Here is a 57671-nt window from a genome sequence, read left to right as displayed (position 1 = left end):
GGTGGTGATATAATGCCGGGAGGAGACTACCCTCGGTGATGCGAAATGCGTTTTGATATCCTTACCCTTTTTCCCTCGATGTTCGCTGGTCCTTTCAGCGAAAGCATAGTTAAGCGTGCTGTGGAGAAAGGACTGGTCTCGATAAATATTACCGATATTCGTGACTTTGCTACCGATAAACACCGTGCCACTGATGATTACCCCTTCGGTGGAGGATCGGGCATGGTGATGAAGCCTGAACCCATCTTTGCGGCGGTGGAATCTTTACTGGTACCCACTCCTGATGTTGCTCCAGCGGAGATAATCCTCTTGACTCCGCAGGGCAGGCTGTTCAAGCAACGTCTTGCTCAGGAGCTGGCAGGCAAAGAGTGGCTCATTCTCATCTGTGGCCGCTATGAGGGGGTGGACGAGCGGGTGCGGGAACATCTTGCCACTGATGAGATCTCCATAGGCGACTATGTTTTGAGTGGGGGAGAGATCCCAGCGATGGTCCTGGTTGATGCGGTTGTGCGTCTTCTACCTGGTGTGCTGGGAGCGCCACCTTCCATCCTTGAAGAGTCGCACAGTCAGGGGTTATTAGAGTACCCACACTATACCAGGCCAGCTGTATTTCGTGGCTGGGCTGTTCCGGAGGTTCTGCTGTCAGGTAACCACGCCGCTATCGCCAGATGGCGGCGAGAACAATCTCTCCGACGCACCCTCGAGCGCCGGCCAGACCTGTTAGCCAGGGCAGAGCTGAACGAGAGCGACCTCCGTTTCCTTCGTGACCTGGAGTCCAAAGGCGTTATTAATCAGTTATAGACTGGAGAAGAGGATTAAGGCTATTGGGCTTACGAGTCGTATCCCTGGCCAGTGGAAGTTCAGGGAATGCATTTCTCGTTGAGGCTGGTGATACACGGGTACTTATAGATGCCGGTTGCTCCGTCAGGGCCCTTGCGGAGGAGCTAGAGCATCCGTTGAATTTTGTGTCTCAGGGCACTGGTTCAGCAGGCATACATCGAGGCTTGACAGCTATTCTTCTGACCCATGAACACAGCGATCACGTCTCAGCTGTGAGCGCTCTCTCGCGGCGTTACAGCGTGCCGGTGATAGCCAACGAGCGAACGCTTGCCGCGCTCAACCTGATAAAAGCACAGACGGATGTACTGGCAACAGATAGTGTTATGAAAATCGGTGAGCTGCGCATAACTTCCTTCGGGTTACCTCATGACGGGCATGATCCCGTTGGGTACTCGTTTGAATATGAGCGGTGGAGGGTTTGTTTGGCTACTGATCTCGGCTATGTTCCATCTTACCTGCGCGATTACGTGCGGGCGGCTGACCTGGTCATCCTAGAGGCTAATCATGATCCTGATCGTCTGATAAACGGTCCCTACCCGGATTTCCTTAAGGGGCGCATTCTTGGACAGAGGGGACATCTCTCCAATCAACAAGCAGCTGAGTGCATAGTCCAATGTGCCTCGGATCGCCCGCAATGGCTGTGGCTAGCCCATCTCAGTGCGGTCAACAACTCACCACGCCTGGCCTTGAGGACGGTGAGAAGATACCTGGAGTGTGCCGGGATAACCACAGTTAAAGTAGAGATAGCCTTACGGGATAGGCGGAGCCTTGTTTGGGATGCGGAAAACTGCTGGACACAGCCTGCCTTACCGTTCCGTTAGGGGCTGCCCGTAGATCTCAGTCTTGAGGCTTGTTCCGGCAGTTCTCATGGGGTTTCTCGCCTCTTCCTTGTTCAAGACATAGATCCCCTTGTATGATATATCCATGGCCGGTATTCCTCCTCGGCTTTTTGTCCAACCTCTTTTATAAGGAATACCGGCTCTTCTCAACCAATTCAAAGAATCTTCGATCCTCCAGTAAATTATTATCCTGGTAACGATCCGTTGGCGCAAAAACTGAGTGTAGTTGCCTTCCTTGTCCACTTTCGCTAGAATAGGTGTCTAGCACGAATGATTGGATCCTCTTTGGAAGATGGAATATGAACGACGATCGTCCTAAAGATACGGATAGGCGGTCTTCCGCTGCCTTCAAAGTGAAGCACCTCAGGTTAGTTTTCCTGCTCGTCGCTCTCCTGGTTTCTCTTCTCTCCTTGCAGATGCCGATGGCCAGAGCTGAGGGACCTACCTCTTTGCGCCTCAAGGAGTTGAGGGTCTCCATTTGGCCCGAATACGATGACCCACGGGTGTTAGTCATTTATAGCGGGAGACTGGCTGACGCAGCCCTGCCAGCGAAGGTAGCCTTCCTTGTGCCGAATGGAGCGGAGATCGGCTCTACCTGCGCTGTCACTTCGAACGGCGAGCATCGCCCCCAGCCTCATTCTCTCATCCAAAAGGGAGACTTCCTGGAGCTCGGCTATGATCTGCCCCTGCCTGATTTTCACTTTGAGTATTATTACAATCCCCTGGAAGGATCACCGAACAAGACGATGCAGTACACATTCTCACCACCGTATTCGATTGAGAGCCTGGTGATTGAGGTGCAACAGCCCCTGAAGGCGACGAATTTTGTCATATCGCCGGTCTCCAGTAAGTCCTTTGTGGATAAGCAGGGATTCAAGTATTATCAATATGACTTCTCTAACATCGTACCAGGACAATTGTTGTCCTTTAAGATGACGTATACAAAGACGGACCTCCAGCCATCGGTGCAGAAATCCGCCCCAAGTGGCCCTCAGGACACGAGTGGATATACAATAGTCCTGATCCTTCTCCTCGCCGCGGCCGTGGTTATCTTGCTCTTCTTTGGCTATTCAGCCATACGTTCGCGAAGGACCGTTCCTATCACCAGTCCAAGAACAACGCGGCGCGGTGGCAGGCGGATCGAATCAGCCTCAGGCTATTGTTCGAACTGTGGCGCCCCACTACGCAAGGATGCTAGATTCTGTCCAAGTTGTGGACGGAAGGTGAAGCGATCAGTTTAAGAACTATATTTAGGGGAAGGTGAGATGACTGATGTTGGACAGCTAGCCCTGGTAGCGGCCTTTATTATTGCTCTTTATACGATGGTGGCCTCAGCGTTGGGGGTGCGGCGTGGCTTGGTAGAGATGCTGGAGAGCTCCTATAATGGTGTTTTGGCCGTGTGGGGGCTTACTACTGTAGCGGCTGTTTCTCTGATATACCTGCTCATCAGCCACGATTTTGGGGTGAGATATGTCGCCGAATATACCAGTCGGGATATGTCTATCTGGTATACTATTTCCGCCTTCTGGGCTGGACAGGAGGGTTCTCTGCTACTATGGGCTTGGGTTCTCTCCATCTTCGCCGCCATCGTGCTGGTGCAGAACCGTAAGCGCAACCGCAAGATCATCCCCTATGTTGCGGCGGTGATGATGGGCATACAGGCCTTTTTCCTCGGCCTCCTGGTCTTTGCCTCCAATCCCTTTGTGCGTCTCGTCTCACCTCCAGCTGATGGTCAGGGGTTGAATCCTTTGTTGGAGAACCCGGGGATGTTCTTCCATCCACCAACACTCTACCTGGGCTATGTTGGCTTCACTGTACCCTTCGCCTTTTGCCTGGCGGCGCTGGTCTCCGGGCAGCTAAGTGATGAGTGGATTAGAAGCACGCGACGATGGACGCTGATCGCCTGGTTCTTCCTGGGGCTGGGCAATCTGCTTGGAGCGCAATGGGCTTATGTCGAATTGGGCTGGGGCGGCTACTGGGGCTGGGACCCTGTGGAGAACGCCTCCTTGATGCCTTGGCTTACGGGGACGGCCTATCTACATTCAGTAATGATCCAACAGCGTCGGGGCATGCTTAAAGTTTGGAATGTAGTACTGATCATCATCACCTTTACCCTTGTGCTCTTTGGTACCTTCCTTACGCGCAGTGGGATCCTTTCCTCTGTGCACGCCTTTGGGGAGACCTCCCTTGGCCCACCATTTCTTACCCTGATCGCAGCTATCCTCCTGGGCTCGCTTGGGCTTTTATTAAAGCGTTTGCCTCTCCTTAAGGGAGAGAATGAGCTGGATTCAATGCTCTCAAGGGAAAGCGGCTTCTTGCTAAATAATCTCATCCTGCTCGGGGCAGCCTTCGCCACTTTCTGGGGGACTATCTTCCCACTCATCTCTGAGGCCGTCCGAGGGGTCAAGATCACCGTCAGCGCTCCCTATTTCAATCAGGTGAACGGGCCGATATTCGGTCTATTGATTGCTCTGATGGGCATTTGTACTCTTATTGGTTGGCGCAAGGCTTCGGTTGAAAATCTCCTGCGCAACTTTCTGGTACCAATAATAATGGCCGTCATCTTAGGCATAATCCTGTGGGCCATGGGTGTGAGGGAACCTTATGCTCTGGGTGGCTTCACTGCCTGTGGCTTTGTCGTTAGCACGATATTATTTGATTTTTGTCGGGCTGTAAGTGTTCGGTACAGGAATACCAGGGAGAATCCTTTTAAGGTTATCGTCAATCTTATTTGGAGCAATAAGCCGCGCTATGGAGGATATATTGTCCATTTGGGCATCGTCCTCATCGCTATAGGGATAACAGCATCGTCATTTTATCCTGTTGAGAAGGAGGCTACTTTAGCCGTTGGGGATACCCTGGCCATCAAAGACTATACACTCAAGTATATGGGGCTTTCCGAATATTCCACGCCAAGCAAACAGGTCATTGCCGGTACTGTAGAGGTATATAGTGGCGATAAGAAGATCGACACGCTAACCTCGGAAAAATATTATCACAAGGGGCATGAGAACCCTGTCACTGAGGTGGCCATTAGAACTACCCCTCTTGAGGACTTATATATTATTTTAGCCGGCTGGGATGCCAAGTCTGGTACAGCGACGTTCAAAGTGTTAGTAAATCCATTGGTCGTTTGGATTTGGATCGGCGGCGGCGTGTTATTGCTGGGAACGGTCGTGGCCGTTTGGCCAGACGCCCGTGAAAGGAGGAGGCTGGCCATTGAATATGGGAAGGATAAGTGATGATAAAGGGAATAGTGTCTATCCTGTTAGCGGTGTTACTCTCCCTCTTGACTGTTAGCACGGCTTGGGCTGACCAAAGGGTTGATGAGATAGCCAGGCAGCTGATGTGTCAATGTGGCTGCACTATGGTGCTCAGCACTTGTGATTGCAGTACGGCCCAACAGTTCCGCGAAGAGATACAGACAAAGCTGGGACAAGGGCAGACCCCGGGGCAAATCATTCAGAGTTTCATGGAGCGCTATGGTGAGAAGGCGCTGGCCGCACCAACGAAGACAGGCTTTAACCTCACGGCTTGGGCCACGCCCTTTATGGCTATCTTGGGCGGTGGATTAGCTCTCTATTTGTTGGTGCGAGTATGGGTGAGGAAGGACAGGCCCAGCCCCGTTCTGGAGTCATCCATTGATGAAAGAGAGAAGGACGAATACGAAGAGCGGTTGCAGAAAGAGCTGGATCAGTTCTGAGAAGGAGTCGGGGATATGGGGATAGGCATCGGTTTTATACTGGTCCTTCTGGCCTTGGGTTATGTGGCCTACCCTTTGTTCAGGGGGCGCGTTGCAATGGTTGCTGAAGAACCAGCGATGGACAAGGATCTAGAGAATCTGCTAGCCAGACGAGATGCTACTTATGCAGCCATTAAGGAATTGGAGTTCGATCGTCAGGCCGGTGGTCTGTCGGAAGACGACTACAGGGATTTATTGGAGCGATATAAACGCAAGGCCGTGGCTCTTCTGAGAGAGATAGATCAAGCACAGGGAGCGAAACGGGGTGCAATGGCCGAGCAGATCGAACAAGAAGTTACTGCTCTGCGTCGGAGAAAACGACAGCTGAGAGCCAAGGAATCGGGTGTGGCTCGGGGGCAAGCGTGTCCCCGCTGTGGAGCGCCAAGTGATCCGCAGGATGATTTCTGCTCTGTATGTGGTGCCTCCCTCGTCTTACGCTGTCCCCAGTGCGGCACGATGTATGAACCAACTGATCGCTATTGTTCCAAATGTGGGGCAAAACTTGGTTAAAGTGACCTTTATCCGCTCAAGGCTGGCTACTATGGCCATATTTTTCGCCCTACTCTTCGCTGTTGTTCACCCAGCCCTGGCCGCTGATGGTACGATCAAAGGCAAAATAAGCAATAAGACGAGCGGTGGAGATGTCCCCAGCAATCAAGAGGTTACTCTCCACATCTTCGTTGACTTCGCTGAGAAGGACAAAAGGGTAATCAGGAGTGACCCTGAGGGCAACTTCGTTTTTACTGGACTGTCTACCGGATCTGAGTATGTTTACGTCGTCTCCACGCCTTATCGAGGCGTCACCTATAGCAGTGAACCCCTCACTTTCGGCCAGAATGAGACAGAAAAGTCTTTACAGATAGCCATTTATGAGCCTACTGACAACGATGCTGTAGTCTCAGTGCCTCGCTTGCATATTTTCCTGGATGTTGATGCGGCGCGAAGGGCTCTATTGGTCTCTGAAGTCTGGCAGTTTCAGAACAGCTCTGATAGGTCATATATTGGTTCTCAGGCGTTATTGACAGAAGGAAGGAAGGGAACCTTGACCTTCTACCTGCCCGTTGGGGCGAACAACCCGACCATCGAGCAAGGGCTGCTGGATGGAGATTTGATAAGGAGCGAACGTGGTTTTGTCGAGACGGGTGCTCTGCCACCTGGAATCTCGGCGGTCATCTTTCGTTATGACCTCACCTACGACGGACCACAGTACCTGCTCCATTGGCTGTCAAAGTACGCCATCGAAAATCTGAATGTTTTCCTGGCTGATGCTGGCTTCTATGTGCGGAGTGATCAGCTTGTCTCACAGCCGGCGATTGAGAGCGCAGGCAAGAAGTTCCTTCACCTTTCCGGGCAAAAGATTGCCCGAAATAGCGAGATCACCATAAACCTCTCAGGCCTGCCGCAGCAGGTCTCTACTCCCACGGGTACTGGTGAAGCACTAACGTGGGGCATTCCCATTCTACTTCTCGGCATACTGAGTCTAGCTATCGTCCTCTTCCGTCTCAACAGGAAAGGTCTTCCGACCGGCCTGGCTCCTGCAAAGAAGCGGGGTCTATCAGCCGAAGGGGAACTGCGAAAGCAGGGTCTCTTAGAAGAGATCGCTGAGCTCGATGATCAATATGAGGAAGGCCGAATAGGAAAAGAACAATACTTGTCGCTGCGAGCAGCGAAGAAGCAGGAATTGTTGGATGTGATGGCTCAGTTGCAGCGGGAGGCGTAAACGACGCTGTGGAGCGTGAAGACGTGTCCTCTACCGAATGGGCCATCTATGCGGAGTCACTCACGAAGTCGTTTGGTCGAACCCTGGCTCTAAGGGGTGTCAACCTGGCTATACTGCGGGGTGGGTTTGTCTGTCTTTTTGGGCCGAATGGGGCCGGCAAGACGACTTTGATCAAGGTGTTATCCACGCTCAGTAAACCAACTTCTGGCCAAGTATCCCTTCTTGGCTGGGATATTCGCCAAGATCCGGTCAAGGTAAGACGGTGTATCGGGGTTGTCTCTCATCAAACCTTCCTCTATGATGACCTAACAGCCGAAGAAAATCTCCGCTTCTATGGCAAGATGTACGATGTGCAGGGATTGGCCAGGAGGATTGATGAGGTCATTCATCTGGTTGGTCTTAAACATCGCCGCAGCGACCGGGTGCGCACCCTCTCACGAGGTATGCAGCAAAGGCTTTCCCTCGCTCGGGCCATCCTGCACCGACCCCAGGTCATGCTTCTCGATGAGCCCGATACGGGACTAGATGAACAAGCCTTGCAAATACTAAGAGAGATATTAGAGCAGATGCATCAAGAGGGATGTACCATTCTGATGACCACTCATGACCTTGATCTAGGGCTGTCTATTTGTAGTCGCACCCTGATTCTCAGTGAGGGTAGGGTTGTACACGACGAGCGAAAAGAGGCGCTGAGCACAGACAATTTTCGAGTGCTGTATCAAACCTACGTAGGAACGATGCCTTGAACGGCTTTGTGGGGAAGGTCATAGCCATTCTGGTTAAGGACATAATTTCTGAACTACGGACAAAGGAGCTTTTCAGCGCGATGTTCATTTTCGCACTGCTGGTGGTCATCATCTTCAACTTCGCCTTTGAGTTGAGGGTGGAGAATGTGCTGGCTATTGCCCCAGGTGTTCTTTGGGTAGCATTTACCTTTGCTGGTGTTCTGGGACTTAATCGGGCCTTCGTCTTGGAGAAGGATAAGGGCTGCCTGGAGGGGTTGATGCTTTGTCCGGTAGACAGAAGTGCAGTCTACCTGGGCAAGATGTTGGGAAATATCACCTTTATGTTTGTTGTAGAGGCGATCACCTTGCCCTTCTTCTCTGTCTTCTTCAACCTGCCCATTTTGATGCCGCGCCTTCTGCTCGTCATCTTTCTGGGAACAGTTGGCTTCGCTTCGGTAGGCACCCTCTTCTCGGCTATGGCGGTCAATACGAGAACGCGGGAAGTTATGCTGCCGATTTTGCTCTTTCCGGTGGTGATGCCCGTCATTGTGGCGGCGGTGAAGTCTACAGGATTCATCCTGGAGGATAAGCCCTGGAGCGACTTCGCCTCCTGGTTGAATCTACTCATCGCTTTCGACGTGATCTTTTTGGTTGTTTCGTTCCTTGTCTTTGAGTTCGTCATCGAGGAGTAGAGGCTGGGGTGTGCCTGGTCCTTTGATTGGGGATCGGGCTAGCTCTCAAGCGGTCATTCATCGGTCAGGCCAGTCTGTTTAAGCCTACTGAGCGCCAAACGGTCTCCCATAATAATCACTCCTGCTCGTTTGGCAATGGTAGGTAAGCCAGGTAAATCAGACCCTCACCTTGGTAGGTGCGCCCCTCCTGGAGAACGGCGGCAATAGCGATGATCTCTGCACCAGCCTGGTGCAACAGGGTCTTTACACTTTCAAGGGTACCGCCAGTAGAGACAACGTCATCAATCACTATCACCTTCTTCCCCCGTATTTTGGCCACATCAGGACCGTCCAGGACTAGCATCTGCTGCTCCCGCGTAGTAATCGACTTCGTGCCCTCCACCAACAGGTAGTCCTTCATATAGCCCTTGATGCTTTTGCGACAGACGATGTAGGGTATGGGACGGCAATGCAGGCGGCTCAGGAGTGCGGAAAGAACCTGAACAAGGGGAATAGCCTTAACCTCAACTGATACAAGGTAATCAGGTTCATAGCCAGCCAGCCTTTTGGCTAAAGCGCCGGCGGTCGTCTCCACCAGTTCTGTATCGCCCAGCATGACGAAGCTATAGACCCAGATGTCCTTCTCTATCTCTACTAGAGGAAGATATCTGGACAGGCCGCATAGCTCCAGTTTGTAGGACTCAGGTCTTGTCTCGCCCTCACGTGGCTGTGTCATGGTCAACTACCTCTCAGAACCTTAAGAAGATTATAAGTAAAAAGAATACTGAAAAAGTTAAGGTGATGTAGGAGAATGAGGACTGGGTTTTGGGTGTACCTTTTGGCCACCTCAATTTCTTGGGAATAGTGTTTGCCAAAGGATGACGTGCTCTTGGCTGAGGGATGGATCCGATATGAGGCTAGATAATCATTGATGACACCCGGTTTATATTTTTGGCCGATCCTGAGCCAGTATTCGTAATCCATTACATAATATTCCCTTTCGTCAAAAAAGCCGCATTCATCCAGGATTTGTCGCCGCCAAAAAACGGCCGGTTGGGAAAGGAAGTTCAAAACCAAAAGGGCACCGTAATTATATCTGGTGAGAAAGAAATTCTTATAGGCGGTAATCCAATGACGAATCTCTCTAGAGCTTTCGTCAACGATGCGACACTTTCCATAGATCCATTTGGTTTCAGGGTGCCTTTGGAAGAACTCGGCTATTTTAAGAAGGGTTTTGTCCTCATAAGCATCGTCTGAATTAAGATAAGCCAGGATATCCCCGGTGGCCAGGGCTAACCCCTTATTGATGGCGTGGGCTTGTCCTCTATCCTTCTCGGATTTCCAGATAATTTTGTCCTCGTATTTCTTCAGGATCTCCACAGTTCCATCGGTTGAACCACCATCCATAATGATGTACTCAAGATCTGGATAATTTTGCCTCAAAATGCTCTTAATCGTTCGTTCAATGAAAGCGGCCTGGTTGAACGATGGGGTGACAACCGAGATTTTAGGATAGTTTTTCATCGCCTTCTGGCTTGTCTATCTTGTTCAAGGCATTATAGCGCACCAGCTTTTCTATTTTTTCCTCAAGTTTACGAATGGTAAGGAAATTGTGAAAGGAAAGAGCGATTAGGACCATAAAGCCCACTATGGTGGCTAGGTCCATAAGGCGCAATATGCGAAACGTTTTCAAAAGGAAATCCACGCTCTTAGGGAAAATAGTCAGGAAAATGGCTCCTACCCAAAGAAGTCCGAAAAACAGTGTCTCCCTAGTAGTAAGTTCCCGGCGCTTGAAGTGAAGAAAGGTAATATAAAGCATTAGAAAGCTGAAAACGACGGCGACGATTTGAATTCCGGTAATCATCCTAAAAATCTCCATTTTATGAGTTCCAAGAGAATTCTGTAGGCATCAAGGATGGTGACCCCTTTGTATTTGTCGATATACACGGTCTCCACAGGTATTTCCACAAAGGGTAAGCGGGCCAGTCTGGCACGGACGATCATCTCTGTTTCCACGGCATATCCTGTGGACCGCCACCTGATTTTTTCATAGGCCTGCGCGGTAAGGGCCCGAAAACCGCAGAGGGGATCTGTGACGCGGGCACCAAAGAGAAGGTTAAGTAGAAATAGATCGATCTTATTGCCCCAAGCCCGTATTAGGGGCATGCCTGGGCCTATAACACGTGAACCTAAGACTAGGCCAACCCCTCTATCTTTCAAGGTGCTAACAAAATTGGGGATCTCTGCGGGCCTGTGCTGGCCATCAGAGTCCATGAGAATGATGGCCCTGGCCCCCAGGGAGAAGGCGGCCTCACAGCCAGTTTTGAGGGCAGCTCCCTTGCCTAGATTGACCTCATGTCGCAGAGTGATAACCCCGCACTCTTGCGCTGCCTTATAGGTCTCATCGCTTGAGCCATCGTCAACAACGATGATGTTTGGAGCATGTTTTTTTGTTTCGGCTAAGACCGGCCTGATCCTTTCCCCTTCGTTGAAAGCGGGGATTACCACAAAGAAGTTGTCCCCTTTCATTGGGTGCTAACCTCTATGTCTGTAGTAAGGGAGAGCCTATTTCGCCGAGAAGCTTCCAATCGCTTGGGCAACCTGGGCCACCTCCTCTTCCTTCAGCTCTGGATACATGGGCAGCGAGAGTATCTGAGTGGCGTATTGTTCAGCGATGGGAAAGGATTTGAGCCCGAGCCCAAGGTCAGCGTAGGCCGGCTGCAGATGAACCGGCAGAGGATAATGTATGGCTGTACCGATACCGCACTGGAGTAGGTGTTTTTGCAAATAATCTCTAGCTGGGCTGCGGATCACGTACAGGTGATAGACGTGCCTGGTGTAGGGCATCTCGCTAGGACAGATGATATCAGTATCGGTGAGCATATCTTCGTAAAGATTAGCCAGTTCGCGTCGGCGCTCATTCCACTTATCAAGCTTGGCCAGTTTTACCCTCAGAATAGCTGCTTGCATCTCATCGAGCCGACTGTTAAAGCCCTTGATAGCGTGATAGTAGCGTTTTTCCTGTCCATAGTTCCGCAGCAAACGCAATTTTTCGGCCAGTTCGGCATCGTTCGTTACTACCGCTCCACCATCCCCATAGGCGCCCAGATTTTTGCTTGGATAGAAGCTGAAACAGTTCACATCCCCGATGGACCCCACACGTTTGCCCTTATACTCTGCCCCATGGGCCTGACAGGCATCTTCGATCACTTTAAGATTGTACTCTCTGGCTACGGCCATTATGGGATCCATATCGGCCGCTTGACCGAATAGATGCACGGGTATGATCGCCTTAGTTCGTGGTCCGATGCAGGCTGGGAGCAATGAGAGATCCATCGTGTAGCTTCGAGGGTCGATGTCAACAAAGACTGGCCTGGCCCCGGCGAATGATATGGCTGATACAGTTGGAACAGCAGTGTTTGGTACGGTGATCACCTCATCACCAGGTCCTACCCTGCAGGCGAGTAGGGCCAGATGCAGTGCTTCTGTTCCAGAGCCAACACCGATGGCATATTTCGTGCCACAGTAGGCGGCCCATTCCTCTTCAAAGGCGGTTACCTGCTCGCCCAGAATAAACCAACCACGCTCGAGGACGCCTTCGAGAGCGCCTTGAATCTCTGAATGTATTGCTGCATATTGCCGCCGTAGGTCACCGAAAGGGATCAGTTGTTGGACCAATAGTGCTCCTTGTTAGTTTTGTAGAAGTCCAGAGTGCGGCGTAATCCCTCCCGTAAAGGTGTATAAGGTTGCCAGCCTAAAGTATTCTTGATTTTGCTGTAGTCTGCGTAGTAGTCACCGATATCGATCCTTTTCTTTTCAGGGGGAAAAGGAGTGAGCTTGTAGGAACCCCGCCCACATAGCTCATGTAGCAAATGCACAAATTCAAGAAGGCTGACAGGTTCGCCACTGCCCAGGTTGAAGACCTGACCATTGGCCTCGTCTTTGGCAGCGGCTAAAAGGAAGGCTTCCACGACATCATCAACGTAGTTACAGTCACGCCGCTGTTGGCCATCGCCATAGAGATGGATCTCTTCTCCATCTATGGCCAGTCGAATGAACCAGGCTATGAATCCTTGACGATTGTGTTTCATTAGCATGCGAGGGCCATAGGTGTTAGTGAGCCGCAGGGCGCAGGAGCGGATTCCGTAGATGTTATTATAAAGGATATGATACCATTCCCCGGCCATCTTGTTGATGCCATTGACATCTGTAGGATGGAGGAGATGCTTTTCATCTATGGGTAAGTAGTCGGGGACGCCGTAGATCTGGCGCGTGCTGGCGAAGACTATTTTGACAGCGGGATTGTTCCTTCGGCAGGCCTCCAGGATGGAGAGTTGACTGCGGCAATTTATCTCCAGATCCGTGTGGGGATCCAGCATACTGTCTATGTGGCTCACCTGGCCAGCTAGGTTGAAAAGGTAATCATGCCCACGCACCAGGTAATTCATACCGTTTCTGTCACGCACATCGGCGATGTTTACCTTAACAAACTGTTCTATCCCAGCGATATTAAAGAGATTGCCGCCATAATCGGGGATCAGCGAATCTACCAGGAGCACATCAGCCCCAAGTTCAATTAAGCGTCGGGCGAGATTACTGCCGATAAATCCCAAACCACCCGTAATCAGTACCCTCTTATCGGAGAATGCCTTCTCATAGCTGCCCTGATATTTATTAGACACCTAATTTGCCTCCGTCGATATGCTGATCTATTGTGATGTGGCTGCGCTGTTGTAGAGTCGCTCTATCTTATCTATGACGACGTCCCAAACAAACCTCTCCTCTATTAGTAAACGTGCCCTTTCGCCCATCTTATTTCTTAGTTGATCATCTTCCAGTATAGTGCACAAGGCATCCCCCAAGGATTGCTCGTCGCACGTTACGGTTAGGCCGGCTTCATATTCGTCCAGGCCAGGCACAGACGTCTGCTCGGTCACAATAACCGGCGTGCCGCAGGCGCAAGCCTCCAATACGGCCACGGAGGTCTCCTCGTAGTGGGTAGGGGATAGTGCGAAGACATCCGCATCCCTGTAAACGGGTAGTTTGTCTTGTCCATAGAGGGGACCCAGGAAAATTGTTCTACTCCCGATGCCGAGTGTTCCAACCAGATTTTGAATGGTAGATAAATAGCCATCGTCCCGGCCAACGATGACTAACCTGCTATTGGGTTGCATTCTATAATACTCAGCAAAGGCCTTAACTAACAATTGGAGGCCCTTATATTCGTGGATTCTACCCAAAAATAATACTACCTTTTCGTTATTGTCCAGGCCATACTGTTGACGAAAGGCTCCCCTGGGAGGCAAATCAGTGAATGAAGAAAAGTCTATTCCCAGGGTTATAAGCTCAATCTTATCCCGGCTCAGGCCAAGCTTTTCATATTCCCGCGCCTCGTTTTCAGTTTGAGCCACTACCTTGTGCGCCCCATGTAGCATACCATAACCAAAGAGCCAATCGTATATCTGTTTTACTGGTCTTTTTACGCCCGTCGCTCTTGGAAGGGAACCGTAAGCGGATAATATGTATGGGATCTTACTCCGTTTAGCGTACAAATAACAGATGGCATTGGGATAGGTGCGAAAGTCGGATAAGTGTATAACGTCAAAGGTGTTTATGTTCTCCTTAAGCATTTTCCGGAATCCCAAGGGTAGAAATATCTTGTGATTCCAGGCCAGCCAATTGCTGAGATTAGGTAAATAGTATATCTCGATGCCATCCAGGTTGTCGTACCGGCAGTTGTTTCTGGCTCTGGCGTCGAGGACATCAGTGGTGTAAACGGTGACGTGGTGTCCTCTTTGGACCATCCTCCGCGCTATATCGTAGGCCACCCTTGGTGGACCCCCATATGCCCAGGCTGGGGCAAAATAGCAGATTACTTCTAAGATCCTCACGTATTTGTTCCCACTATAATACAGTGCGCTTTGGTTTTTAGCCGCAGGGACTTAATGATTAAGCGGGATACTATGAAACCTTGCGACAAACATAGGTCTTCATCGCCACTTTATCTTTCACGCCCTCTACGTAATAGGAATCCAGGTCCAGGGCGATGTGCAATTTGAGACCATATTTAGCAAACAGGGAAAGAATCTCTTCCTCATCGAAAACCAGCTCCACTACCTGGACCCCGTAAGCAAATTTCGAGAGGTAAGTCGTGTTGATGGTCTTGACGACTGGTGTGCGATGAAAAACACACCAATACCTTGCTACTCGAGCAGACTCCTGAATCGCCTTTTCGTACTCAGGCACATGAAGCAGAACGGTGCCGGAGAGCAAAATGTCACAACTCTGATCCGCCAGGGGGAGTTTGGTTGCATCCCCTACCAGGAAGGGTACGTGCGGATAGAATTGTCGTGCCTGAGCGATCAGAGATGGGGAGTAATCGATGCCCAGATAATTTATCTTCCGGCGTAACAGGTGGCTCAGCACTTCATAATAGTAACCGCTGGCACAGCCGACCTCGACGATGAAACTATCGCTCATGCCCGTCGCAAGCAGTGCTTCGGCTGATGCCCGATAGACTGGGACGATGTCGCCTTGATACATGCGCCGTAGTTCCGATTCTACCAGGTTACGTTGCCTTGGCGGGATGGCCGGGTCCTTCCACCCATCAACTAAGTCGTGTGTCACAGCCGATACAGGGATGGTGCGATGTCCATATGAGACAGGCTGTGCAGTTTGGCTACCACCGCGTAAGCGGTGCCATACAAGTCGGAGATAGCGTTGGCCGGGAAGACGGGCGAGCAGTGGGCGTAGAGGTTGAATCAAGGCCTGTGCCGCGTGCGCAACCCCTATAAACCCGGGAGAAGGTCCCTGGACATACGAGGGTTGGTGCTCACACAGAGGGGCAGAGGTGGTGACCACTCTTCGCGTTGCCCTTTCCGGGTGCTCCACGTAACGCTCTATGATGTCCACTAGCTCCCGCATGCGGTGATAATATGTGTGTTCACGGAGGGTACGTGCCTGACCCGCTGCGGCAATCACAGCCCGTTCATTCTCGTGTTCTAGGTAGTAGCGGATCAGTTCCACACACTCTTCAGGGTCTCGGTAGCTCAGTACTTCTTTGCCAGGCTCAAAGAGATCGTGCAGGTTGTCCTTTGAGTCGGTGACCAGCAAGGTGCCTACACCGGTAGCCTCGTAAAGGCGCATATTATTAGCGTAACGGTCAGCTACGTCGATATGCCGATTGAGGGTGATTTTCGCTTGAGCAAGAATACGATACATATCAAGTCCCCAGGCCTCACCGTGATAGCGTTGCCTGATGGGGGAATCCTTGGGGAGGCTCTCTGTTCCATAGCCCCAGAAGTCCAGCGGGACCTTCCTGGCGACCTGTTCGAGAAGTTGCGATCCGGCACGATGATGCCCGGTGTATCCACCCACGAAGACTGTATCATAGGCTGATTGGATGGAACCAAGGCGCTTCAGGACTTCCGGTTCAAAGGCGAGGCGGAGATATTCACTGGATACGCCCTGGCGTCGGAATAGGTCTACATAGTGGGGGAAAGAGGTCAAAATCAGATCATAGCAGCGGTAATCAAGGTCATCGCGCAAGGGATAAGCAGTCTGTCCCACAACGAGACGGACCCTGGACCGAACTGCGCGGAGCCAGGAGTCATCGACCCAGTTTAGATTCTGAATATAAAGGATATCCGGTCTTAGTTTCTCTATTTGGGCCACTAACACTTTTAATTGCCAGGACTTGACCCGCGATAGGGTTTTGTAGATGGGGAGGAGTTTGGCCAATCTGGGTTGATTCTCATAAGCCCATCGCTGCTGTAGTGGTACACAATTAGCGACCACCTCTTCCGCCTCGCAGTCAAGCTTCTTTAGATTAAGCGAGTAAAAGTCAGCTGTACCGAAGCACTGGTCCATGAGGGTGCGCCACTGCTCAGCATACGGTTGGCCCGCCAGGCCTGGATGCCTGGTGTAAAAAGAGCGAAGGAAGACAGGGTAGTAGGTATCAACGATCAGGAACTTCAGGCTCATGCAAATCCTCTGCAGATGATGCTTCGCTTTGCCAAGTACCACAGTATGAGCGGGCGTAAGCAACGCAGGATCGGATAACTCTTTGACAAGAATCTTTTGATGACAACATATTGAGGATTCGAGGCTCCTTGGATGAGATTGCCATTGTTCGGCGAAAAATAGAGCAAAGCGAGGTAAGATAGCATCCTGATCTTGAGCATACGCCTTTGCCACCATGGCTGTTGGTCGTAAGGCAGCTCTTCTCTTATTCGAATACCAAGGCTCTGTAGAATCGGCCTCTCAATTGACCACCTTGACTCATGGGGCTGGGTTGACAGCTTTGAAGCCTCATGGATCCTGTAGCAACCCCCATACGCCTTATGCAGGGCTACGTATTTCACAACCTTGCCAACGCGAATGAACCAGTCCCAGTCAAAGCCGACCTGAATATCTTCGCGCATCAGACCCACTTCTCTGACAATCCTCTGGGACAGAAACGTAGCTTGACTGGACAAGTTCCAGCCACGATAGATTAGATCGGCAACAGAAAACGGTATAAAGTGTGAGGCCCAGGTTATCCGATCGTTCTCATCGATGGTGTATATATTGGCGATGAATAACTGGGTTTTAGGATAGGAGTGAAAGGTGTCGGCGATAGTATGGAAGAATCCAGGGAGATACAGGTCATCAGAATTCTGCCACCCGATGAGATCCCCTGAAGCCCTCTCAAATCCCTTATTGATCGCATTGGGCTGTCCTTTATCTAGTTCACTTACCCAGTACGAAATATAAGGCTCGTATCTCTTGATCAGATCCACACTGCCATCCTGGGATCCCCCATCCATTACGATGATCTCGGTATTAGGATAGTTTTGATTGAGTATGGATAAGATAGTTTTCTCTAAAAACTGAGCCTGGTTATAGGAGGGCACCACTACGGATATTCGTGGGTATGAGGGGTCCCTTGAATGGAGCACCTCCGGATCATATAGAGGGCGTGACACGAAGGCCCGAATCTCGTCAGATGTAAAAGTTCCGTTATTCATTCCATCTGTTACAGCGCAGCCTCTGGCTTCAAGACAAACAAGCCGAGGGCATAGAGTGACTCAGACGGTTGCAGGGAAAGGGCCTCTTCTTCGCTGACCTCAACCCACACGTTCAGATCAGACCTCTTGGACCAGAACTGTTTCTCGATAACTTGAAATCCGTGAAGCAACAGATCCAATCGTTGGACCCCGTATACTCGATGTAACGGCGGGAACACAGAGTCTTTCCCTACCGGTACAGTCAGAATCATCGTGCCTGTAGGTACTTTCAGAAGACCCCTCAGCCGTTCCATAGCCATGAGATCGCCATCAGGAACATCCGCGCTGCCATAGCGGCCTGCCAGCCCGACATGCTCAATGGAGGAGCAGTTGATGATGACGTCGAAGCGCGTCTCTCCGAAATCGAAGCTCAGAATATCACCGCTTCGAATCTCCAGGTTATCGCTTTTGAATGGTAAACGAATCTGTTCGAGATCCAGTCCTGTTACGGTATTACCCTTCATAGCGGCAATAAGACCCAAAAATGCATTGCCACATCCGAAATCAAGGACTATTCCTGGCTCTTCTGGCAAATGAGCTGCCACCCACGACCATTCTATGTCACGGTCGCCGCTTAAATCGGGATACGTCAGTGACCTATAAAAGCCAGATAGCCCGACAATGAGAGGTTTAAGTCCCTTGGCTATCCTTCTGAGGAGCTGCTGGACTACCCCTTGATTCGGTCTGGTTGACTGGTAATAATATGCTGTCATAGCTCACACCATCAACAGATTTCTTGTTCTCAAAGCCCAGAGTATTTCACGCAGGCTCAGCTGTGCATATCCCCAGGTGAAAGCGGGATTGGCCTGCTTGACCCTGTCAATGGCTTCGCGCAGCGCGGCCACGTATGGCGAATACACCATGGAGAGCTGTTGCCCCGTGAATTGATAGCCTCTTGAAGCCAGGAAGAGACGCTTCCTACAGAGATGCCGCTCGAGAATTTGCAAAGAGTGAAAATGGTAGAAAATCAGTTCGTCTGAATCTACAAATAACTTTCCGTTGCAGTTATGCAGCTGGTACTTGGCTATGTTCCATGGAGCCACCCCACCCCCTTTGTGTTGCAACACGACGACGTTCTGGAAGCGAGAGGGCCAATCATCCAAGTATTTTTGATCCCCGCACTGACCCACTTCTGGATTCAAGTAGCATGCCTCCAGGCACCGCTTCCGCCACCAGTGGAGAGATTCAAGGCCGTAAGGATCATTTTTGAAGATCACCATGCTGATATTGAATATCCCAGATGTGCTCTCCCAGGCACGATATTCTGGAGAGAAACGATGTTCGATGATGAGGATAGAATTGCTCCCCAGTTCGTCGTAAATAGGGTGAGGATCGCTGTAGAAGAATAAATCCGCATCGAGATAGGCAATCTGGGTGGCTTCTGGCTCCTGGGCCAGCACGTAGAGTAACAAAGAGGGAGTGCATGTCCAGCAGTATTCGGCCATCGTCCTCTCCTGCTTGGCTTTGCGCAGCTCGTCATCTTCGAAATCTCCCAAGGCTATCAGTTTGACGTTATCCAAGGCCATCTTTTCCAGGATGGAGTATACGACATCATCCATGCACAGTATCCACAGGTTGAACTCCTTGCAATGCGTCTTTAACGATTGATAAAGCGCCAGTCCTTTATAAAGGTAGTTCTTGTCGAAGAGTGTGCAGAAGGTGTAGTGCATAGCTCTATTACTTGTCCACCTCTGGCGAGGAAGTGGCTGTTTTTTGTCGTCTGCTTGCTTTTCAAAAACGAAAAGTAAAGTGCGACCCTGCTCAATCTGCTCAAAGTGGATGATAGGATAGCCTCGTACGAACTCCCGGAACTGTGCTTCATCCCAAAAGTGGGCGTGGCCTGGCCAATTGTCTAAAGTCCCATTAGGAATGCTGACTATAAGCCGGCCCCCTGGTTTTAACACTCGGTAGCTCTCCTGGAGCACAGCGGCTGGGTCAGTTACGTGCTCAAGCGTCTCACAGGCGATGACGAGATTGAAATAGTTGTCCGGAAAGTCGAGGTGATGAATATTGCCCTGGGCCAAGTGAGCGCCTGGAATTCTTTTCTTGGCCTGCTTAACAGCTTCCTTGCTATAATCTAGACCGTATAGAGTCTCTGGTTTCCGCCCTGCTTGCTGAGCAAGCATCTCTAGTAGGTGTCCCCCGCCGCAACCTACATCAAGGACTGGTCCCTCGATGTGCGCAACAATTCTGGCTAAATGCCACCACAGGCAACGGCGTGCTGGATTGGCGTATAGCCTTATTAACGCTTCGTTCGCCCACAATGCATCATAAGCAGCTGCATCGTTATTCTGGAGACCGCGATGCACCGTCTCATACAATGGCCAAGCGGTGTCTTTGCTAGCTTGCACGTAGATTGATTGATGTGCCCTCTCTTTTGAATCTAGGCTTGGATCAAACTGGCGAAGTTGAACTCGACTGAATCCCGCTGCGGTGAGGTGGTCGATGATGTTTTGGCTATCGAACATGAAGCGATGCTGGCCGCCCATGTAAACCAGCCAGTTCAGCTCATCCATTGGCCCGGTGCACCAATTCGGATTGGGACTATCCCAGTACTTTTGGGCGTAGAAACGGTCTTCATCGCCTTGGGCATACAACTTAAAGGCCTTACCAAAATCTGGAACAGCAGTGTAAAATACTCCACCGACTTTCAACACCCGAAAGCACTCTGTCAGGAGCGTTGTAAGTGGTTCAGGATAGCTAAAATGTTCCAGTACATGTTCTGAATAGATGTTGTCCACGCACTCATCCGGAAATGGGAGCGGCCGCCGCAGGTCTAAAGTCAGATCGGCCGTTGAGCTGAAAAGATCGACATTGACCCAGCCTGGTTTTCGACGATCCCCACCCCCCAACTCCAGATTTAAAGGCTGAACTGATCGTAGAATATCTGGAATTCGCCGCCGCGCCATAAGGTGACGGCGGTACAGCTCGATTTCCCAGAGTAAATGTTCATATGTGGCTCGCGCCTGGATACAGATATTGAGCAGACCAAGCCTTGATAACACCTTTTTCCCAAGAGCCTGCAGCTTTTTGTATCTGCTCATAATGACTCCTTATTCTCCTTCGCAGCTCCAGGTGTGGGGCACCAACAAACCGCCATGGCTCGACGGTGGTAACCTCCCGCTGCCGAAGAAATCCCCTTCAGCCACTGTGAGATAACTGGCCTGTTGTACCCAGTCAGCCAGGACCCCGTTCACTTCACAGTGGAGATTCAGAGCATAGCGTCCGGGAGCTAAGGGAAAACGTGGAATTCGGCAGATCATCTTACCCTTTGGGGGGATGGCTTCGAATGGCTCGCCCACCATCTCGTTTCCGCAAAAGAGCAGGAATTGCCCCAGTATACCATATAATCCAATGGCCATAGATACATTCCTGAGTGGCGCTAGTTCCTGAGCGGCATAATATATTTCAATCGTAATGTCTTGCCCTGGGACGGCCAGTTCAATCGGATCCCCAGCTCCGTCTCTGATGACTACCTCCGTGAGTCGCATTTTGCCGTCACCCTGGCGGTCGGTTCGCCCGTTTAGAGAAACACCGGCCAGTAGCTTCATCTCATTCAAGTACTGTTCGATAACCGTTTGCACTGGGCCAGAGGCTGATATGTGCCCCTGGTGCAAAAGGTATGCTTTAGAACATAGGGCAGATATGGCCGCCATATTATGACTGACAAAGAGTATGGTCCGGCCGCCTCGTGCTACATCCCCCATCTTCCCTAAACACTTCTGCTGAAACGCTATATCCCCAACCGCCAGCACTTCGTCCACCAGCAAAATCTCTGGCTCCAGGTGGGCGGCGACAGCAAAGGCGAGGCGGACGTACATGCCACTGGAGTAGAATTTCACCGGTGTGTCTATGAACTTCTCCACCTCAGCAAACGATACGATCTCAGCGAACTTGCGCTCGATCTCCGTCTTTCTCATCCCCAGGATGGCTCCATTGAGGTAGACGTTCTCCCGTCCAGTCAGCTCTGGATGGAAACCGGTCCCTACCTCCAGGAGCGATCCTACCCGCCCATGAATCACGGCGTACCCCTCAGTCGGCTCGGTGATACGAGAGAGAATCTTTAAAAATGTGCTCTTCCCGGCACCATTGCGCCCAATGATGCCCGCAACCTCGCCTCGGTCGATCTCCAGGGAAATATCTTTCAAGGCCCAGATGTAGGTATCTGGTTGCCGATTGGCGACTGGCGACTGCCGACCGTTCAGCGCTGAGGCGATGGCACGGAAGGGCGCATACATGGCATCAGTCAGCGTATCGCGCAGGGCTTTATATCGCTGCAACTCGCCAATGCGATACCGCTTGCTCAAGCCTTCTACCTGAATAGCCATCTCGCTCATTCTCGACGCTCTCCTTAGCCTACAGCGTCCACGAAGGTTCGTTCCCTACGGCGGAAGAACATAACCCCACTGACCAGCAGAGCGAAGGCAATGCCTCCTGACACTGCAAGAAGCAGGCCGGGGCACTCTCCGGCACTTAGTAATGCCCAACGGAATCCTTCTATCACTCCCACCATCGGGTTAAGCGCGTAGACGATGCGCCATTGCTGCGGAATCATGCTGCTCCCATAGACGACTGGGGTGATGAACAGCCAGAACTGGTTCAAGAAAGGGACTACGTATTGCACATCGCGGTATTCCAGGTTCAGGGCCGAAAGCCAAAAGCCGATACCCAGGGCCACCGCCAGCATCAACAGTACGAGCAATGGGATAAAGGCTATGCCAACTGTAGGGATGACACCGTATAACACCATGAGACCGGCCAATAAGAGTAATCCGATGGCGAAGTCGAGTAGGCCTGCCAGAACGCTGGATAGAGGCACGATCAAGCGGGGAAAATAGACCCGCGTAATTAGGCGCTGGTCTGTAATCAGACTCTGGCTGGATTCACTTATGCTCTTGGAGAACAATTGCCAGGGTAACAAGGCTGTGTATACAAATAATGGATAAGGAACTCCCTCCGAGGGGATTTTCGCCAGTGTGCCAAAAAAAATGGTGAACACCAGCATCATGCCAAGGGGTTGCAAAATAGCCCAACCTATGCCTATTAATGTCTGCTTGTAACGAACTTTGATATCCCGTAGAGTCAGAAAGTAGATAAGCTCTCGATACTCCCAGAGCTCCTTGAGATCGAGGAGCCTCCAGCCACGCGTGGGCTTGATGATCACAAGGGGATACTTTGCAAGCTGATCCTGGCCGAGTGGTGTGGCTTCAACACTCATTGTCTGTCCCGTCTCCTGGTGTTCGCTGCATACCTAATGGCTGAAATGAGGCCATCAACCGTGCTGTCGATGGTGAACTTTTCACTTAGCTGCCGTGATACTACGCCCATCGCCTTGGCTAAAGCGGTATCAGTGATCACCCTCTTCATGGACTGGTAGAGCTGAACGACGTTGCCTGCCTCCACAATATAACCGTTTTTCCCCTCTTTCACAAGGTCAACTGAGGCCCCGACCTTGTTCGTGGTGATCACTGGGAGACCACAGGCCAGCGCTTCATTGATCACTAAGCCCCAGACCTCCTCGCTGGAGGGCAGGACGAAGAGATCGGCCAGTCCGTAGAATCTGGGTACTTCGCTAACATCAATGTGCCCCAGGAAAACGACGTCCTCAATCTGTTCTCGCTCGCAGATATCCTTCAGTTCCCCCTCCTGGTAACCATAGCCGACGATGAGCAGGGAAACGTCAGAATATTCCCTTTTTAGGAGGGCATAAGCTCTCAATAGGTGAGTGACTCCTTTTCTTTCGATCAACTGCCCTACGTAGAGAATCGTTTTTGTAGTCTGAATGCCCAGCCTCTCTGTAAGGGCGGCTTTTTCCACCTCGGACATCATACTATTTGACTGGAAATACTCTGTGTCAACAGTATTAATGGAGATGAATATCCGCTCAGCAGGCGCTCCCAGGTGAATGAGATACTCTTTGGCCCTCGTCCCATAGGCGATGTAGGCGTCAGAATGCCTGACTATAAATTTGACCAGAGGTAGGGAAACGTCCCTGCGCCAGCTGGGTTCGTTTATAGTGCTTCCGGACCAAAGGACAAAGGGGAGGTGTCGCACTTTACAGAAGAGGAACGAGCTTTGGGCGGCGAGGGAATCCCAACCGGCGCTGACGACCACGTCTGGCGCATCCCGGAGAAGGTGAAGGATAACCGTGGGATTGATATGATAGGAGAACAGGTCCTGGTGGCGGAGCGTCAAAGTGATTTTAGGTAAGACCTGGTAGGCGAATCCATAGGCAGGCTTTATCCTCCAGCGTCTGTTCTCTTCTGTCTCGCTCAAAAAGTATACCTTCAGCTCCAGGCCTGGCCTCTGGGCCAGTTTCTGGAATTGGGGTACCACGTGAGGAGAGATGATATTGTGAATGAGAATGACCTTTAGGTTGCCTCTGGCCATCTTCTTATGGGTTTGTGCCTTGAGCCAAAAGCCTTTGTAGGGCTTGTTGAGCCGGTCCATTTTGCGGATTGATAGCTAGAACCTTCTTGTATTCAGCGATGGCCTCGGCTCTTTTGCCCTGAATCCAATAGATATCGCCCAACCTATAGTGTGCCCACTCATTCTCGGGATTGATCTCGATGGTTTTCAGATATTCCTGCACAGCCTCAGCGATCTTGTCCTGGCTCCGGTAGGCCTCACCGAGGGCGTAGTGGGCCCATTGGTTCTGGGGGTTAGTTTGGAGAGTCTTCTGGAAGGCGTTTATGGCTTCGGCGATATTCCCCTGTTTGAGGTAGAGCTCGCCCAGCCCGTAGTTGGCCCACTCATTAGTCGGGTCGGTGGAGAGGCTCGTCTTGTAGGTGGCTATGGCCTCAGCCATCTTCCCCTGGGCCTTATAGGCGTCGGCCTGCAGCCGGTAGGCGTTGCTGAGCCCCTGGAGCCCCTGTTTGGCCACGGTGTTGGCTGGGTCGATGGTGAGCACCTTCTTATAGAAGGTGGTGGCTTCATTCAATTTCTCCTGCCCGGCGTAGATGTTGCCCAGGTGGAGGTTGGCCCACTCGCTGTTGGGGTTGGCCTTGAGGGCCTTTTGGTACTCGTCGATAGCCTGGTCGAGCTTCTCCTGCTTCTCATAGATCTCTCCCAATCCGAGGTGGGCCCATTGGTTCTGGGGGTTAGTTTGGAGAGTCTTCTGGAAGGCGTTTATGGCCTCGGTGGCGTGTCCCATCTGGAAATAGGCCTCACCCAGCCCATAGTTGGCCCATTCGTTCTCTGTATCAAGGCTGAGGCTTTTCTGATAGGCGCTGATGGCCTCGGGCAGCTGCCCCTTTTGTCTATAGGCATCACCTTGGGTGCGGTAGGCGCTGGCTACGGCAAGCAATCCCTGCCTGGCCTCTTGATTATCAGGATTGAGGGTGAGCACCTTCTGATAGGCAGCGGTGGCCTCATCTAGCCTCTCCTTTTGGCCGTACAGTTTGCCCAGGTGGAGGTTGGCCCACTCGCTGTTGGGATTGGATTCGAGGACCTTCTGGTACTCTTCGATGGCCTGGTCTAGTTTGTCTTGTTTCTCATAGGTCTCTCCCAATCTGAGGTGGGCCCACTGGTTCTGGGGGTTAGTCTGGAGGGTCTTCTGGAAGGCGTTTATGGCCTCGGCGATATTCCCCTGTTTGAGGTAGAGCTCGCCCAGCCCGTAGTTGGCCCACTCGTTATCCGGCTCGGCGTCGAGGCTCTTCTTATAGGTGGCTATAGCCTCAGCTATTCTTCCCTGGGACTTGTAGGCATCGGCCGCAAGCCGGTAGGCGTTGCTGAGCCCATGGAGCTCCCGTTTGGCCTCGGCGTTGGCTGGGTTGATGGTGAGCACCTTCTTATAGGCGGCGGTGGCCTCATCCAGCCTCTCCTTCTGTTCGTACAGTTTGCCCAGGTGGAGGTTGGCCCACTCGTTGTTGGGGTCAGCGGCAAGGGTCTGGCGATACTCCTTCTCTGCCAGGTCTATCTTCCCCTGCTTCTCATAGGTCTCTCCCAATCTGAGGTGGGCCCACTGGTTCTGGGGGTTGGTCTGGAGAGTCTTCTGGAAGGCGTTTATGGCCTCGGCCATGTTTCCCTGTTTAAGGTAGAGCTCGCCCAATCCGTAGTTGGTCCACTCATTAACTGGGTCGGCGGAGAGCACCTTTTGGTAGCGAGCGATGGCCTCATCCAGCCGGCCGAGCCCTTGATAGGCATCACCCAACCCTCTATAGGCGAGGGCGTTATCCTGGTCCATCTCCAGGACCTTATTATATGCGGCGATGGCTTCTTCCCACTGTTTCTTTATCTTATAGCTCTCACCCAAGCCTACATAGGAGGCTATTATCTTGGGATTGATGGCTATCACTGTACGGTACAGGTCGATGGCCTCATCTGCCTTGCCCTGAGAGCGGTAAATATCAGCCAGCGCTAGATAGCCCCATACTGAATATCGATCGTTTTCTATGACCTTCTTGTACTCTTCGATGGCCTCAGCTGTCATCCCCTGCCTCAGGTAGACAACGGCCAACCCGCGGTGGCCATCAGCCTGATCAGGATTTATTTTGACTGCTGCGCCGAACTTCTGAATGGCCCGATTCAGATCCCCTCTCTCGAGGTAGCGATGGCCCAGAGCCGTATGCGCCTGGGCGGCTGCCGTTCCCTCGGGGTCAAGGGATACCGCCTTTTCCCATATGGCGATAGCTTTATCTGACTCTCCCTTGCTTTGATAGACATTGCCAAGGAAGACATGAATCCAGGCCGGACCGCTCCCCTCCGTGCACGAGCGAGCTGCAGCATCAGCGACCTCCTGGGCCTTGTCTAATTGGCCAGCCTTAACATAAACCGATACGAGTCCGCCATATGCGCCAGCCGACTGCGGATACATCCTGATGACTGCTCTATATTCATCCATAGCCTTATCCAGCTGCCCCAGTGCCTGGTAGGCCCTGCCTAAGGCCATGTGCGCTGGAACATAGGCTGAATAGACATCAAGCGCAGCCCGGTACTCCTTGATCGCCTCTTCTGTCTCGCCGCGTATGAGGTAGAGGTCACCCAGAGCAACGTGTAAGGCGTAGCCATTAGGTGCTATCTTGAGGGCCTCTTTTAACAAAGAGATGCCCTTATCAATGGCCGTTCCCACTTTATGTGTCTCCGGCCCAACATAATAGAGATAAGTGCCAGCGAAGGGAATGGCCGCTGCATTATGGTCAAGCCATCGCTGTTCGGACTTCCCTGCTCCCCAGTAACCATAGACCAGCCACGCCCTCTCATATTTTGACTGGATCTGGGCCAGGTCCCCAGGGTGATCCAAAACTTTGCTTTTGTAATAGTAAGTTAGGTATGGGTATTCCTGTGCGGAGGAGACGAACACCGCATCGCCAGGTTGAACGTTGGCCTCCAGGAAGTGGGCCAAAGCTCTCCAGTCCTGAACCTTAGGGGATAGGTAATACTCTCTCAATTGAGGTACGCTCAGGCCAGTGAATAGGACGACAGCGATAGTGAAGACGGCGGCCAGGGCGTATTGGTGAACCAATACGTAGCGTCGGGTCAGGAATCTGATCAAGCGAGCCAGCTCGGCTATGCCATTGGCCACGAGAATGAGGACAAGTGGCAACAGGAAGAGGATGCGGCGAACGGCAAAGTACTCGCCCACGGCCTGCATAGCCAAAACGATGAACCAGATGGTCAGGATGGTCAGCAGGAGCAGGGATAGCCCCTTTTCCCGTTGTCTTCGGATAGAAGCGACCAAACCAATGAGAAAAGCGATTCCATACAGGGTGAAATCGTTGCTGAATTCACGGAAGGTGTTCTGGAGAAGATCGAGGCTGAACCTGGCATAGGGCGTGCCCGGTCCGCTTCCAGCCATGCCGTGCTGGATGATGGCGATGGGGGTGAGGCCCAGGCCGACCTTCAAGAGAGGTGTTGACATAAGCCAGGGTAGGCTGGCGACGAAGATGCTGACCAGGCTCAGTCCAAATCCCAGGACTGTTTTCCATCTGACGTCATTGAAAGCGAGCCAGCGTCGGATGGTGCTCCTGTCGGCCAGGAACAGAAGGGCAAAGAGGATGACCTGGCTGGCTACCAGGGTGAAGGTAAATATATGAGTGTACATACACAATGTGGTCGAAACGGCGTAGCCAATCCAGTTCGTCATCCGGTTATCAGCAATAGCGCGGAAGAAGTAGTAGAGAGATAACAAGGCGAGCATGCCATAGAAGGCGTAATAGCGCGCCTCTTGCGAATACTCGATATGAAAAGTGGAGATGGCCAGGAGGAAGGCACTGAGTAGCCCCACCTCTTTGTTGAAGAGCAGCCTCCCCAGCTTATAGGCGAGGAAGATCATCACGATGCCGGAGATGGCCGCCGGCAGCCTGGCCGTAAATTCATTTTCCCGTAGGTGTACAAAGAGGTAAATTACGGCGTTACCGAGGATGGGATCAAGGCGCCCCCACATGCGCTGCCAGTAGTTGGCAAGGTGAGTATCGTTCATCACGATTATCTCATCGCCCCAGAAGCTCTTGGCGTCCAATCCGTAGATACGGAGGGCTGTTCCCAGGGCTAGGAGGGTGAGTAGCAACAAGGTTTCACCCTTTACCACTTGCTTGAGGCGGTCTATGAACGTGGTCATTTTAGCGGCTGGAACGGTTGATCGGTCACTGCCGCTTTGTTGAGTATCGTGCAAGGCGAAGTACCTCCCTAAAGTATTCAGAGGTTGTTCATCATCCTCCGTAAAAGGGGTTCAGGGTGCCCTTTGGTCTCGTTTTTGGATCCGCTAGGGGACGCTCCCAGACCCCTGTCCACCTCTGTTGCTAAGCATCCCCACATCGCCGATGGTGGAGCCTTTGGAATCAAGGATAGTGTGATAATAATTCTCCAGGCGACGGGCCAATTGCTCATAGGAATATTTTTCTAAGGCCACTCGGCGGGCATTCTCCCCCATCTCCGCGGCCAAATGAGGATCATCAAGTAGCTGAACGATCTTGGCGGCGAAGTCCTCGGCGTTATCCTGGGCTAGTAATCCGATGCGTTCGCTCTCAAATAGGGTCTTTATATCACCGACGGGGTTAGAGACGATCGGCTGTCCCAGGGCCATATAGTCGCCCACCTTATTTGGCCAGCGCCCAATATTAGCAATTTTATTGGCGAAGGGCAAGAGGCAAACGTCGGCGCAAGAGACGTATTTGCCCACCTCCTGGTAAGGGACGATGCCCAAGTCCATGATGTTATCAACGATGTCCATCTCCCTCCCTATTTTGCCTGTCAGGGGCGAGCTCTGGCCTGTAAGGATGAGCCTCGCTTTGGGGAAAGTTTGACACACCTTGCCAAATGAGCGCAGGACCAGCTCCAGGTCATAGTGGACGAAGCCAGAGAAGGCCGCCACCTTATCATCTGGTGAGAGCCCCACCTCGGCCCTTACTTTATCCTTTGGTAACGGTATCCAGGTTTCGACGTCGGACCCGCCAGGAAGATGGAGGATCCTCTCCGCTGGTATACCGAGCCCCCTGGCTCGTTCCCGCAGGGCCGTACTGATCACTGTTAGAGCATCAGCCTTATGGCGGAAGCCCTCCTCGAAGTAGGTCTCTACTGCTCCAAAGAAGATCTTGATTAATTTATTTGGTCGCTCCTCGATGACCCCTCCCTTCCCCCACCAATCGGCCCAGTCGGAGACGAAGGGTATCCCCCATTTATTTTTAGTGAAAAGGGAAGGGAAGATAACTACTGGACGACAATCAAAGCCATGCACTAAATCGTAGGGCTCGTGGCGCAGGCGGAGCAATCGCATGAGGGTATCCCAGGGGTCCCAACCGGTGCGCATGATTCCCCAGAGCGTATCAGGCGATTCAACGATCTTGACGCCGTCTTGGAAATACTCCTTGAAACCCATGCGCCTGATGGGTGAAATGGTCACCACCGTGAGTTCGTGCCCCCTCCTGACCAGCTGCTTGGCGAAGTTAAAACAGCGATAGAAGGTGCTGCGCCAGACAACGTTATGGTTTAACATAAGGATGCGCATGGGTTCTTAGCTCCCTAGGAGAGTGATGAATATCTCCCCCAAACCATCTCCCCCAAACCCCCGCAGGGGGTTCAAGGTGCCCTGCGGGCTTTCTTTTTGTGCTCTGGGGCACATCCCCAGACCCCTGCCAAAGGGGCTGCGCCCCCTTGGAACCCCCGTTGTTCAACAATCTCCCTAACCCCCAAGCCTGCTGGCTTGCCCTCCTCAGCAGAGGTATGGCGATGGCAATGACGAGTGAGCATCTCTCTTGGCTACATCTTATGGCTGCAATTGTTTCAGCGCATTTTGGGCCCAGGTGTTGCTGGGGTCTATCTTGAGGGCCTCCTGGTACTGGGCGATGGCTTCGCTTGTTCTGCCCTGGGCCTGGAGGGTTTGGGCCAGGCCGAAGTGGGCCCAGAAGTTATTGGGGTCGATTTGAATTGCCCTTTTATACATATCCTCTGCCTTTTCCAGCCGGTCTAGGCTTCGGTAGCACTCTCCCAGGCCAACGTATGGCCAAACCATATTGGGGGCTACCTGAGCCGCTTTCTCATACTGGGCTATGGCCTTATTCATTTCCCCCGTGTTCCGATAGATATCGCCGAGAGCCACGAAGGCGTAGGGTGATCTAGGATCGAGAGAGGCAGCCTGCTTATAATACGACTTGGCCTTCTCCACGTCACCATTAGCTCGGCTTATTTCAGCCAGTCTCAGATAACCCCAAAACTGACCCGGATCAGTCTCTATGGCTTTTTGATAATACTGAGTTGCCTCTTCCGTTCGTCCCTGCTCCTTGACGATATCACCCAGTCTAACCAGAGCCGAGGAAAATTTAGGATTTAGGGATAACGCCTTCTCATAGTACTGGCGTGCTGTGGCGAGGTCGCCTTTATCCATAGCCATCTCACCCAATCTTTGATATCCCCAGACCAATTTGGGGTTCAGGGAGATGGCCTCTTTATAATAGTTTACGGCCTGATCCGTTTGGCCCTGCCCCTTGGCCAGGTCGCCCAGCCTCAGGCGAATCCAGGGATCCTCAGGGGCGATGGATGCGGCCAGCTTATACTGGGTGGCTGCATCGCCTGCTCTCCCCAGCGAGCGATAGAGGTCGCCAAAGCGCAGGTGCACATCGTAAGGGCGGGTACCCACAGCCACGGCCCTTTTGTACCAGGATATCGCTTCCTCCGCACTTCCTTTATCCAGGGACAGATCGCCCAAGCCAGTATAAGCCAGGCTGGCCTCAGGGTCGAGGAGGATAGCCTTCATATACGCCTTCTCTGCGGTCTCCGAGTCGCCATCAGACCGGTAAATATCTCCCAGTTCGATGAAGCCATTGGCGGAGAAAGAACCGCTGGGGTCTTTCTCTTCATAAACCTGAGCCTCTTCCAGGGCGACGTCTCGGAACCAAGCTGTACCAGGCCCTGTGATGGCCAGGGCTACCCGAGCTGTGGCTGCTTCCAGGGGGGCTGTAAATTCGAAAGAAAACGACTGCCAGTCGAGTGAGGGGGTGAAGAGCCCACTCTCTACAGGGCTAACTATATCATTGTTAAAGTATTGCCATCTGTTATCCCAATACTCAATGTAGATGCGGGACTCCGCTCCCTTGGCGTAGCCACGGAGGTGGTATTGCTGTCCGGGAAATAGGGGAAGATATTGGACATATGCTGCCCCACCGCTCTCGTTTGTCTTCTCTATCCTGGCCACATCTCGTCCATCTTTGCGTTCAAGGCCGTACACCTGTGTTGACCCCTTCCAGTCTAACGTATCCCAGCCATCGGGCAAGCCATCGCCATCCCTATCTTCAAAACTACCATTCGCGAGCAATACCCCTAGTTTCTTTCGCTCTATCGCCGGCCACGCTTCGGTCTTATCTGAGACGTACACCTCCACAGTTCCGACCTGATAGACGAGCGTCATCCTAGACTTAACGTACTCCATAAAGGAGGCTGTAAGCCTACCCCTTACAGCAAGCAACCATACCCGCTGATTCCGGCTCAGGACATTCCGCAGTTCTCGTACGTCGGAAAGGAGGGGGGCGCCCTGCCCCATATCGACCATCTGGTCGCCGTCGATTAAGATGTACTTCTTATAGTCTTTCTGCATGGCGAAGTAGTCATACTTGCCGAGGAACTGTTTGGCCCACATCGAACTGGAGACGACTATATCGCCATCCTGGTGGTGCTCCTGAACGAAACGCGCCGCCTTGGCGAAGGCATCGTCGTTCACCCTTTTATAAATGCGCACCTCGTCAATCATCGTCACCAGACGGTAGGTGAGATCCCTGATGTCATCCAGGAAGGGAAAGGCAGGGCGGAGTCCATCCTCAACGACGTATTTCACGTTACGAGTGGCGAAGTGCTCAATGATATCTGCCCGGCTATAGGAGCCCATAGCTTCGGCTAGCCTAGCGTTGCCATCATAAATAAGGGGATGACTGATGTCCATAAGCTGTCGGCAACCCGCTTGCAAGGGATATTGCAAGGCCCAGGCGGCAATTTCATCATTCGGCTTAACTCTAGGCTTTAGGTATCGAGTTACCTTTTCTAGGGTGTCTGGCATGATGCCACTGCCGAAGATGCTTCCATAAGAGACAGTCCCCCTGCTGGACTGGACCGGTTCTATTGGTATAGAGACTAGAGAGAAGATAACCAAGAGGGCAGTGAGGAGGTTGACCGTCTTAGGCATCTGTCGATCCAGCGTCACTTTGTTGATCTCCGTCACAAAGAGAGCAGCCAGAAGACTTAGAGGGGACATAAATTCGATGGTGTAATCGTTAAAGAAGCCTACCTGGAACGAATACCAGATGTACACGCTGAGGGCGGAAAAGAACCAAGCAGCGAGCAGTAGACCGGCGAAGTAGAGATGAGAACGCCTGGTCATAAATATATAGATTAGGGCCACCAGAGCCAGGGCGAGCAGATAGGTACTGAGTGTTGTCCCCAAGGTCCAGTTGTAAATGGTACCTTCGCTGGAGAGGCGAGGCATATTTTGTCCCACCTCGGAGATGTCGAGGGGCTTCCAAACACCGGCGGGGAAGCCAAGATGCCAGGTATAAAAACCGAAAATGGCTAAGGCAGGGACAAGAATACCAGCCAGGTAATAGCCCAGGCGCCGGGCGAAATCAAGGATGCCTCGGCGATAGCGACACAGACCTAAAACTAGCGGCAGCGACAGCATAAAGGGCAAGGAACTGGCGGCGGTGAAAAACGAGAGGGAGAGGAACAAGCCTGAGAGGAACAGGGGGCGGCGGTAGGAGGTCGCCTCACTTTTAATGAAGAAATAGGCGCCCAGGCTGACTGGTAATCCGGTCTGGACAAAGACTAGGATGAGGGTCTGAATAGTGAGGACGATGGGTGAGAGGACGTAGAGTAGAGCAGCCAGTAGCCCGGCTCGTCGACTGTGTAAGGCTGTTCCGATCAGGTAGATGACATAAACTATCGCTGTAGAGAGGAAAGCATTTACGGTCTTGATGACGTAGATGTTGGCGCCAAACAGCTTCACGAAAAGAGCATAGAAATAGATAAGGGGAGTGCCCCGAGCGACGAAGTCTCGGAAGGGCACGTATCCCTCAGCGATCAGCTTGGCGTCGTAGACCATATTGCCCTCATCGTTGCCGATCCAGGTACGATTCAGCCATAGGCGGATTGCAAGGTAAACGAGTAGGAGAGCCGCTGTCACTACTGATGGTCTTTCGGTGAGTGTGGTGCAGCCCCTCTCCGCCAGCCCAACTGCCCTCTTCCAGAGGGACTGGAGCTCTTTTTGGGATGCCCAGCCAAGCATAAGGGCCAGCCCAACTGCCCTCTTCCAGAGGGACTGGAGCTCTTTTTGGGATGCCCAGACAAGCATAAGGACAAAGAAGGTGAGGGCTATAGAAAGTACGTTACTGCGCACAGGGAGCATAGCCGTCATATGGTCAGCGCTGAGTATGGTTATAAGCAGCAGTGAGGAGGCGATTCGGCTGCTGCTTGGCCACCAGCGCTCGCCGGTTTTGCCCAGCCAGCCTACCAGCCATAGACTGAGAGCTACCAGAAAGAGGGCTATCGCTAAGTAGTCGAGGTCGAATGGTACCAGAGGGAGGCGTTGTACCCGAATCAATACGAGCAGGCCATAGGTGATCACCCCTACGGCGAGTAGACCGTCGAGCAGCTGTCTCCTCTCCGCCAGCCCAACCGCCCTATTTTGGTGGCTTATTTTATTCAATAGTTGAGATTTACGCATTTGTCTTGAGTTGCCCCGCTTTCATTTGGGAATCCTCGTTGCTCAATAGTCTCAAGTCACCTGGATGTGATCCTGGTCTCTGACGCCGGTAGGTCAGCAATCGGTTGCGTTTCGGCCCGCATAACCAGCGAGAAATAGGCCACTATGCCTATCAATGCACTCAGGATGGAAAGCAGGTAGGTTGTTAGGGATAGGGCGAAGGCCTTTTCAGCCATTATACCCAATTGACTGAATATATAGACAAAGGCACCCTCACGTACCCCAATGCCTTGAAAGGTCACGGGAATCATCGAAGCTACCGTAATCAGCGGGATGACGCTTAGGAAAATGAGAAATGAGGTGTTCAGTCCCACGGCTAAGGATAGGGTATAGGTGTAGCTTATGGCCACAAGATGGGTGGCGATGGACAGCCCCAACCCCTTGAGCAAGACCCTGGGCTCCCGATAAAGAGAGAGGCTAGTGTACGATCGCTCAGCGATGTCTTTCATATCCCAAACTGATACTCCGAAGGTCAGGTGAAAGATCCTGGCTGATAACTGCTTATTGAATAAGACTATAAGTCCAGTGCCACAGATCAGGCACAAGACGATTACGCCGATAGTGATGTTGGTATGTCTCACCAGGGGCCAGGATAACACGAGGGAGAGCGAGGCTATCAGGGATAAGGCGACGATGCCCATAAACCTGACCATGAGCACCGAAGCGGTTGATTCCACGTTGTGCTTGCTGGATCGAGATAGGGCAACGATGCGGGTCAAATCCTGTCCCAGTTTACCAGGCAAAAACATACCCAGGAGCAGACTTATGTAGTAATAGGCGAAGAGTCGTCGTAATGAGACTGCTACTCCTAGTGGTTTCACAAATATCTGCCAGCGGTAGGTGTCAATGAGGGTGCTGACAACGAACAAGGCTATTCCCAGTAAGATATAGCGATAATCTGCCGATTGGAATATTCTGCCCAGCTTCGCCATATCCAGACGGGAGAGAATTAAGACGAGCAGTAACCCTCCAGCCAGTAACTGTAATACTAGTAGATTTCGTCTAAGGGATGTAAGCATTTATCCTTAGCTACCTTTTCCGCAACAATCAATATAGAAAAACTACATCTGTAGCGGTAAAACAATATGTGATCCAATCCATCCAGTATCTGTAGCAGTGGATATATTAGACTATTGTAAAGTTTAATAAGGCTATTATAGCCGCTCAACCTGTCGGGGCCGGGCTTTCGTCTCCTCAATAGCAATTCGTTACCTATCTTGAGCAGCCACTGAAAAAGGCATAAATCGTAGATGTATGAGAACAAAGCATGGTTATACTGCACGGTCTTCAGGCGCAAACTATTTCTTATTAACATCTCCTTGAGTCTTCTCTCGGAAAAGTACCCCTCAGGGGAATGCCCTAAACTATTCCACCAACGGACGTGACTCTTAGGGGCAAGCATTCTTCGTAAAGCCAGGAAAAAGGGCTGTTTATCGTTACAGGTGTATAAGACTAAATGTCCGCCATCTCTAAGCACTCTTGAACACTCAGCCAGGCTTTCTTCGGGGTGAGGCAAATGCTCCAGTACAGCAAGGTGCGTGCACAAGTCGAAGACGCCAGTGGCGAAGGGCAGCCTTTCTGCATCGCCTTGTATGATACCCAGGTTGCCTTTTATATCCTTGGTTTGGAGGATAGCTTTAGATACATTTGGCCATACGTAGTCTACACCCACCACTTCAAAGTTCCGTTGTGCGAGCAGGGCCAAATAAAGACCATCAGCGCAACCAATATCCAGCGCCCTTGCTTTTGGGGGTAATCTTAGACTATCTATAAATCTTGTTACCTTGGACATCTTTATGGTTTTAGGGATAGAAGTAGCAGCAAAATCTACCGATGGCCTTTGCTCCCAATGGGCCGCATAGACATCGCTCGCCTGTCTCTCTTTAAGATGATCTTTGCTCAACATCATTATTTATTATCGACCCTATATATCCACACGAAGGGGACACTGCCGAAGCTGACCGCGTGGTCAAGAGCTTGCTCCTTAAGGTCGGGTGGCACAAAGCCGCGCATGAGGGTGACAGCGTCCACGACTATGTAGTCGGGAAGCTTCTCGGCTGGCTGCTTGCTTATGGCACTCCGAGAGTCTAATGATACTATCTTGCCTCTCGCAGAGTAGAAGGTGGCGAAATCGAAAACGGGGTACACAAGCCAGATCTTCTTTTCATCAATCCCCTCCCTTGAGTTTAGATACTCGAAGGCCTCTCTATATCCTGCTCCATAGCCATAATGCATAATCCATGATTGCCCTGCTGTCCCGCCCAGCAGGGGATTAGCATAAACCACATAGTCCGGATGTGTGAAGATGACAGGAACCGAGTGGGCCAGCATCAAACCGACGAGTACAACGCTGAAGAGCAGATTTGGAAGTCGAAGGTGGCGCAGAAGCGCTACCGCGCCGATTCCGCCAAGGATATCAGTGACAGGGTAGACAGGCATTATATATCTGTCGGCCTTGTGGGCCACCATGGTGGCCAAGACGAGAAAGGCAGCGCCGAAAAAGACCAACAGGAATGAGTGCTCCCATGAGCGATGCCAGAATCGACGCGCCACCACATATGATCCTACCAAGGAGAGAACGAGAGTGATGGGTGTCAGATGAATGAGCATCGTGACGGCGTAATAAAGAGGGCCAGGGTCGTTATTCAACTGTCCCAGGAAAGGTATTGGGACACCGTGGTCAACGGTGGTTGACATAATAGCGGCGTCCAATAATTCGCGAAAAGTCCGCAGCGGGTCACTCCACAAGACGGGCCAGAGTAACCAGATCGTCATCATGGAAGTGGCAGCGACCTTCGCCAGTTTGGCCGATGATGTCTTGGCCAGCCTGGCCGTGCCCCTCCAACCATAACCGGCTCTTAGATCTGACACAATGATGTGGAACAGCTCCCAGCCAACGAGTACCCCAGCCACCATAAAGCCTTGAAGCTTGCTGAGAATGGTGAGGCCAAGCAAAAAGCCTGAGACGTAGACAAGATTAGGTCTTTTCGCCGCGACAGCATAGCAGGTCACCGAGACCCCCCCATCATGCCCATCAGGCCATCGAGAAGAGTGCTTCTGGCGAAGGCGATAAGGAACGGATCGAAGGCGATGAAAACCCCCGCTGCCAGACCTACAACAGTATCGTCAGTGACTTCTTTCATGAGCCAATACACACAGGGCACTAGCAAGGCGAGGAGTATCACCTGAGGGGCTAGGGTCTGCGGATATTGGTCAGCGACCAACCTATATGAACGATAAAGAAACATGTTAATCACACCCGGGTGTCCGGTGATGAAGGTTCCTTCAAAGTCTAACCTGCCCAGGGCTGCCCAAAACTGCTGGGCGCGCTCGACCCAAACCGACGCGCCGAAAAGCAAAGTCTTGTCTAGATCCAGCGCTCGTGGTATAAGGGCGGCCACAAAAAGAAAGAGCATGGGCAAGAGATTCCTTCCCATCCAAAGGGCAGCAACAGCGCCCCTGCTATGCTCTTTAGTGTTTCCATGAGGGTGTCGAATATCTCCCCCAAACCCCCTGTGGGGTTCAAGGTAGCCCTGCGGGCTTTCTTTTTGTGCTCTGGGGCACATCCCCAGACCCCTGCCAAAGGGGCTACGCCCCTTGGAACCCCCGTTATTTAACGCTCTTTCCATAGCTCAAGCATTACTCCTTTCCATAGTAAGGATCCTAGGCATGTTTAGACCTTATAGGTATAAGGCGGGATAGATTATACCTCAGATAGGACACGAGAGCGGTCAGGTAATGGACCACATCGGCTGTAGTGCGGATGTTCGACAGTATCCGCGGTACCCTCTGCCAGATAGGGATCTTCTTCATAGCCGCGTACTCTATAACCAGCGCGCTGATCTCGGACCAACTCATCTTATCCATAAATATGGGTGCGCTGCCGAATTCCAGGGGCATGGCGAAAACCTCATCTGTGTACTCCTTTGCCCAGGAGAAGTCCTTGGGCAAGATTCCCTTCAGTCTGGCGATGCGCTCGATCTCAGTGCCAGGGTGAATCTTCATCACCCCCATGTTCACCTCGTGGTCCTTCATAAGATCAGCTACCAGGTTAAGAGTCTGTCTAGCGTCGGTGATGGTCTCAGCGGGATGACTGACAATGAAAGTAAAATTGGCGGCGATGTCCAACTCCTTGCACCAAGCGGCGGCCTTCCGCACCTGTTCCAGTCGGATATGCTTGTCTACAACTTGGTCAATAATACGCTGACAACCAGATTCCACCCCGAAGGAAATATAGCAACAGCCGGCCTCTTTCATCGTGGCCAGCAGCTCTTTATCCACGTTATTTACCCGAGTTTGACAATACCATCGAATGTCTGGGTGATGCGCTACGATCAGCTGGCAGAGCTCTTTCGTTCTCGCTCGGTCAATGGTGAATGTATCATCGTAAAACCACATCCCCTTGATACCAAACCCATCAACGATTTCATCTATTTCTTGGAGAATGTTCTCGGGGGACCTCATGCGAACCGCGTGTCCCCACATGCTACTTGAAAAACAGAAGTTGCACCGATAAGGGCATCCCCGCATAGTGACGAGGCTGGTGGCGATGACCTTATGGCCATCGGGTAGGGCAAAGATATAAGTATGGTCCTTCGGGTCAAAGAGATCGCGGGCGGGGAAGGGTAGGCTATCTAAGTCTTTTATCCAGGGACGATTCGGATTGTGTCGAATCTGTCCATCTTGCCGGTACGATATACCGTGAATTGTTTCCAGCCTCATCCCGTATTGTAGCGTTCTGGCCAGTTCTACGATTGTTTCTTCAGCCTCTCCTCGGACGATGATATCCAGTTCGGGAATATGCAATAGCGTATCTTCAGCCGCAGCGGTGACGTGGGGTCCGCCAGCGATTATGGTCGCTCCTGGTAACGAGCGTTTAGCCGTGCGAATAGTCTCAAAGCCTTCAAAGCGTGTCTCTGTGGTGAAGGTCACCCCTACAACATCTGGGTTTTTCTGCTTCAAAAGCGGTCCTAAAGCGTTACAGGAAAGTCTCTTGACGTAAGCGTCCAGAATCTCGACAGCGAAGCCGGCCTGGCGTAAGCTAGCGGCCACGTAACCTAGCCCAAGATGGGGAAATGTATTCTCCGGCGAATATCTTCGGGCATAATAACCCTTCGGTGGAACCAGCAAAAGTATTTTCATCTCGATCGGTGATTTCCCCTCTTGATACAAGACATTAGCAAGGCATTGCCTTTGCCTAAGCCGTTCCCGAACCTGTAATAAATCCGCAGCAACAGTAATAATATCTCCCGATAGACGACGTTCTTCTTTTGGGAAAGAAAGATCATCGTCTGAAATTGGAAGTCCTTGAAACCGGCGGCTGCGAAGCCGGCCTGTATCTCCGCGGGAGTAAGAGCACGTTCCTCCTTTGTATGACGCTTGCGGCCCAATCCCCATGCCCGCAACTTCTGTACTAGCCGGACGTAGGGATGGAGGGCATTTGGATCGTAGGAGCATACCATCCCCCCATCCTTCAGGACACAGAAGAGCTCCCGTGCTACGGGCTGAAGGTCTGGGAGATGGTGCAATAAACCACCGCAAAAACAGAGGTCAAAAGAATCCGGTGGAAAGGATAGGTAGCGCGCATCCTGCACCAGAAATTTTGCATCCAATCCTTGTAAAAGAGCCCTTCTTACGGCCGTCTTCACAGCCTCCCACGAGATGTCAATGCCAATCACGGTGTGTCCCATCCTAGCCAACCTAAGGCTATTAGTGCCCAGTCCACATCCTACGTCCAATATGCGTAGCTGCCCGTACGAGTCAAGCAATCGGTGACAGATTTCGGCAAAGTCCGATTCCGTGTTTTCACAATAACTATCCAACCTGGCTAAGCGGTCGAAAAAGGCGCGTTCGTTCTCGATGTCTGTCGACGTCATCTCTTCCTTTACCTTTATTGGAATCTAAAGGTTAGGACACTCCTTACAAATTTGGGGAGCATCGGTCAGCATCCTTTCCCTCAATGACCTGATCTTCTCCCCATTCCATATCTCCTCAAAGGGGTCTTGCAGGATGTTGCCAAGGGTATAGGCCTCACCCAAATGGGCCAAAGAGCAGTTGGTAGTGATATTCCCGATCCAGCGCTCTGGTGGAATCTTTTCGTTAAGCAAGTTGACAACCAGCTTGCGCCAGAGATTGCTACAGGTTACTCTTCGAGCGGATTTCTTGGGGAATTTCGGTGGGAAAACGCGCAGCCCCAGCTTCTGTCCCAAAGCGATGGCCTCGTCGATCTCTTGCACGATCTCAATCTCATCTTCTTTGATGATACTTTCAGGCACAACAATCTCGTTCATATCTGGATAGGGGGTCATGTAGTAGAAGAATAAATCATCTATACCAAGGTCAGCACACACCTTCACCAGATTTTTGTAGGTATGGTAGTTTTGGCGGATAGTTATGCAATCTACCTGGATACGGAAGTTCGCCCGAGCTCGTTGGCGGGCAGCGACTAAGCGTCTGATGTTCTCGGTCGTCGTCTGCCAGCTGGCCCGCTGGCGGAGATGTTCATATTGTTGAGGGTCCCCGCTGTCGAGGTTTGTTAGGAAACGGTTAATACCACAGGTGGCGATCTGGTCTATATAGGGGGTGACAACGCTAGAACAGTTGCTCATCATAGAGACGGTGATTTTCTTTTGGCGGGTGTATTCAATCATTTTGAATAGGTCTTTATTGAAAAATATCTCGCCTGCAGCGCATATGTGGACATGGGCAACGTCTCGTTCAGCGAAGATATCCACGATTCTACGGTAATCCTCAAAACTGAGGTGATAGGGGAGATAGGGCCGGGGCAGGTCTTTGGAGTGCCAAAGGCAGAAGCGGCAGCGTTGATTACAGCGACTCTCAATTAAGATGGTGATGTCCACTGGATTCCAGGTAACCCTAGTCAGCGGCCGGTTCAGATTGATTAAGTATTTGAAGGCGTTCCAGATTTGGCGTGGCTGGTGCTCACGGAGAAAACGTATTCCCTCTTGAAGAGCGATGAGATCACTATAAAAAGAAGGAGTCAAATTTGCGGGTCTAAGCATCAGCGGTCTCCTCAAGGGTTATGGCCCAGTTGGGGCACTCATCCAGGCATATTCCACAGCCGTCGCAGGCATTAACATCAACGAAAGCTATATCTCCGCTAGCATCTATGGCCTGATTTGGACAGGCCTCAGCACAAGCGGTGCACCACTTGCCGACACATTCGCTTTGTTTGATTACAGCCACCCTCATTTTCTGAGTTCCCTCTTAGCCTTAAAGATGAAATTAGATGAGCTTTCGAAGCGGCCTGAGCCAGGGAGGAACTTGTCGATCTTGAATCCATTTTGCTTCAGGAAGTGCCTGACATCCTCCGGGCGAAAGTGATGCCTGATGGGTACAAAACACCAATCTAAGAACAGCTCCTCTAGCTTCTCACCTTGGCGTGCCTTCTTCCTGAATACCTCCTTGATTTTGACCAGGGGATAAAATGCTAGCGCCAGCAGCTTGGAGATTGGCTGCCACAGAGGCTGCGGTAACCGTAAACAGAACTGTCTTATACCGTTATGCAGCCATGTTAGGTTTGTCTGTTTGTAAAGGGCCAGAACGATCGTTGCCTCATCCTTAGCTACCCGCACTAATTCAGTCATCGCTCGCCATGGATCAGTGGTGTGATGTACAGAGCGCCAAGCCCAAATTAGATCAAAGCTGTTATCGGGAAATTGGAGAGCCAGCATATCCCCAGGCATAAATCGGACGTTGCTTATCTCCATTGCGTGTGCCAGTTGATTGGCGGTGGTGAGACTACCCTCACTAATATCAATCCCTATTACCTCAGTTGCTCCTTTATGGCCCATAATCAGGCTGAATATACCGGTTCCACACCCGGCGTCGAGAACCCTCTTCCCCCTGAGCTCTGCATCGCTCAAAAACAACTCCAGATGCCTTCGGGAGGCCTCGTATTCAGGGACATAGCGAGACCAGACCAGGTCGTAAAAGCGACTCACTGCTTCGGTTGATCGGTCAACTGAGTGAGACATTATATCCGTCGCTCCACAGGTCAAATACGAGCAGGGCCCAGAGCCGATGCCAGTGGTCGTGCGTTTCCTCCAGGTGCTCATGGACAATCCTGGAGACGTAGTTTGGGGAGAAGAATCCCCTTCTGGCTACTCTCTCTGGGGAAAGGGTGTCCATTAACATCTCTTTTAGATCATGCCTGAGCCAGTTCTTGATCGGTATGCTGAATCCCTGCTTTTCCTTGCGGTTGAGGATCGCCCCAGGTAGCATCCCCTGCATCGCCTTCTTTAAGATATGCTTTCTGTCCAGTCCCTTCACTTTGTAAACGGAGGGGATTTGGGCGGCGAACTCCACGAAGGCGTGATCCAAAAGGGGCACCCTCGCCTCCAGCCCCACGGCCATGCTCATGCGGTCCACCTTGGCCAGGATATCATCGGGGATCCAGGTCTTGATGTCCACAAACATAGCCTGGCGCAAGGGGTCTTCATCCCTTACTTGGTTGAAATAGTCCTGAAAGGCACCGTAAAAATCGATGGACTTCATCTCTGATCTTAATTCTGCCGAGCAGACGTCTAGCAGCTCTTCGGGCGAGAAGAAGGTCATCCAGCGGCAATGTCTCCCCTCTTCCGGCAGGTTTGAGCCCTCCACGAACCTCTTCAGTTTATTGATGATACCCTTCTTGGCCGGGGAGGGTGGTATTCTCTCCAGAGACTGGGTGATCAGATTTCTGACTGGGTTTGGCAGCAGCCTGTAGTAACGATCGAGGCGTTGAGCGAGGTAGTTGTCGTAACCGCCGAAGAGCTCATCGCCTCCGTCGCCAGAGAGCACCACCTTCACCTCCTTCCTGGCCAGCGAAGAAACAAGATAGGTGGGGATGAGAGATGTATCGGCAAAGGGCTCATCGACATATTCTATCAATTTAGGCACCAGGTCAACCATATTTGGTTTGACGAGCTCCTCACGGTGCTCAGTCTGGAAGCGTTCGGCCACGAGGCGGGCGTAGGGCAACTCGTTATAAGATTGATCCTCAAAGCCGATGGAGAAGGTCTTCACTGGCTGATCCATAGCCCTGGCCATAAGAGCCACCACGGAACTGGAGTCTATTCCGCCGCTCAAGAAGGCACCCACGGGCACATCGCTTACCAGGTGCTCCTTAACTACGGACTGAAGCGTACTGCGGAGCAATTCGGCCGTCTCTTCCTCACCCCTGACGAGAGGTTCATTCATAGCCAGCTCCCAATAGGGTTCTACGCTCGCCTGATCGCCCTGGGCCAGGAGGTAATGAGCTGGGGGAAGCTTCTTGACGGCCTGGAAGATAGTATGGGGTGCGGCGATGTAATCGAATAGCAGGTAGTGATGGAGTGCCTCTACGTCTATATCCCTGGGCGCCCACTCCGCCTGTAAGATAGCCTTCAGTTCCGAGCCAAAGACCAGCCCTTGCGGCCCCAGGGCATAAAAGAGGGGCTTAATGCCCAGGCGGTCCCGGGCCAAGAATAGGGTCCTTGTTAGGCCGTCCCAAAGGGCAAAGGCGAACATCCCCCGCAGATGAGATAGACAGTCGACGCCCTTTTCCTCATAAAGGTGGATGATGACCTCTGTGTCGCTCTGCGTGTGGAAGAGATGTCCTTTTCCCTTTAGCTCTGTCCGCAACTCTTGGTAGTTATAGATTTCCCCATTGCAGACGATGGCCAGGGTCTTGTCCTCGTTAAATATGGGCTGGTGCCCAGTTTCCAGGTCGATGATGCTTAGGCGACGATGGCCAAGACCCACCTGTTGATCCAGAAATACTCCAGCATCGTCTGGGCCGCGGTGGGCGAGCGTATCGGTCATGCGGCGCAGCAGGGCCTCACTGGGTTGATCCCTTGTCTGTCTTATATAGAGGCCACAAATACCACACACTGTGGATTCCTCTACCCTTGGGTTACAATGAGAATGGACATTTTAGGAAACCATTAGCCTCTTTACTTTAGTCCAAAGTGGTTCCCATAGCATCATCAATCCCGCTAGATATCCGCTGGCGTTCAGACTCCTGACCTGACATAGGTGGCGCAGGATGAGGCGGGGGCGGAGGTAGAAGCGGCGAAGGGCCTCCGCCTGGAGGGTGGTCAGCTCCTCTTCCGTCATGCCCGCCGGAACGTAGACTGGCTCGCTTTTAGCGTACAACGGATAGCTGGTAAATTGGCTCCAGTCGTGCAGCTTTATGCGCCCTTCACCTTTGGCTTGCTCAAAGAGTTCAGAACCTGGATAGGGCACAGTGATGTTGAACTTGGCAAAATCCAGGTTGAGCCCCAAGGCGAAATCTATGGTCTGGCGGCTCAGCTCGGTGGTCTCTCCAGGCAACCCCAGCATGAAAAGTCCGACTGTCGATAGTCCTACCTGCCTGGCGTATTTGACGGCTTGTCTGACTTCCTCCAATGTAAACCCCTTCTTGATCCCATCCAGCAACTGCTGGGAGCCGGCTTCGATGCCAAAGGCTATCCTGGCACAGCCGGCTTCCCTCATCGCTTCTAACAGTTCTAAGTCTACAGCGTTAACCCTGGTCTCGCAGGTCCAAATGGACCTCCTTTGCAGCCCTCTTTGAATGATTTCAGCGCAGACAGCTTTACCAAACTGTTTTCCTAGAGGAAATAGGGCATCGAGGAAGGAAATCTGTCTAACCCGATATTCCTTGACCAAAAACTCCATTTCATCGACGATATTCTTGGGGCTCCTCTTGCGGTATCTTCTACCCATGCCAATGGAACAGAAGGTGCACTGGTTAGGGCACCCCCTCGTAGCCAACATCGTAGCTACAGGTTCCTTAATCACGCCGTGGGGTGCTAGGTGGTACCTAGTCATAGGGAGGAGATGCCTGGCCGGGAAGGGTAGCTCATCTAGGTTCAAGATCCGTTCCCGGGGAGGGTTATGTCTGAGGCTATCCACCTCCCGGTATGATATACCTTTGATAGAGTCAAAGGCGGCTCCTCCAAGGATTGCTTGAGTAAGTTCGAGCAAGGAATACTCTCCTTCACCGTGTACGATGACGTCGGCAAAACCCTCACGCAAGGTCTCAGCCGCGAAGACGCTAGGATGGGTGTTTCCCATTACTACGATCAGCCAAGGAAATTGTTCCTTTATAGCCTGCGTCATTTGATAAACGATCGGTGCGTTTGGTGTCAGACAGGAGAAGCCAACTATCTTGGGCCTATGTTCAGCGATAGTATCCCTAATAGTGGTCAGTCCTACCCCCAGGGCGTAGGCATCGATGACCGCAACGCTTACCTGATGTTTCTCCAGGACGGCGGCCAGGTAAGCGATGCCCATCGGTACCTGGGCAACCTGAACCCTCGCCATCCTCCCATAAGACCTCTCCAAATCCGAGGGAGGGTTCACTAGCAATACATCTATCAATGATGCTCCTTTTTAATGTAGGGCTATTACGTCCCCTTTGGAATACAGCCACTCATCAATACAGAGTGATCTCTGTTATAGAACCAAGATGCCCGAAATGAGCCATCTGGCAATGACCGTCTTACCGCAGAATCGATCTGGACTGGTTAAGGAAATTTGGCATGCCTCTTTGATTCCAGGTAATCGCAAATCTCCTTGACTTTGATAAGGAAGCTTTGGCTATTGTATCTGGACTCGTTGAAAGTTTTCCCCTTCCTACCCAATTCCTCGCGCAGATTTGCATCTTCCAAGAGACGAATGATGCCTTCAGCTAGAGCCTGCTCGGTAGGCTCAACAAGCAAGGCCGCGGAACTATTCAGAGCCTGGGTGTGGGTGGGCAGGTTTGTGGCGATGATTGGCTTGCCCGACTGAAGATAGGAATATATCTTCAGGGGTGTATTGGTACCTGAGCTTCGGGGTGAGACGAGGATGTGGGCTAGTTCCATAAAGGCAGCCATCTCGCTGACCGGGCGGCTACCTGCGAAGATGACCCTCTCTCCTTGTCCCACATGTTCTGCCAGCTGAGCCAGTGCTTCGATCTGAGCGGGTTCGCCACCGACAAGTAGATAGATCACCTCGGGATGTCGTTCGGCTACGAGGGGTAGGCTGCGAATCAATAGATCTAGCCCCTGGTAAGGCTCAAAAGTTCCTGTATATAGAACGATGGCCCTATCCTCTAATCTGAACTCTTCTCTGAGCCGCCACATCTCCTCCTGACCGGCTGGACCATTCAACTCAACGGCTATGTTTTCGATCAACACCGCCCGTTTGCTTCGGTAGAGCAGATTGACCCTATCCTCCAAATCCCTGGAGATCGTGATGACCACATCGGCATCCTTGATAACCCATCCTTGTACGGTTTTGACCAGACTCAGAATGAACCTATTAGTGGTGAAATCGAAGTTAAGGAGTTGTTCGGCCAGGTCAGAATGCATGTCGTATAGGTAGGGCGTATTGAACAACTTCGCGGCGATGGCCCCGAAAAAGATGGCCTCTTCGTGCGCATGAATGTAATCATAGCGTTTTCGGCTCAGGAGAGCTAAGGCCTTGATAAAGAGGGGTATGTCCAATAGCGCCTTCTTGTAAGATGGCCCTGGTTTCACTCGATGGATGAATGGGATAGGATAGGCTCTATGAATCTGGACACCCTCAATCTGAATATTCTGCCCGATATGGTAAGTAACCAGGTCGATCTTGTGGCCAAGAGCAGAGAGAGCCCGTAGCCGTGAATATATACTAAACGGCGTCCCCCGTGGCTGAAAGAAGGGCTCCGGGGCAATCATCAGGATATTCACGTCACTCCTCTACTTCGTTGAAAACGATGTTATCGAACCAGGCCGTGTTCACCCCATAGACGGCCAAGCGAATCAGGACGGTGGCGGCCTCAGCAGGCGCCTCGACCTCGAAAGTGAAGTTGTGCCATTCAGTTGAGGAGGGGATGGGGCCATCCTTAGGGGCATAGGTGAGGGCCCTTTCCAGGTGATAGCCGCTACTGGTGTAAAACTCCATCACAATCCTGGCCCCGCTCCCCTTGACGCGGCACTGGAAATGGTATGCTTGCTCAGGCTTTACAGGCAGGCGCTGGACGTAGGAGGCACCGCCATCGCCATTAGTTTTAGCTATTTTAGCTACATTCCCCCTCATTTCCTCTTGCTCTATGGATTGCAACTGAGTAGAACCCCTCCAGCTATCAGCGAGCCAATCTTTAGGTTCCCCCTGGGCATTGAGGCCCTCAAAATCACCATTTTTCACTAGATTGACCATGGGCAATTGAACGGTAGGCCATTGGCGTTGGGTATCGTGCACATAAACGCGTACGCCATCATAAAGGGCGACCAGCTGCATCGTCTCCCTCACGTAGCGCCTGAAATCGAGGCTGTAATTGTTCAGATATCTATCCTGCGGGACAATAAACCATACTCGCCCCTGATGCTGTAGGACTTCTTTTAGCTGATCAGTGGTCTTGAGTAAGGGGGCACCTTTCCATCTATCTACCAGCTTCCCATCCCGTTGCTCTACATAGTTCTCATATCCCTTCTCCAGGGCGAAGAAATTGAAAGAACCCAGGTATAAGTGACCGAGCATGGAGGATGATAGCACTATATCAGCTGGAGAACGATTATCTTTTACAAACTGAGCAGCCTCAGCGAAACCCTTATTCGGTGCCCTTTCGTAGATGCGCACCCCATTGATGGTGGCGACCAGTTTATAATTTAGCTCTTTTATATCATCCAGATAGGGGAAAGCTGGTCGGAGGTCGTCTTCAATCAGGTATCTGACCGGATGGGAGGCAAAATAGCTGATAATTTCTGCTAGGGGATGAATCTTGAGACGCTCAACTCCCGGATTCTGGCCATTATAACTGATGGCGTGGGCCAGGTCCAGCATTTGACGTCTGCCCGATTGGGTGGCATATTGGAGAGCCCCTACTGCTATCTCATCGTTCGGACCAGAGTGCTCTCGGATATATGTGGCCACTTTGTTTGTAGTCTCGGCTGTTACCCCGCTGCCCAGCAACTCGACGAAGGTGAGCGTTCCTTCCTTGACGAAAAATGGTCGCACCGGAAGGGTCAGGGTGCAGATCAACACCAGCGAGGTCGTTATAACAATAAAGGCAGTTTTCGCTCCGGATTCTATCGCCATTTCTTGAAAATGGGTTATGAATAGGGCGGCGAGGAGGGAAAGGGGAGCAATAAACTCTCCTGAAAATTGAGCGGAGAAGCCCCTGTGAAAACCGAGTATTATATATGAGCCGAGATAACTGAGTAACCAGATCCAGATAACTATAGCCCCCCATCTTGGTCTGGCCATTGGGGTGAAGGCTAAGCCCGCTACTGTCAGGGCCAGCAGGTAAATGCTCATCACCGCAGTTAGCCATATACTCGCCAGTGAGGTAGCCAGACCTAATCTCTCCATAGGGAGGAACACGCCGACCAAATCGTGGGACTGTATAATGCCTGCTGGGAAACCCAGTTGCCAGGTAAAGAATAGCCAAATGATGGTAGCAGGTATCATTCCGCCCAGAGTGAACCAGAGCATCTGGGTGATCAATAGACGAGGTCTGGGTCTGAGTGATGAAAATATAAAAAGTAAAACTAGGAGAAAGATGTAGACGCCAGCGCTTCCTCGGATGAAGTAAGCTATAGAGAAGAGGATGCCAGCTATGAACAGATTTGGTTTGGATTCTCCTCCCTCGCTCTTGATAAAGAAATAGGTGCCGAGGGCCACTGGAAATGAGGCTCCCAGACTCACGCTAGTCACAATATTCGTCAGCAGGGAGATAGGCGAGACAGCAAACAGTGAGGCGGCGATTAAGCCCGCCTTTCGACTATGGAGTGCTGCCCCTATCAAGTAAATCGCAAGCAACGTTCCTGTGGAGAGGAAGGCGTTGAGGACCTTAATGACGTAAAGGTTAGCCCCAAACAGCTTTACGAAGATGGCGTAGAAGTAGATCAGCGGTATACCCCTGGCCAGGAAATCCTTCAGGGGAACCTTGCCCTCCACGATCAGCTTGGCATCATAGACAAGATTGGCTTCGTCGTTCTCAACGTAGGTGAAAGCGAGGATTAGTCGAATGATGAGATAGAGGATCAACAGCAGCATTACCGGCCTCCAGCTCTGGCCGAAGGCTATTACCGCTCGACGCCAGGCTGTGGCCATGGCCCGCCGGAGTGCGGGTAGCCAGTGCCAGAGGAGGGGTTTATCTTTGGCTAATCCTAGGATGGTCAGAAAGATGACAGCTAGTATACCCAGCAGCCATGGGGTAGCGAAGGGGAAGAGGCTGGCTGTCTGCTCAGCAGCCAGGACAGCAGTGATGGCCAGGAAGATTATTAAACCATTTGCCCTCTTGGGTGTCGCAATTGCTCCCTCTTTTCTTAGGGCAAATAGGAGTAATAACTGTCCTAATCCAAGGAATGACAGGGCAGCTGGCAGGTAGAAGGAGCTGCTGCTGGATGATATTCTTACATCCAGCATCTTCAAGGCTACGATAGAGATCAATCCAAGCAGCAGATAGAGAATAGCTATTTCCATGAAATGCTTCTTAGAGATGGCCTTCGATAGCAACCTTGTTTCTCCTAGCTTCGACATTGTAACCTTATGACCGGAGCAATCTCAGCCCTAGGAAGTAATCCTTGAGACGTACAGTTCTTACCTTGAACAGTTGGCGAAGGATCAGATGAGGACGCAGATAGAAGCGTCTAATGGCTCCGCGCTGTAGGCTCATCAATTCCTCCTTGGTCATACCCTCCGGCACATACACGGGATCACTTCCAGCGTAGGTAGGGTAACTGGTGAAGTTAGACCAGTCATGCAGCTTTATGCGGCCCTCACGTCGTGTTTGTTCAAATAGCTCTGATCCAGGATAGGGAACGGTGATATTGAACTTGGCGAAGTCGGTATCGAGCTCCAGAGCGAAATTTATCGTCTGTTTGGCCAGCTCCTTGGTCTCGCCTGGAAGCCCCAGCATAAAGAGTCCTGAGGTGGATATACCAACCTCTTTGGTCAGTTTCACCGCCTTCCTGGCCTGATCGATAGTGAAACCCTTCTTGATGTTGTCTAATAGCACTTGGGAACCAGCTTCGATCCCATAGGAAATTCTCGTACAACCGGCCTCACGCATGGCCTCAAGCATCTCTTTATCGACAGCGTTTACCCGCGTTTCGCTATCCCAGGATACCTTCTTGGGTAGCCCACGCTTGATGACCTCCTGGCAGAAATCTAGGGCAAACTTTTTGCCCAGAGGGAAGATGGCGTCCAAGAAGGAGATGTGCTTCACTTGATAGGTCTCGATTAAGTGCTCCATCTCGTCTACGATATTGTTGACGCTCCGCTTGCGATAGATCTTACCCTGGTTAGTTAGGGAGCAGAAGGTGCACTGGTTAGGGCATCCCCTGGTAGCCAGCATATTGGCCATTGGATGTTTGGTGGCGCCATGTGGAGGTTGGCGATATTTCCCCATGGGAAGATGGTGTCTGGCTGGGAAAGGCAAGGCGTCTAAGTCAGTGATCCAAGGCCGCGGTGGATTGTGTACTACCTGTCCATCGACGCGGTAAGATATACCCCGGACGCTGGTCAGATCGCCCTGCTTGGCCAGGATGCGAACCAGCTCCAACATGGTATACTCGCCCTCGGCATGAACAATCACATCAGCGTAACCGGCTTCTAGCGTCTCCTCGGCAAATACACTAGGATGTATATTCCCCATAACGATGATTATGTTCTTGTAGCTCTCCTTGAGAGCTTTAGCTAAAGGGTAAACGATAGGCGCATTTGGAGTGACACAGGAGAAGCCCACGATCCAGGGCTTATGCTGAGCAACCATCTTGCTGATATCCTGTCCATCAAGGCCCAGAACGTAGGCATCATTGAGCCCCACCTTTATTTGTTCCTTTTCCAGTAAGGCGGTGATGTAAGCAACACCGAGGGGCTCAACTGCACCCTGCACTTCGGCTAGTTTGCCATATGACTTGCGCAAATCGGACGGTGGGTTGATTAACAGAACGTCCATCGTTGACTCCTTATACCTGGCCCTGACTATCGTCTGGCCAGGTAAATTATGCCCCCCAAGAGATCCAGAGCCGTTCGTAACAGATGGTAAAGGATTGACATCGATAGTGCTTCAGAAGCGCCTACCCCAACCTTACTGAAGAAAAAGACGTAAGCGCTATCCTGCACACCAATACCGTTGATCGAGATGGGTAAGAGTGCTGTCAGGAAGATGGGGGGCATAAGCAGCAGAAAATAACCAAAAGGGAGCGCTATCCCGAGAGCCACGGCTCCAAAATAGCATGTCAATACGCTGAGAACTTGGGCGATAAGGGTAAGGGCAAAGACATTTAGCCATGACCTGCTCTGCCTTTTATATGAATGGACAGCCTCTATCAGGTCCAGGACCTGTCTTTCGAGATTAAACAGCCCAAACCGATGGACGAGATTGGCAATGAAGAGGTAGATGCTTTTCGTGAAGAATAGGGCCACTAAAATAAGGAAGACAACGAAGACAAGGCTGATGGCAAGCAAAAAGTTCGCTCCCACTAAGGAATAGTTAATGAGTGAGGCCAAGATAGCCAGCATGAAGAGGACAGCTATCCCTGACAAGCGATCCAGGACTACCGAGATCGTTCCCCCCACTTGCTTCGTGTGTTTGAAAAGGGCGTAGGCCCTGAATACGTCGCCACCGTATCGTCCCGGGATCACCACATTAAAGAAGGCTCCAATCCAGTAAAGGATAGCCAGTATCCTTAGTGGGATCCGCACAGCCTGGAGGGAGAGTAAGGCGCCCCACTTGAGGGCCATCAGTGGGTAGATGAGGAGTAAGGAAAAAAGAGAGAGGAAGACATAGAGGTAGTTCGTGTCCCGAAACATGCTCAAAATACGTACTCCGTCAACGCCAGCGTAGGAGATAATGAAGTAGATAAAGAGCAAGCTTCCTATGATTCGCACTAGAGTCGACCCATGCCTGGTCAGGATAGGCTTGATGGCTTGCATTCCTAGATACAGCGCATGGCTGAGCTGATTTAAGAACATAGCCAGGTTGGATCTTGTCGGCTGTGACTTGCCTTCGATGGAATGCAGTTGGTCCAAGTAGAATACAATCCTCCTCATCCAGAGATTCTTGTTGCTCCCTTAATCCTGGGAGCGATCAAGCGATTGTATCCGACGTGTAAGAAGCGGCTGGTCTCCTTCAGGGGAGCGGTGGCCACCTGCTTTAACCCCACTCTGGCCAAGATGCGATAAATCTTCCTTTTATCCGTTAATCCCTCAATCTGTTTTCTGACCTTGAGCAAGTCCTCGGTGGAGACGTTGGATACGTTCACGTTGTATTGGGTAAAGTCGCTATATTTAGACCACTCAAAGATGTTTTGAGGCGGGTTGAAACCCCTCTCTAGAGCAAACTGGAATAATGCCGTGCCTGGGTAGGGCTTAAAGTTCTGGGCAAAATACTCCGTGGCCTTGATCTCTCGGGCTAGTTGGAGGCTCATTTCCAGATCTTCCTTGTTCTCATCAGGCAGCCCAAGCATAAAGGTGACGCCTGTGATGATGTCGTGTTTGTTCAAGATGGTGAAAACGTGTCTGTATTTTTCCGGCGTGTTATGCTTGTTAAGAATCTTCAGCATGCGCGGCGAGCCGGTTTCTACCCCCAGCGCCACACGGAAGCAACCAGCAGCACGCATGGCCTGAATTGTCTCCTCATCAACCATCTCGGGGCGGATGAAGCAGCTCCAGGAGACGTTCAGCCGCTCCTGGCGCAGGCGCTCACAGAACTCCACCATCTTCGCCTTATGTCCACCAAAGGGTAGGTCATCCCAGAATTTGAAGGTACGGACCTTGAATCTGTCATGCATATACTTGATGTCCTGAACCACACGCGCTGGGCTTTTAGTGATGTATCTCTTATGCATCTGGGAATAGCAAAAGGTGCAGCGGAAGGGACAGCCACGACTCTCAATGATATAAACGTAATAATGCTGTAGGAGGTCCACCAGATGCCAGGCGGGCATGGGGAGGATGTCCATCTCCATCAGTAACGGTCGCTCGCCTGTTTGGGTGATACCTCCGTTCTTACGATAGTAAAGGCCCTGGACCTCACCCAAATCAGCCCCGGTTTCGATCTTCCTGGCCAGATCTTGCACCGTCACGTACCCTTCCCCCACAACTACCACATCTATCGGCAACTCCTGAAGCATCTCCTGAGGGAAGATGGTGGCGTGAGGGCCACCTACAACGATCAGGCTTTGGGGAAAGATCTGACGGTAGAGTTCAGCTAAATGGGCTACCCTCTCCAGGGTGGGTGTTGTCATCGTGGTGAGGCCAATCATCTTTGGCTCTCGTTTCTCTCTCTCATATCGTTTGGCCAGGGAGTCGTAGCTGAAGCTCTGGCCATCGAGGTCGACCACCTGAACGGAGTGCCCCTCTGTTTCTAAGATGGCGGCCAGGGAGATGACCCCGAAGGGTACTGGGCCAACCTTTTGGTTACCTGCATAGACGAAATCGATGTTCATGACTATCCTTTCTAGCCGATTTGCAAGCGCAGTAGCTGATATAGCGGAGCTAGCCCGACTAGTTTTATATTGACCTCCCGTTCAACCTTAAGCAGTCTGGCCGCGTCAGTGGCGATGGAGTGGCCAGCGGTGACGTGACCGCTGATCAGGTGTCGCCCTACGCTGGCTGCGGCTGCCCTATATTGATCGGGGCGAAATAGTATCCCCTCAATTTTACGAATCATTCCCAAGGCGAGGTTCTCTACTGGATAACCTACGATCGCTACCCCATCACGTTTAAGTACCCTCCTAAACTCGCCAAGGACTTCGGCTGGTTCTGGGATATGTTCCAGAACACTCAAACAAATGATCAGATCGAATGAATTGGCATCGAAAGGAAGATTGGTTAGATCGGCTTGGCAGGGGTAAATATTGGTTAAGTGGCGTCTCTTGACCATCTGCATCGTCGTCGTCAGAATTTGAGAGTAGTCTACGGCCACCACGCACTGGGCCAGGTGTGAGAGCGTCGGTAAGAGGAACCCTATCCCTGTACCGGCATCTAATATGCATTTGTAGGACCTTGGTGGTATGAGCTTAATAGTCTCCTTCATTCTCTGGATAAAGACCCTTCTGATTAAGAAGTTAGTTTCGTAGTAAGCGGAAGCACAGCTCTCCAGTCCGTACGCTGTGGAGAAAATATACGGCGGGTAATCGGTCTTGGCCGGAATGTCCAGTGCTAGATTCAAGGCTGTGCTCCTATGTTGAGATACCCTCTTTCTGAACTGAGTAAGGTCTCAAAGTTGAATCGGTGTCCTTCTCCTGTTTATGCCTTCTTGTTCCAGCGGAATGCTGCTTTTGTGTGTTGACCGCATCTGTCATAAGCCAGCTCGTAGCATGACTCCAGCCGGCGGGCAACGTTATCCCATGAAAAATGGTCCAATACCCTTTGGCGCAGCTTCATCCTTAGCTCCTCGGCGGGAAAGCCATCGCTCAGGGCAGTCAAGGTCGCCTCAGCTAAGGAGGCTGGATCACCAAGCTGGGCATAGATACCCAGGTCACCCAGGATCTCCCGATTGACCTGGGTGTCGAAGGCCACCGTAGGTAGCCCGCAGGCCATGTAGTTATATAATTTCCCATTGGCCTCGGTCTCGCCCAGTTTCGGGGAGATAGCCACGTCGCCGAGACAAATGTAGCGGGGCGCTTCCTTATAGTCTATCCGTCCCGTAAACGTGACATAACTGCCCACGCCCGACCGTTCAGCCATTCTCTGATACTTGTCCTCATTAGGAAAGCCCATGATCAGAAAATGAACCTTTGGAGATCGCGCTATCACATGGGGGATGGACTGAATCAAACAGTCAACGCCCTGATATTCGTTCAAAAGGCCGAGATAGACGACGATCTTCTTTCCCTCAGGCAGATTCAGGCTTGCCCTCAGGTCTGTGCTGTCTAGACCGGGCCGGAATTCGTCCGTATCTACCCCATCCAGGGTCAGAAAGACCTTCTCTGCAGGGAGTCTGAACTTGTTCTTCAACTCCTCGATCATCTCTGTAGACTGGGTGACTACTACCTCTGGGAGATGGTCGATCATCCCTTCCGCCCATCCCAGTAGCTTGTACAACAATCCTCGCTCAGGGTGAAAATTATGCGCCCTTAACTCTCCGGTCAGGCTGCCTTGCAGGTCAAAGAGCAGGGGCACTTTGGTTATGCGGCTTACGAGGTAGCCGATGACTGCTCCTTCGTGCAAATGGCCGTGGATGATATCTGGCTTTATCTGCCAGGCTGTACGCAGGGATTTAACGAGCAGTAGCAGGTCCAGATAGAGCTTGTGGTAGGATGGTCCGGCTTCAATCTTATTATACCAGGGGATCTTAATGATACGCCTAATATCCAAGCCGGGCAGATCGCGCCCGTTGTGGTAGGTGCAAATGGTCACTTCGTGACCAAGTTTGCGCAGGGAGCGCATTTGCTCATAGATTTGCACGTGGCAGCCGCGGTCGGCAAAGAAGGGTGTGGGGGCGATCATCAGAATGCGGTAGCTCAATCCACGATCTCCCTTATGACATAAGTGGGCTTGCCTTGCGATTCGTGATAGGTTCTGACTACGAGCTCGCCGAGGAGTCCCATGGTCACAATCTGGACACCGACCATGGCCAGTAGAGCGCTGAGAAGCAAAAGGGGTCGGTCGCCGATGGGAACGTTCATAAATAGCCTGAGAATTGCCAGGTATATCCCCAGTCCCAAGCCGGCGATTAAACACAAGCCGCCCACCAGACCGAATATCTGTATCGGTTTCGTGGAGTAGCTCAACAGGAAGCGCACGGTTAAGAGATCAAGGATAACCTTGATCGTACGTGAAAGCCCGTAGTTCGATTTGCCGAAACGCCTTGGCGAATGATGAACATCCACTTCGGCTACCCGAACACCCATCCAGCTGGCCAGGGCGGGGATGAAGCGGTGCATCTCGCCATAGAGCCGGATATTCTTGATCACCTCACGTCTATAGGCTTTTAGAGAGCAACCATAATCGTGTAGCCAGACCCCAGTGACCTGGGAGATGACCAGGTTGGCTATTTTGGAGGGCAACACGCGGCTTAGATAGACATCCTGCCGCTGGGAACGCCAGCCACTGACCACATCATAGCCATCATGCATCTTCTGGAGCAGCTGGGGGATATCCCGTGGATCGTTCTGAAGGTCAGCGTCCATGGTTATGATGATTTCGCCGTTGGCGTAGTCAAAACCAGCTGAAAAGGCTGCCGTTTGACCGAAATTGCGCCGAAAACGAATGACCTTGACCCTGTTATCCTCATCATGCAACTCTTGGAGAACCTTGAAGCTTTCATCCGTGCTGCCGTCATCGATGGCGATAAGCTCGTAGGTTTTACCAATCCCCTCCATAACCTCTCGCAACTGATGATAAAGAGGCACAACGGTTTTTGCCTCGTTGAAGACGGGCATCACGATAGAGATGTCTAAAGGTGCCTTCGACAAGGAGCGATTGATCGTTAGAGCGTTGGGCCAAGTCATTCTCTGTTCCTGTTTGGACAACTTTATATCTTCTCCAGGAGTATCGTCGCCTTTGTGCCCAGGGTGCTTCCTAGAGCAAGATTGAGGGTCCGCACCAGCCAGACGAAGGGCTCTGTCAGCCCGAGTCGGCTGATCCATTTCCAGAGCGGTAGCTCCTTATGCCTGACGGTACTCACTAACACTTTTTCATAACGCTGTACCTTAACATTTCCGAGGTCCTGAAACAATGTTGGGGAGAACTCATAAATGACGGCCCCATCTTTTTCTATGGCTGATCTCAATTTTAAGGACTTGACCAGTTTGCGACCGATCCCCCGGCTGGGTTCAAACAGGGCTATGTATCGTCTAGCTACCCGGATTAGCTCTGATATGGCTAGCCTTGGGTCCTCAAGGTGATGCAAACTGTGATGGGCAACGACCAGGTCAAAGCTGTCGTCCTTTAAGGGGATGTTCTCCACATCGGCGCAGAAGGCATCGAGCCTGATCTCCGCCAGCGTGCTCTCCGCCCGCTGCTTAGCCGCCCTGGCCGAATAGGCTGATATATCGAAACAGGCCAGGTCCTTACAGACCTCGGCCAGGAGGGAGAGCTCGAAGCCCAGGCCACAACAGGCGGACAGCACGCTCATCGGTCGTAATTCTTGTAAGAATGGCAGCAATTCAAATAACTGCCACCATCTTAGACGGGCATAAGCATTCTGCTGTGACATCTGGATGAGCTCGTCGTGATCCTGAGCACGGGCGTCGTGCCATTGGAGCTCTCTCGTCTTCTCGGTACCGCCTTCTGTTTTGGCGGAATAATCTGGGTTGTAGAAGTAAGCCAGGTCTGGCTTGAGTAAAATAGGGATGCCATCCCGAATGGGGAATCGCTGCCCGCAAGCGGCACAGGAGAGTTCACCAGAGTGGAGCTCCAGGTTGGATAGACTAGCGGTAGACGTGGTTAATTGACCATAATGGCAAACAGGGCATTGCAGCTTGTCCACTTGAGCCAATAACATCTGCTTAGCCTCCTCCCAGCCCTGGCCTCATGCCCAGATATTTAGGGCACAGGCTACCCCAGGAGCAGTGGGATAGTCATAGGATAACCTCTCGTACGATCAGGTCAAGCCATCAGCTTGACCCGCAGTTCGGTCAGTTCTCTAGCCTCTCCAATCTGGTGGGAAAGGGCTAGGTTTGTAGAGTACGCTTCCCACCTATTCTGTTCTTAGAGATTAAGGCAAGCCTTCGCCAATCGAAGAGCCGCTGGCGAAGGCGTTATGGCAAATATGGCGCTATATGCAACAGTGTTTGGAAGGATTGTCTAGCATTATTTTAGTACTGACCTGTCCCTATGTCAAGGCGTGGCCAAGCGCCCACTCAGATGAGGCATGTTCGGGAGGTGATTGCGTTCAGATGCCTCCGTGACAGTTAGAGGATGTTGATAAGTAGTAGTGGGGAGGGGGTATGGGGGAGGGGTATCCACATGTGGATAACTTCTTGCCCCAGGACTGGTCAA

The 57671-nt window shown here is 51.7% G+C and carries 46 protein-coding genes; 9 read left to right on the top strand and 37 right to left on the bottom strand.

Features of this window, described 5'->3' with window-relative positions:
* Window positions 1–45: 45 nt before the first annotated feature.
* The 9 genes from trmD to M1136_06635 all read left to right on the top strand — a co-directional run bounded on the left by trmD (window position 46) and on the right by M1136_06635 (window position 8558).
* On the top strand, window positions 46–801 hold the full coding sequence (gene trmD / locus M1136_06675) for a tRNA (guanosine(37)-N1)-methyltransferase TrmD (GenBank protein ID MCL5075316.1): 756 nt from the start codon (window positions 46–48) through the stop codon (window positions 799–801).
* A 23-nt stretch (window positions 802–824) separates the two neighbouring features.
* Window positions 825–1661 carry an MBL fold metallo-hydrolase gene (locus M1136_06670; protein ID MCL5075315.1) on the top strand — a complete coding sequence of 279 codons (837 nt, stop codon included), beginning with the start codon at window positions 825–827 and terminating at the stop codon, window positions 1659–1661.
* Between the two features lie 317 nt (window positions 1662–1978).
* Window positions 1979–2920 (top strand): zinc ribbon domain-containing protein, encoded by a 942-nt coding sequence (locus tag M1136_06665; GenBank protein MCL5075314.1) that lies wholly within the window; start codon window positions 1979–1981, stop codon window positions 2918–2920.
* A gap of 24 nt (window positions 2921–2944) precedes the next feature.
* Window positions 2945–4921, top strand: a complete 1977-nt coding sequence (locus M1136_06660; GenBank protein MCL5075313.1) for a heme lyase CcmF/NrfE family subunit — start codon at window positions 2945–2947, stop codon at window positions 4919–4921.
* The gene (locus M1136_06655) at window positions 4921–5382 is read left to right on the top strand and encodes a cytochrome c-type biogenesis protein CcmH (protein ID MCL5075312.1); all 462 of its coding nucleotides are present in this window, start codon (window positions 4921–4923) and stop codon (window positions 5380–5382) included. Before M1136_06660 ends, M1136_06655 begins: the two co-directional genes overlap by 1 nt.
* Window positions 5383–5397: 15 nt before the next feature.
* Window positions 5398–5931, top strand: coding sequence for a zinc ribbon domain-containing protein (locus M1136_06650; protein MCL5075311.1), 534 nt, complete (start codon window positions 5398–5400; stop codon window positions 5929–5931).
* On the top strand, window positions 5882–7141 hold the full coding sequence (locus tag M1136_06645) for a hypothetical protein (protein MCL5075310.1): 1260 nt from the start codon (window positions 5882–5884) through the stop codon (window positions 7139–7141). The genes M1136_06650 and M1136_06645 overlap by 50 nt, the downstream gene beginning before the upstream one ends.
* Window positions 7142–7149: 8 nt before the next feature.
* Window positions 7150–7887 (top strand): heme ABC exporter ATP-binding protein CcmA, encoded by a 738-nt coding sequence (gene ccmA / locus M1136_06640; GenBank protein MCL5075309.1) that lies wholly within the window; start codon window positions 7150–7152, stop codon window positions 7885–7887.
* A complete protein-coding gene (locus M1136_06635; protein ID MCL5075308.1) occupies window positions 7884–8558 on the top strand; it encodes a heme exporter protein CcmB in 675 nt (224 codons plus the stop codon). The genes ccmA and M1136_06635 overlap by 4 nt, the downstream gene beginning before the upstream one ends.
* Window positions 8559–8673: 115 nt before the next feature.
* Here M1136_06635 and M1136_06630 read toward each other — a convergent pair whose 3' ends face one another.
* From M1136_06630 to M1136_06450, 37 genes are all read right to left on the bottom strand, one after another.
* On the bottom strand, window positions 8674–9273 hold the full coding sequence (locus M1136_06630; GenBank protein MCL5075307.1) for an adenine phosphoribosyltransferase: 600 nt from the start codon (window positions 9271–9273) through the stop codon (window positions 8674–8676).
* A 2-nt stretch (window positions 9274–9275) separates the two neighbouring features.
* Window positions 9276–10061, bottom strand: coding sequence for a glycosyltransferase (locus tag M1136_06625; protein MCL5075306.1), 786 nt, complete (start codon window positions 10059–10061; stop codon window positions 9276–9278).
* The gene (locus tag M1136_06620; protein ID MCL5075305.1) at window positions 10045–10401 is read right to left on the bottom strand and encodes a DUF2304 domain-containing protein; all 357 of its coding nucleotides are present in this window, start codon (window positions 10399–10401) and stop codon (window positions 10045–10047) included. The genes M1136_06625 and M1136_06620 overlap by 17 nt, the downstream gene beginning before the upstream one ends.
* A complete protein-coding gene (locus M1136_06615; protein ID MCL5075304.1) occupies window positions 10398–11066 on the bottom strand; it encodes a glycosyltransferase family 2 protein in 669 nt (222 codons plus the stop codon). The genes M1136_06620 and M1136_06615 overlap by 4 nt, the downstream gene beginning before the upstream one ends.
* A gap of 36 nt (window positions 11067–11102) precedes the next feature.
* On the bottom strand, window positions 11103–12203 hold the full coding sequence (locus M1136_06610; protein ID MCL5075303.1) for a DegT/DnrJ/EryC1/StrS family aminotransferase: 1101 nt from the start codon (window positions 12201–12203) through the stop codon (window positions 11103–11105).
* Complete coding sequence (locus tag M1136_06605) at window positions 12200–13219, bottom strand: NAD-dependent epimerase/dehydratase family protein (GenBank protein ID MCL5075302.1); 1020 nt, start codon at window positions 13217–13219, stop codon at window positions 12200–12202. The genes M1136_06610 and M1136_06605 overlap by 4 nt, the downstream gene beginning before the upstream one ends.
* Before the next feature lie 27 nt (window positions 13220–13246).
* On the bottom strand, window positions 13247–14341 hold the full coding sequence (locus M1136_06600) for a glycosyltransferase (GenBank protein MCL5075301.1): 1095 nt from the start codon (window positions 14339–14341) through the stop codon (window positions 13247–13249).
* A 157-nt stretch (window positions 14342–14498) separates the two neighbouring features.
* The gene (locus tag M1136_06595) at window positions 14499–16520 is read right to left on the bottom strand and encodes a glycosyltransferase (protein ID MCL5075300.1); all 2022 of its coding nucleotides are present in this window, start codon (window positions 16518–16520) and stop codon (window positions 14499–14501) included.
* Entirely contained in the window at window positions 16517–17431 is a 915-nt protein-coding gene (locus M1136_06590; protein ID MCL5075299.1) for a glycosyltransferase, read from the bottom strand. The genes M1136_06595 and M1136_06590 overlap by 4 nt, the downstream gene beginning before the upstream one ends.
* 122 nt (window positions 17432–17553) lie before the next feature.
* On the bottom strand, window positions 17554–18297 hold the full coding sequence (locus tag M1136_06585; GenBank protein ID MCL5075298.1) for a DUF268 domain-containing protein: 744 nt from the start codon (window positions 18295–18297) through the stop codon (window positions 17554–17556).
* A 3-nt stretch (window positions 18298–18300) separates the two neighbouring features.
* On the bottom strand, window positions 18301–20628 hold the full coding sequence (locus M1136_06580; GenBank protein MCL5075297.1) for a class I SAM-dependent methyltransferase: 2328 nt from the start codon (window positions 20626–20628) through the stop codon (window positions 18301–18303).
* A gap of 9 nt (window positions 20629–20637) precedes the next feature.
* A complete protein-coding gene (locus M1136_06575) occupies window positions 20638–21921 on the bottom strand; it encodes an ABC transporter ATP-binding protein (GenBank protein ID MCL5075296.1) in 1284 nt (427 codons plus the stop codon).
* Window positions 21922–21935: 14 nt separating this feature from the next.
* Window positions 21936–22802, bottom strand: a complete 867-nt coding sequence (locus M1136_06570) for an ABC transporter permease (protein MCL5075295.1) — start codon at window positions 22800–22802, stop codon at window positions 21936–21938.
* Window positions 22799–23974, bottom strand: a complete 1176-nt coding sequence (locus tag M1136_06565; GenBank protein MCL5075294.1) for a glycosyltransferase family 4 protein — start codon at window positions 23972–23974, stop codon at window positions 22799–22801. The genes M1136_06570 and M1136_06565 overlap by 4 nt, the downstream gene beginning before the upstream one ends.
* 4 nt (window positions 23975–23978) lie before the next feature.
* On the bottom strand, window positions 23979–28196 hold the full coding sequence (locus M1136_06560; protein MCL5075293.1) for a tetratricopeptide repeat protein: 4218 nt from the start codon (window positions 28194–28196) through the stop codon (window positions 23979–23981).
* Between the two features lie 90 nt (window positions 28197–28286).
* Window positions 28287–29528, bottom strand: a complete 1242-nt coding sequence (locus M1136_06555; GenBank protein MCL5075292.1) for a glycosyltransferase family 4 protein — start codon at window positions 29526–29528, stop codon at window positions 28287–28289.
* A 258-nt stretch (window positions 29529–29786) separates the two neighbouring features.
* Window positions 29787–33725, bottom strand: a complete 3939-nt coding sequence (locus M1136_06550) for a tetratricopeptide repeat protein (protein ID MCL5075291.1) — start codon at window positions 33723–33725, stop codon at window positions 29787–29789.
* Window positions 33726–33781: 56 nt separating this feature from the next.
* Window positions 33782–34783, bottom strand: a complete 1002-nt coding sequence (locus M1136_06545; protein ID MCL5075290.1) for a flippase-like domain-containing protein — start codon at window positions 34781–34783, stop codon at window positions 33782–33784.
* The gene (locus M1136_06540; protein ID MCL5075289.1) at window positions 34753–35673 is read right to left on the bottom strand and encodes a class I SAM-dependent methyltransferase; all 921 of its coding nucleotides are present in this window, start codon (window positions 35671–35673) and stop codon (window positions 34753–34755) included. The genes M1136_06545 and M1136_06540 overlap by 31 nt, the downstream gene beginning before the upstream one ends.
* Window positions 35673–36776, bottom strand: coding sequence for a hypothetical protein (locus M1136_06535; protein ID MCL5075288.1), 1104 nt, complete (start codon window positions 36774–36776; stop codon window positions 35673–35675). The genes M1136_06540 and M1136_06535 overlap by 1 nt, the downstream gene beginning before the upstream one ends.
* On the bottom strand, window positions 36773–37180 hold the full coding sequence (locus tag M1136_06530) for a hypothetical protein (GenBank protein ID MCL5075287.1): 408 nt from the start codon (window positions 37178–37180) through the stop codon (window positions 36773–36775). The genes M1136_06535 and M1136_06530 overlap by 4 nt, the downstream gene beginning before the upstream one ends.
* Before the next feature lie 247 nt (window positions 37181–37427).
* Window positions 37428–38906, bottom strand: a complete 1479-nt coding sequence (locus M1136_06525) for a B12-binding domain-containing radical SAM protein (GenBank protein ID MCL5075286.1) — start codon at window positions 38904–38906, stop codon at window positions 37428–37430.
* Complete coding sequence (locus tag M1136_06520; GenBank protein ID MCL5075285.1) at window positions 38903–39640, bottom strand: class I SAM-dependent methyltransferase; 738 nt, start codon at window positions 39638–39640, stop codon at window positions 38903–38905. Before M1136_06520 ends, M1136_06525 begins: the two co-directional genes overlap by 4 nt.
* 24 nt (window positions 39641–39664) lie before the next feature.
* Window positions 39665–40786, bottom strand: a complete 1122-nt coding sequence (locus tag M1136_06515) for a radical SAM protein (GenBank protein ID MCL5075284.1) — start codon at window positions 40784–40786, stop codon at window positions 39665–39667.
* Window positions 40779–40976 carry a 4Fe-4S binding protein gene (locus M1136_06510; GenBank protein ID MCL5075283.1) on the bottom strand — a complete coding sequence of 66 codons (198 nt, stop codon included), beginning with the start codon at window positions 40974–40976 and terminating at the stop codon, window positions 40779–40781. Before M1136_06510 ends, M1136_06515 begins: the two co-directional genes overlap by 8 nt.
* Entirely contained in the window at window positions 40973–41761 is a 789-nt protein-coding gene (locus M1136_06505; GenBank protein MCL5075282.1) for a methyltransferase domain-containing protein, read from the bottom strand. The genes M1136_06510 and M1136_06505 overlap by 4 nt, the downstream gene beginning before the upstream one ends.
* On the bottom strand, window positions 41745–43637 hold the full coding sequence (gene asnB / locus M1136_06500) for an asparagine synthase (glutamine-hydrolyzing) (GenBank protein MCL5075281.1): 1893 nt from the start codon (window positions 43635–43637) through the stop codon (window positions 41745–41747). Before asnB ends, M1136_06505 begins: the two co-directional genes overlap by 17 nt.
* 42 nt (window positions 43638–43679) lie before the next feature.
* Window positions 43680–45071, bottom strand: coding sequence for a B12-binding domain-containing radical SAM protein (locus M1136_06495; protein MCL5075280.1), 1392 nt, complete (start codon window positions 45069–45071; stop codon window positions 43680–43682).
* Window positions 45072–45274: 203 nt separating this feature from the next.
* The gene (locus tag M1136_06490; protein ID MCL5075279.1) at window positions 45275–46462 is read right to left on the bottom strand and encodes a glycosyltransferase family 4 protein; all 1188 of its coding nucleotides are present in this window, start codon (window positions 46460–46462) and stop codon (window positions 45275–45277) included.
* Between the two features lies 1 nt (window position 46463).
* On the bottom strand, window positions 46464–49232 hold the full coding sequence (locus M1136_06485; GenBank protein ID MCL5075278.1) for a glycosyltransferase family 39 protein: 2769 nt from the start codon (window positions 49230–49232) through the stop codon (window positions 46464–46466).
* Window positions 49233–49263: 31 nt separating this feature from the next.
* On the bottom strand, window positions 49264–50676 hold the full coding sequence (locus tag M1136_06480) for a B12-binding domain-containing radical SAM protein (GenBank protein ID MCL5075277.1): 1413 nt from the start codon (window positions 50674–50676) through the stop codon (window positions 49264–49266).
* Window positions 50677–50702: 26 nt separating this feature from the next.
* Complete coding sequence (locus tag M1136_06475) at window positions 50703–51752, bottom strand: flippase-like domain-containing protein (protein ID MCL5075276.1); 1050 nt, start codon at window positions 51750–51752, stop codon at window positions 50703–50705.
* A 17-nt stretch (window positions 51753–51769) separates the two neighbouring features.
* Window positions 51770–53170 (bottom strand): B12-binding domain-containing radical SAM protein, encoded by a 1401-nt coding sequence (locus tag M1136_06470; GenBank protein MCL5075275.1) that lies wholly within the window; start codon window positions 53168–53170, stop codon window positions 51770–51772.
* A gap of 11 nt (window positions 53171–53181) precedes the next feature.
* Complete coding sequence (locus M1136_06465; protein MCL5075274.1) at window positions 53182–53895, bottom strand: class I SAM-dependent methyltransferase; 714 nt, start codon at window positions 53893–53895, stop codon at window positions 53182–53184.
* A 77-nt stretch (window positions 53896–53972) separates the two neighbouring features.
* On the bottom strand, window positions 53973–55193 hold the full coding sequence (locus M1136_06460) for a glycosyltransferase family 4 protein (protein MCL5075273.1): 1221 nt from the start codon (window positions 55191–55193) through the stop codon (window positions 53973–53975).
* Window positions 55190–56179 (bottom strand): glycosyltransferase family 2 protein, encoded by a 990-nt coding sequence (locus tag M1136_06455; protein ID MCL5075272.1) that lies wholly within the window; start codon window positions 56177–56179, stop codon window positions 55190–55192. The genes M1136_06460 and M1136_06455 overlap by 4 nt, the downstream gene beginning before the upstream one ends.
* Before the next feature lie 23 nt (window positions 56180–56202).
* The gene (locus M1136_06450; protein ID MCL5075271.1) at window positions 56203–57174 is read right to left on the bottom strand and encodes a methyltransferase domain-containing protein; all 972 of its coding nucleotides are present in this window, start codon (window positions 57172–57174) and stop codon (window positions 56203–56205) included.
* Window positions 57175–57671 lie beyond the last annotated feature (497 nt).

The organism is Chloroflexota bacterium, assembly GCA_023475225.1.
In the GTDB taxonomy this organism is placed as follows: Bacteria; Chloroflexota; UBA6077; order FW602-bin22; family JAMCVK01; genus JAMCVK01.
The sequence above is the reverse complement of the archived record's forward strand: the minus strand, read 5'-3'. Positions and strand labels throughout refer to the sequence as shown.

Excerpts from the sequence above, each read along its gene's own strand:
- trmD (MCL5075316.1), top strand. The coding sequence starts at position 46 with ATGCGTTTTGATATCCTTACCCTTTTTCCCTCGATGTTCGCTGGTCCT.
- M1136_06665 (MCL5075314.1), top strand. The coding sequence starts at position 1,979 with ATGAACGACGATCGTCCTAAAGATACGGATAGGCGGTCTTCCGCTGCC.
- M1136_06660 (MCL5075313.1), top strand. The coding sequence starts at position 2,945 with ATGACTGATGTTGGACAGCTAGCCCTGGTAGCGGCCTTTATTATTGCT.
- M1136_06655 (MCL5075312.1), top strand. The coding sequence starts at position 4,921 with ATGATAAAGGGAATAGTGTCTATCCTGTTAGCGGTGTTACTCTCCCTC.
- M1136_06650 (MCL5075311.1), top strand. The coding sequence starts at position 5,398 with ATGGGGATAGGCATCGGTTTTATACTGGTCCTTCTGGCCTTGGGTTAT.
- M1136_06645 (MCL5075310.1), top strand. The coding sequence starts at position 5,882 with ATGAACCAACTGATCGCTATTGTTCCAAATGTGGGGCAAAACTTGGTT.
- M1136_06630 (MCL5075307.1), bottom strand. The coding sequence starts at position 9,273 with ATGACACAGCCACGTGAGGGCGAGACAAGACCTGAGTCCTACAAACTG.
- M1136_06625 (MCL5075306.1), bottom strand. The coding sequence starts at position 10,061 with ATGAAAAACTATCCTAAAATCTCGGTTGTCACCCCATCGTTCAACCAG.
- M1136_06620 (MCL5075305.1), bottom strand. The coding sequence starts at position 10,401 with ATGATTACCGGAATTCAAATCGTCGCCGTCGTTTTCAGCTTTCTAATG.
- M1136_06615 (MCL5075304.1), bottom strand. The coding sequence starts at position 11,066 with ATGAAAGGGGACAACTTCTTTGTGGTAATCCCCGCTTTCAACGAAGGG.
- M1136_06600 (MCL5075301.1), bottom strand. The coding sequence starts at position 14,341 with ATGGTCCAAAGAGGACACCACGTCACCGTTTACACCACTGATGTCCTC.
- M1136_06595 (MCL5075300.1), bottom strand. The coding sequence starts at position 16,520 with ATGAGCCTGAAGTTCCTGATCGTTGATACCTACTACCCTGTCTTCCTT.
- M1136_06585 (MCL5075298.1), bottom strand. The coding sequence starts at position 18,297 with ATGACAGCATATTATTACCAGTCAACCAGACCGAATCAAGGGGTAGTC.
- M1136_06580 (MCL5075297.1), bottom strand. The coding sequence starts at position 20,628 with ATGAGCAGATACAAAAAGCTGCAGGCTCTTGGGAAAAAGGTGTTATCA.
- M1136_06575 (MCL5075296.1), bottom strand. The coding sequence starts at position 21,921 with ATGAGCGAGATGGCTATTCAGGTAGAAGGCTTGAGCAAGCGGTATCGC.
- M1136_06570 (MCL5075295.1), bottom strand. The coding sequence starts at position 22,802 with ATGAGTGTTGAAGCCACACCACTCGGCCAGGATCAGCTTGCAAAGTAT.
- M1136_06565 (MCL5075294.1), bottom strand. The coding sequence starts at position 23,974 with ATGGCCAGAGGCAACCTAAAGGTCATTCTCATTCACAATATCATCTCT.
- M1136_06555 (MCL5075292.1), bottom strand. The coding sequence starts at position 29,528 with ATGCGCATCCTTATGTTAAACCATAACGTTGTCTGGCGCAGCACCTTC.
- M1136_06550 (MCL5075291.1), bottom strand. The coding sequence starts at position 33,725 with ATGCGTAAATCTCAACTATTGAATAAAATAAGCCACCAAAATAGGGCG.
- M1136_06545 (MCL5075290.1), bottom strand. The coding sequence starts at position 34,783 with ATGCTTACATCCCTTAGACGAAATCTACTAGTATTACAGTTACTGGCT.
- M1136_06540 (MCL5075289.1), bottom strand. The coding sequence starts at position 35,673 with ATGATGTTGAGCAAAGATCATCTTAAAGAGAGACAGGCGAGCGATGTC.
- M1136_06530 (MCL5075287.1), bottom strand. The coding sequence starts at position 37,180 with ATGCTCTTTCTTTTTGTGGCCGCCCTTATACCACGAGCGCTGGATCTA.
- M1136_06525 (MCL5075286.1), bottom strand. The coding sequence starts at position 38,906 with ATGAAAATACTTTTGCTGGTTCCACCGAAGGGTTATTATGCCCGAAGA.
- M1136_06520 (MCL5075285.1), bottom strand. The coding sequence starts at position 39,640 with ATGACGTCGACAGACATCGAGAACGAACGCGCCTTTTTCGACCGCTTA.
- M1136_06515 (MCL5075284.1), bottom strand. The coding sequence starts at position 40,786 with ATGCTTAGACCCGCAAATTTGACTCCTTCTTTTTATAGTGATCTCATC.
- M1136_06510 (MCL5075283.1), bottom strand. The coding sequence starts at position 40,976 with ATGAGGGTGGCTGTAATCAAACAAAGCGAATGTGTCGGCAAGTGGTGC.
- M1136_06505 (MCL5075282.1), bottom strand. The coding sequence starts at position 41,761 with ATGTCTCACTCAGTTGACCGATCAACCGAAGCAGTGAGTCGCTTTTAC.
- M1136_06495 (MCL5075280.1), bottom strand. The coding sequence starts at position 45,071 with ATGGCGAGGGTTCAGGTTGCCCAGGTACCGATGGGCATCGCTTACCTG.
- M1136_06480 (MCL5075277.1), bottom strand. The coding sequence starts at position 50,676 with ATGGACGTTCTGTTAATCAACCCACCGTCCGATTTGCGCAAGTCATAT.
- M1136_06470 (MCL5075275.1), bottom strand. The coding sequence starts at position 53,170 with ATGAACATCGATTTCGTCTATGCAGGTAACCAAAAGGTTGGCCCAGTA.
- M1136_06455 (MCL5075272.1), bottom strand. The coding sequence starts at position 56,179 with ATGACTTGGCCCAACGCTCTAACGATCAATCGCTCCTTGTCGAAGGCA.
- M1136_06450 (MCL5075271.1), bottom strand. The coding sequence starts at position 57,174 with ATGTTATTGGCTCAAGTGGACAAGCTGCAATGCCCTGTTTGCCATTAT.